A 57,671-nucleotide genomic window follows, 5' to 3' on the forward strand; every position below is an offset into this window, starting at 1 on the left:
AACTCCGGGTACTGGTCTCGGCGGTTCGGGAACACTTTGGGCTTGACCTTGCCCGCCTCCAGATCCCGGACCCACATGCAGTCGAGCTTGTTCTTGCTCACATCAATGCCAATATGCGCCATCTCGTCCTCTCGCCTTGTCCGTACAGCCTCACCCGTCCCTCACGGGGGGCATTGGATACCGTTCAAACTTCGAGATGAAAAAGGACTCGGGGGCCCATCTACGAAACAGGTTCGTGACCTCAGGATGCGTTCGGGTTACCCCGAGCCCGGTACGGTTCATGGTAGCGATCCGTGAACCGCAAGACACAAGGATGCGTTGAGCGCAGTGAAACGCATCGGGTCGGGCCGTCCCACGGATCGATGCGATTCGCTACGCTCATCAGCATCCTACCCACCACCAAACGCCCTCCCTAACCCCTGCGTGATCGCTGCGTCCTCTGCGACCTCTGTGGTGCAATCGCTCTTGACCTTGTCCTTCTTCGTGTACTCGTGCGCTTCGTGGTGAATGCCGAAGTTCGTCGAGAATGATTCAAGTACACTGCGGGGCTTTCCCGAAGGCTGCTCCCGCACGCGATGAACCGCCTGTTTCGCTCCACCGCCGTCGTCAGTGGCATGACCATGATCTCCCGGATCATGGGCTATCTGCGCGACATGGTGCTGGCGGTCACCTTCGGCGCCGGACCGGCCACAGATGCCTTCTTCGTCGCCTTCCGCATCCCGAATTTTCTGCGCCGACTGTTCGCCGAGGGCGCCTTCAACCAGGCCTTCGTTCCGGTGTTCGCGGAGTTTCGCGAGAAGCGCGGGCGCGAGGCCCTGCGCGATCTACTGGATCACACCGCCGGCACCCTGATGACGGTGGTCACCATCGTCACCCTGATCGGGGTCCTGGCGGCGCCGGCGCTGATCTGGGTCTTCGCTCCGGGGCTGGGCACCCAGGAGGCCGGGCGCCAGGACCTCGCCGCGGCCATGCTGCGGATCACCTTCCCGTATCTTCTATTCATCTCCCTGACCGCGATGGCGGCCGGCATTCTCAACAGCATCGGGCGCTTTGCGGTGCCAGCCTTCACCCCGGTCTTCCTCAACCTGTCGATGATCGTCGCCGCGCTGTGGCTGGCGCCGATGTTCGACGAGCCGGTGGTGGCCCTCGCCTGGGGCGTGTTTATCGCCGGGGCCGTGCAACTGGCCTTCCAGATCCCTTTTCTGTGGCGCGCCGGACTGCTGCCCCGCCCGCGCTTTCGCCGCGCCCACGAGGGGGTGCGCCGGATCGTGAAGCTGATGCTGCCGGCGATCCTCGGGACCTCGGTGGTACAGATCAACCTGCTGGTGGACACCCTGATCGCGTCGTTCCTCGTGGCCGGATCGATCTCCTGGCTGTACTTCGGCGACCGCTTCGTGGAGCTGCCGCTGGCCCTGTTCGGCATCGCGATCGGCACGGTGATCCTTCCGCGCCTGGCGCGGCAGTACAACCTGGCCGACCCGGCCGCCTTCGGTCGCACCCTGGACTGGGCCCTGCGCCTGGCGATGCTGGTCGCGCTGCCGTCGATGGTCGGTCTGGTCGTGCTGGCAGTGCCGATCCTGGCCACGCTGATCCAGTATCAGGCCTTCACCCAGTTCGATACCTACATGACCGCGATGGCGCTGGCAGCCTACGCCCTGGGCCTGCCCGGCTTTATCCTGATCAAGGTGCTGGCGCCTGGCTTCTTCGCTCGCCAGGACACCAAGACCCCGGTGAAGATTGCGATCATCGCCATGCTCTGGAACATGGTGCTGAACGGCGCCTTTGTGCTGCCGTGGTACCTTTCCGGCACGCCCGGAGCGCACGCCGGACTGGCGCTGGCCACCTCGGCCTCGGCCTATATCAACGCCGGGCTGCTCTACCGCGGGCTGATCCGCGAGGGCATCTACCAGCCAGGACCGGGTTTGCGCCCGTTGCGCCTGGGGCTGCCCTTGGGGCTCGCCGCGATGATCGGGGTGCTGATCTGGCTCTCGCCGGAGTTCGGCCAGTGGACCGAGTGGTCCGTCGACACCCGCCTGCTGGCGCTCGCCGGTCTGATCCTGGCCGGCACCGCCACGCTCGCCGCCACGCTGTGGCTGACCGGCGTGCGCCCGCATCACTTGCTGCTGCGCGAAGGCACCGATCAATGATGCCGGGGAAGGCCCCGGCGGGTTATACTTTCGGTTTTGCGCGGGATCGGGGCGATGCGGCTGATTCGCGGCCTGGGGCCGGCCGACAGCAAGGCGTTCGAGGCAGCCGGCATGCATGGCGCGGTGGTGACCATTGGCAACTTTGATGGTCTGCATCGTGGTCATCAGGCTGTTCTGGGACGCCTCCTCGAGGCGGCGCAGGATCGCCAGGCGCCGGCGCTCCTGATGACCTTCGAGCCGTTGCCACGCGAGTACTTCGCCGCACGCTCCCAGGCTCCCGCGCCACCCGGCCGCCTGCAGCGGCTGCGCGATCGCCTGGTGACGCTGGGCGACAGCTCTCTCGGCGCAGCCTGGGTCCTGCGTTTCGACGCTCAGCTGGCGGGGCTTTCGGCCACGGCCTTCATGGAGGAGGTCCTGCACCGCCGCCTGGGCGCCCGCCATGTACTGGTGGGCGACGACTTCCGCTTCGGACGCGGGCGCGAGGGCGATCAATCGGCCCTGCAGACGGCCGGCAAACGGCTTGGCTTCACCGTCGAATCCACCCCGACGGTGCGTGATGCCGAGGGGCGCATCAGCAGCACGCGGGTGCGCGCCGCCGCCGTCGCCGGCGACTTCGCCCGCGTGGCGGAACTCCTGGGGCGGCCCTACCGGCTGCACGGCCGGGTTGCACACGGCGACAAGCGCGGCCGCACCATCGGCTTCCCCACCGCGAACCTGCGCCTGGGGCCATGGCCGCTGGCACTGCGCGGGGTGTACTCCGGCTGGCTGCGCCGGGCCTCCGGCGAGGCCCTGCCCGCCGTCGCCAACATCGGCTGGCGTCCGACGGTGGGTGGCACCGAACAGCGTCTGGAGGCCCACGTACTCGAGGGCCAGCCCGACCTGTACGGCGAGGCCGTCTGTTTTGAACCCGTCGCGCAGGTGCGCGGCGAACAACGCTTCGAGGGACTGGAGGCGCTGCGCGCGCAGATCGCGCGTGACGTCGAAACCGCCCGCACGCAACTCTCCGCACACGACTGAAACCGGCCCGCAGGGCCGATCCGGAACTCGCTCATGGCACGCAAACCGGCACCGCCGAACCCCTACAAGGACACCCTCAACCTGCCCGAGACGGCATTCCCGATGCGCGCCGGCCTGGCGACGCGGGAGCCCGAATGGCTGGAGGCCTGGAAGGCCGAGGACCGCTACCAACGCCTGCGCGAGTACTGCGCCGGACGGCCGCGCTTCGTGCTGGCCGACGGCCCGCCCTACGCCAATGGCTCGATCCACGTCGGCCATGCGGTCAACAAGATCCTCAAGGACGTGATCGTGAAGAGCCGGACCCTGGCCGGCTTTGACGCGCCGTATGTGCCGGGCTGGGACTGCCACGGCCTGCCGATCGAGCTGAAGGTGGAGCAGAAGCTGGGCAAGGCCGGCCGCGACGTGGATGCCGCGACCTTCCGCAAGGCCTGCCGCGAGTATGCTCAGGAGCAGGTGGACGGACAGAGCGCGGACTTCCAGCGCCTGGGTGTACTGGGCGACTGGGACAACCCCTACCTGACCATGAACTACCAGGTGGAGGCCGACACCGTCCGCGCACTGGGCAGCATCTTCAAGCGCGGCCACGTACAGATGGGCGAGAAGCCGGTGCACTGGTGCGTGGACTGCGGCTCGGCCCTGGCCGAGGCCGAGGTCGAATACGAGGACAAGATCTCGCAGGCGATCGACGTGCGCTTCCGCGTGGTCGACGACATCGACTTCCTGCGCCGCTTCGACGGTATCGACGGTTCGCGCGGTCCGATCAGCGTGGTGATCTGGACGACCACCCCGTGGACCCTGCCGGCCAACCAGGCGGTCGCCCTGCACCCGGAACTGGACTACGCCCTGGTGGAGCTCGAGCACGAGCGCATCCTGTTGGCGGAGGACCTGGTCGAGGACTGCCTGGCGCGCTACTCCCTGGGCGAGGGCCACATCGTGGCGCGCACCAAGGGTCAGGCGCTGGAAGGCCTGATGCTGCGCCACCCGTTCCTGGAGCGCGACGTGCCGCTGATCCTCGGCGATCACGTGACCACCGAGACCGGTACCGGCGCGGTCCACACCGCCCCCGGCCACGGCCAGGAGGACTATGCGGTCGGGCTGCAATACAGCCTGCCGGTGGAAAACCCGGTGGGCCCGGATGGCCGCTTCCTGCCCGACACCCCGCACTTCGCCGGCGAGAACGTGCACCAGGCCAACGGCCACGTGATCGACGTGCTGAAGGAACACGCCGCGCTGATCGTGGCGGTAAAGTTCGAGCACAGCTATCCGCATTGCTGGCGCCACAAGACCCCGATCATCTTCCGCGCGACTCCGCAGTGGTTCATCAGCATGGACCGCGCCGAGCTGCGCGCCGATGCCCTGAAGGCCATCGCCGACACGGAGTGGATGCCGAGCTGGGGCCAGGCCCGGATCCACGGAATGGTGGTCAACCGCCCGGACTGGTGCATCTCGCGCCAGCGCAACTGGGGCGTGCCGATCCCGTTCTTCGTGCACAAGGAAACCAACCGCCTGCATCCGCATACCGCGGAGCTGATCGAGACCATCGCACAGCGCATCGAGCGCGACGGTATCGAGGCCTGGTTCCAGCTGGACCCGCAGGAATTGCTAGGCGAGAAAGCGGGCGACTACACCAAGCTGAACGACACGCTGGACGTCTGGTTCGACTCCGGCGTGCTGCACTCCACGGTCGTGGAGAAACGCCCGGAACTGGGCGAGCTGCCGGTGGACCTGTTCCTGGAAGGCTCGGACCAGCACCGCGGCTGGTTCCAGTCCAGCCTGCTGACCAGCGTGGCCATGCGGGGCGAGGCGCCCTACAAGGCGGTGCTGACCCACGGCTTCACCGTGGACGAGAAGGGCGAGAAGATGTCCAAGTCGCGCGGCAACGTGGTCGCGCCACAAGAGGTGGTCTCCACCCTGGGGGCGGACATCCTGCGCCTGTGGGTCGCGGCTACCGACTTCTCCGGCGAGATGGCGATCTCCAAGGACATCCTCGACCGAACCGCCGACGCCTATCGCCGCATCCGCAATACCACGCGCTTCCTGCTGGGCAACCTGAACGGCTTCGAGCCGGCCGAACACGCCCTGCCGCTGGAGGATCTACTGCCGCTGGACCGCTGGATCGTCGCCCGCGCACTGCAGGTGCAGGGCCAGGTAACGCAGGCCTACGACGGCTACCAGTTCCACCAGATCTACCAGCGGGTGCACAACTTCTGCTCGGTGGAGCTGGGCAGTTTCTACCTGGACGTAATCAAGGATCGCCAGTACACCACCCAGGCGGATTCGCACGTCCGGCGCTCGGCACAGACCGCTCTGTACCATGTGGCCGAGGCCCTGACCCGCTGGGTCGCCCCGATCCTGACCTTCACCGCCGAGGAGATCTGGGAACTGCTGCCCGGCGAGCGCCCGGACAGCGTGCTGTTCTCCACCTGGTACGAGGGGCTGGCCCCGCTGCCGGAGGACGCGTCGTTCTCCGATGGCGATTGGGATCGCATCCTGGAGGTGCGCACCCATGTCGCCCGCGCCTTGGAGCTGGCGCGCAACGAGCAGGGCATTGGCGCCTCACTGAATGCCGAGATCGACCTGTACCTCCCGGCCGACTCGACCGCACGCAGCCTGCTGGAACGCCTCGGAGACGAATTGCGCTTCGTGCTGATCACCTCCGAGGCACGCCTCGCCGAGGGTGCCGCGCCGGAAGGCGCGCATGCCGCGGAACTCGGCGACGGGACGCCGCTGGGCGTGGCGGTGCACAAGAGCGAACAGCCCAAGTGTGCGCGCTGCTGGCACCGCCGCCCGGACGTCGGTCAACACACCCAGCATCCGGAACTGTGCGGGCGCTGCGTCAGTAACGTGGACGGCCCGGGCGAGACCCGGCGTTTCGCTTGATGGGCTTGCGGGGGTCCGGCCTCGGCCCGGGGCTGCTGATCGCGGTGGCCATCGTGCTGGCCGACCAGGTCACCAAGGTCTGGGCGGAACATGCGCTGACGCTGTTCGCCCCGGTCGAGGTCACGAGCTTCTTTAACCTGTCGCTGGTGTACAACCCGGGTGCGGCCTTCAGCTTTCTGGCCGGGGCCGGGGACTGGGGCCGCTGGCTGCTGACCGGCATTGCCATGATGATCGGGCTTCTGATCCTCTTCTGGCTGGCCCGCCTGCCACGCCAGGCCTGGTGGTCAGTGACCGCCCTGGGCCTGGTGCTGGGCGGCGCCATCGGCAACCTGATCGACCGCGTGCGCTACGGCGCGGTGGTGGATTTTCTGGACTTTCACTGGGCGGGCTATCACTGGCCGGCCTTCAACGTGGCGGACATGGCCATTGTTGTAGGGGCGATCACGCTGATCGTCGCCACCTTCATCGAGGGCGATCGCAGCCACTCGGGCAACACAGACTAGTCGGGAGCACACATGACCACGGCCACCAAGGGCGCGCACATCGAGATGCACTACCGCCTGATCCTGGAAAACGGCTTTGTCGTGGACGGGACGGGCGAGGAACCCATCACCCTGGAGATCGGTTCCGGCGAGATCCTGCCCGGGCTGGAGGATCTGCTAGTCGGCCTGATCGCGGGCGACCACCGGGAATTTGCGATCGAGGCCGGCGTCATGTTCCCGTTTCGGGACCAGGCAGCGGTACAGGAAATGCCGCGCTCGCAGTTCCCGGCCGACCTGCCGCTGGAAGTGGACTACATCTACGAGTTCAACAGCCCGGCCGGCGATGCCGTACCCGGCCGCATCGAAGCGGTGAAGGACGACACCGTGACGGTGGATTTCAACCACCCGCTGGCGGGGCAGAACTTCACCTTCGAGGTGGATGTGCTATCGGTAAGTGAACCGCAATAGGTCGCAGGAGAGTCTCCTATGAGCATGCAGGCCCAGCTCGCCAATCCGCGTGGTTTCTGCGCCGGGGTGGAACGCGCCATCGAGATCGTGGAACGCGCCCTGGAGATCTACGGCGCGCCGCTGTACGTCCGCCATGAAGTGGTGCACAACCGGCACGTGGTCGGGCGTCTGACGGATGCCGGCGTGCGCTTTGTCGACGAGCTGGACGAGGTCCCCGACGGCCAGGTGGTGATCTTCTCCGCCCACGGCGTGCCCAAGCGTGTGCAGCAGGAGGCCGAACAACGCGGCCTGACGGTGTTCGACGCCACCTGCCCGCTGGTCACCAAGGTACATCTGGAGGTAGCGCGCTACGCCCGCGAGGGCCGCGAGGTGGTGCTGATCGGCCACGCCGGGCACCCCGAGGTCGAGGGCACCCTGGGCCAGTTCGATGATTCCCGGGGCGGGAGCATGATGCTGGTCGAGACCATCGCGGACGTCGAGAACCTCGAGGTGGCCAACCCCGACCGGCTTGCCTTCGTGTCCCAGACCACGCTGTCTATGGACGACACCGCCGGGATCATCGACGCCCTGACCGCGCGCTTCCCGAAGATCGAAGGCCCGCGCAAGATGGACATCTGCTACGCCACCCAGAACCGCCAGGACGCGGTGAAGGACCTGGCGAAGCAATGCGACCTGCTACTGGTGGTCGGCTCGAAGAACAGCTCGAACTCCAACCGCCTGAGCGAGATCGGCGCACGCATGGGCGTGGAGTCCCATCTGGTGGACGGCGCAGCCGACATCGACCCGGCCTGGCTCGAGGGCAAGAGCCACATTGGCGTCACCGCCGGCGCCTCGGCCCCGGAGGTCCTGGTCAACGAGGTGCTCGACTTCCTGCGCGGACACGGCGTCGACGCCGTCTCCGAACTCGCCGGCCGTGAAGAGACCATCACCTTCTCCATCCCCACCGGCCTGCGCCGCGAATCCGCCTGACCCGGCCCCGTCCTTCCTTGCGCCGATTTGTTCACCACGAAGCGCACGAGGAGACGACGAGGGCAAGGCGAATGAACCACAGAGGTCACGGAGATAACCGGGGATGGCTTTGTGGCAGGCGGGATGCTGAGGCGCGCAGCGAATCGCATTGATCCTTTGGCACCGCCCGAACCCCATGCGCAGCAGAATCTCGTCATCCCGGCCGCAGGGGAGAGCCGGGATCTTCCAAGGCTGCCACCGACGCATCGCCAACCCCGGGAGATCCCGGATAACCGCTGCGCGGTTTCCGGGGTGACTTCGGTTGGGGCGGTGCCCTCTGTGGTAAAAATGCCCATAACCTTCTCCGTGCCTTCGTGCGCTTCGTGGTGAAACCCGCCCTTGACCTTATTCGGGATACTTAAACGACATGGATGATCGACCCCGTTTTCGGCTGAGTATCCGCTGCCCCGATCAGCACGGAATCGTCGCGCGTATTGCCAACGCAATCGCAAATACCGATGGCTGGATCACCGAGGCGGCCCAGCACACCGATGCCGAGGCCGGCTGGTTCTTCATGCGCTGGGTGTTCTCCTTGCCCGTGGACGCCGAGCCCGCCCTGCGTGAACGGCTGGATGAACTGGCCCTCGATCTTGGCATGGACTGGTGGCTGGCGGGGGCCGACACCCGCCCGCGCGTGGTGCTGATGGTCTCGCGCGAACCGCACTGTCTCAGCGACCTGCTGGCCCGCTGGAGCAACGACGAACTGCCGATGGAGATCCCGGCGATCCTTTCGAACCACCGCGACCTGGCACCGCTGGCGGATTGCTACGGCATCCCGTTCGAGCACATCCCCGTGCCGCGCGAAGATCGCGAGGCCGCCTTTGCCACCCTGCAGGCGCGCCTGGCCGAGCTGGCGCCCGACGCCATCGTGCTGGCGCGCTACATGCAGATCCTGCCGCCCACGCTCTGCGACGAATACCCCGAGCGCATCCTCAACATCCACCACAGCTTCCTGCCGTCGTTCGTCGGTGCCCGCCCCTACCACCAGGCCTTCGCCCGCGGCGTGAAGCTGATCGGCGCCACCTGCCACTACGTCACCGAGGACCTCGACGCCGGCCCGATCATCGAGCAGGACGTCACCCGCATCCGCCACGACGACGGCGTGCAGGACCTGATCCGCAAGGGCCGTGACGTCGAACGCTGGGTCCTCGCCCGCGGCCTGCGCTACCACCTCGAGGGCCGCGTCCTTACCCACGGCAACAAGACCATCGTCTTCAACTGACGGGGTGTCGACGCGGCGTTAAAGCGCCCGCTAGCCATGACCCCCTTCGCCTAACGCATCACCACCACGGCCGGAACCGCCTGACCTAGACTCGAACCATCGACTGGCGGGGATGGCCCATGGACAGCACGACGAGCAAGCGATCCGCCCTCTTCTTCCGGGGCTTTTCGGCAGACACCTGGCAGCGCGCGTGGAAGACGCTGAAGGTGCTGGCCACGGCGAGCCTTCTGGCCCTGCTGGTTACCCAGCGCCCGGCTGCCGCCGACGGGCTGCCGGACACGATCGAGCGCATCAAGCACTCGGTAGTCAGTATCGCGACCCACCAGCCGTCGCGCAGCCCGCGAGCCAATTACCTCGCAACCGGATTTGCGGTCGCCGACGGGCGCCTCATCGTTACGAATCACCATGTGATCCCGGAATCACTGGATCATGCAAACCGCGAGCAACTCGTGGTGGTCAGCGGCGAAGGTCGCGACACCTCCATCCACAGCGCGGAGCTTGTGGCCCATTCGGCGAACGACGACCTGGCCCTGTTGCGGATCGCCGGCCCTCCACTGCCCCCCTTGCGACTGGGATCGTCGGACGCCGTACGCGCGGGCGAGCAGCTGGCCTTTACGGGCTACCCGATCGGCATGATCCTGGGCATCTACCCCGCGACCCATCGTGCCAACGTGGCCGCACGCACCCCCATGGCGATCACCGCCCGCCGCTCGAGAGAACTGAGCGAGGCTCACATCCGGCAACTGCGCGCCGGCGCACCGATGGTGTTTCAGCTGGATGCCACCGCCTACCCCGGTAACAGCGGCAGCCCCCTCTACCGCATCGACAGTGGCGAAGTCGTCGGCGTGATCAACCAGGTCTTCGTCCAGGGCGGGCGCGAGGCCGCAGTAAGCCGGCCCAGCGGGATCAGTTACGCGGTGCCAGCCGACCGGATCCGCCCGCTGCTGGCCGGCTACCAGGAGTAGGGCCGATCCGCACCCCCTCCCCTCACGGCAAGTCCGAGCCGGACCAAGGCACACCCATGGCGGCCTCATCGTCCGATACTCGCTGCGTTTACCGCCAGATCCACATCGATGTGGCCCGCAACGCCACGGACGACTTCAACCCGTTCCATGACGGCGACAAGTGGACGCGCATCCGCGGCAATCCGTTTGGCGGACCGATCGTGCTGGGCTTTCAGCTGGAGTGTCTGGCAGAGGCCCTGGTGACCCGGATGCGGATCGCCGAGGGCGATGCCGGAAGCAGCTCGCAACGCCCGTTCCGCAACTACCAATTCACGTTCGCCGGCGCCCTGCGCGTGGACGAGCCGTTCACCACCGTCGTCAAACCCACCCTCCGGGGCACGGATGCGTCGGGACAGCCGCAGGTATCCAATCGCATTGCGATGCGCAAAGGCAGCGGGCTGGTGCTGCTCGGCCATGTACGCGACTCCCTGACACCCCAGGCGTTGCCTGGCGAGTCATTGCCGCTGCCCGCGGATGTCCGACTCGAGCAGCTCGAGGATCGCTGCGTGCTCGCGGACAACGGGTGGTTCCACAAGCGCAAGTTCATGTCGAACAGCAATGCCAAGAACCTGCTGTCAGGGTCACTCGTGCGCCAGGCGGACTACTTCGACGAGCTGGAGGACCGCATCAACTTTCCGGACATGTTTCCCGCCGCGCTGATCTCCTGCGCCCTGCTCGAAAAGGCCGATGCGGACGGCCACGATTTCTACCGCGACCCCATGGTCTACACCGCGCACCACATCAGCGTGGACCAGCAGCTGGCACGCGCCCTGCGCAGCGCCGACGCCCTGCACATCCTGGTGAGCCCCGCGGAGCGAGTGGAAACCGCGGGGCGCGGCCTGGCGGGCTCCGGCATGGCACAACGACGCTATCGGTGCATGGGGCTGGTGGCAGGCCCGCGCATCCTGTTCCGCGGCGAACTGCTTCTCGCACCCCTGATGGCCCTTTCCGAAGCCATGGCCTCCGGCCCCGCAGCCCCCTGAGCCCTAGGGAAACACTGATCAATGAACGCGTTCGCGTTGGTACCCCAGGTTTTCCGAGACAAGGCGCGTCGTGCAACAGGTAGTGGTTCTACCTGTAAGCGGCGCAACGCAGGATCGGGGAACCCGGGGTGCCAACCCCGCAAGTTATTGAAAGCAGGGGCTCGGCCGCCCGTTGTTGACGAAAACGGGCGCGCGAACGCGTTCATTGATCAGTGTTTCCCTAGCCACTCCGATCAGGGCTCGGCCTGGATCCTTTTGCCCTTGCGATGGTCCTTGGCCGCCTTGCGCAGCAGGTGCGGAACCAGCAAGTGCAAGGGCATGCGCAGATAGTGCGAACGTACATACAACAACCAGCGGGCGGTGCCGGACAACCGGCCGTCGCAACTCCAGTGATGCGGTTTCAGGCCACGCCGGAACAGGCCATCCATCAGCGCCAGAAGAGGCGGCGCCGGACGCGCCGCGGCCAGCGCGCGGAACGCCGAATCGGGGACGGGGGTCTGCAGGAACTCGCGACCATAGCGCAACGCATAGTAGAGCGGGCGTGCCAGATCCATCTCGAAGGCGCGCGCCGTCAGGCGTTCCCAGAAGTCCGAATCCTCCGCCACAAAATGACGCAGTAGCGCATCCATATCCGCCAGGTCGCGCAGGCCGTTCTCCAGCTCGCCGTCGTGAAACAGATGCGTCGCACTGTGCAGGACCATGTCGGCCGGCCCCGGAACGTACATTCCGGGAAAGCCATCCAGCGGCAGCGCGGCCGCCCACAGGAGTTCCGGATCGGGATGCAACCGCGCGGTCGGCGGCAGGATGGTGTGATGCACATCCAGCACGCTCTTGCGCCGCATGTGCGTGAGCGGAGGCAGCTCGTGCATCCACTGGCGATAGTAGGTCTGGTCGTAAGTGTCGTAGCCTTCGCAGACCCATCCCTGAACGAACAGATGCTGTTCCGCCGCCTGGATCTGCGCCTGCGGGACCAGGATGTCGACATCGGAGAACTGCCGCCCCGGCGCACTGGGCAGCCCGGCCATCACGTAGGCCGCGCCTTTCAGGAGCATCACCGGGATCGCCTCCGGCGCCAGGGCCTCGTGAATCCGTGCCACCTCCCAGCGAACCATGGCGTGCTGACGATCCGCCAGGACCCGCGCGACGTGCAGGTGTCGCCGGGGCGCCGGAGGCACCTCCGACAATGCCCCGGCATCCTTGATCAAGGCATGCAACCGGCCCTCCAGAGAGGCCACTCGCGCCACCCGTACCAACCAATCCCAATCCGCCAGCGAAAGACTGCGGGAGGCTGCCGGCTCGGCCAGGACCGCGAGCAGTTGCCCCAGAGCAGGGCGCGTCATGCGCCCGCCCCGGCCAGATCGTTCAGCAACCCCAGGGAGGCATCCAGGTCCGCGTACTCCAGATTCAGGCAGGCGCTTTGCTCGATCAGATCGGCCGCTGCCTCGAAACCCGCTCCGCCCACCACGCTGTAATTGAAGGACGAGCCGACCAGCTTCAGCAATGCCTCGGCCCGGTCCAGCGGCTGCAGCCGGTCCTGCCCCCCGGCGGCGAAGCGCGGAAAGACCAGCCATGCCGGTGCGGCCTGTTCGTGCATCCGCTCGATGCTCGCATGCGGTGGCTTCAGATGTGCCACGGTCCCCTTGCTGGTGTCGTGGGAAGAAGGCCCGATGATCGCCTGCGGATGGCGATCGCGGATCAGGTCGATGGCGGCATTCTTCAGACTGACCGGACGCGGCAGCGCAACCAGCTTGCCGGTCTCCAGAGAAAGCAGGGCGAATTCGTCCGACAACAATCGCCAGCCCGACAGGGCCAGGGCCGCGGTCAGCGTACTCTTTCCCGCCCCGGGCTCGCCCGGCATCACCAGCGCCCGGCCGTGGCGCTCCAGCACCGCCGCATGGATCATCAGGAAGTCATGGGCGTGCTGGGCAATGCACCAGTTCAGCCCCCACTCGAACAACGGATAGGCATGCGCCAGCGGCAGGGGGCGGAAGGGCGAGCGGCCATCCAGAAAGAAACGCGCCTGCGGACGCCAAACCGAGCGCAGGCCGGGGGAGCCCGCAAGGGTGACGTGGAAATCGGCGAAGGGGGTACTGGCGACCGGCAAGAGTTGCCGGTCGTAGAACAGAGCCACGGAGCGCTCGACCCGGTCCAGCCGCGAACGCAAGCGGACCACGAAGGGCCCCACCTGGATGGCAAGACCGGCGTCCCGCAACCCCGCCCTCAGGGCTTCATGGGCAATCACGCGTCCCGCGACTCCGGCGAGACACGGATCAGATCATGCTGCCGCAACTGGCTCAAGCCGGCCTGCATCGCATCCACCAGGTCCCCTTCCGTGGCGTCATATCGCTGTTCAAGGTACTCGAACAGGGTGGCCGGCGTCATCGGTCCCTCTTGCAGGGCCTGGAAGATGTCGATCAGAGGAGGCTGCAGCACGTGCGTCTCGCCACAGCGCTGGTCATAGACAACCACCGATTCACCCCATGCCCGCACGTGAGCGGCAGGCAGCGGGATCAGCGCAAGGGATTCTTCAGAAACGGACAAGGGGGCCTCGTGTACCGACCGGCCCAGGAGCGCTGGTGGGCAGCGCCCCGGGATATCAACGATTGAGAGTGCCGGACGAGTCGGTCCGCACCTCCACGCACTCGCCCGCCTCGTTGCGCGTGAAGCCGTCGCCGCAGTCGCCCAGGCCGTTGATCGGGCAGAAGCGCTCGTTCATGTAGGCGAAGACGTTCGTCACTGCCGAGTGCTTGCCCACATCCTCGCGGGCCATCGAATAGGCCTTGATCACCTCGTCGACCGAGGCGCCGAAGTCGATCGAGGTGCACGCTGCGTTAAGAACGGCACCCACTGCATGCCAGTCGAGCGACCCCCTGCACACGCCCCAGGCATGGAGCACCTCCATCAGCGAGGGTGTACCGGTCAGGCATTCCGGCCTGTAACCGAAGACTTCCTCGAAGGAGGTCGCCCCGCCCGCACCCACGGTGGCGTCAAAACGCTGGCAGTTGCTGTCGGTCCCATTGGTCTGAATGCAGGAACCCGGGGAATACCCGGTGCACTCCCAGGCACCCCAGTTATCCTTCCAGAACGCCGAGGTACAGCCATCGCCCGCGGTGCACTCGTGGTCAATGTTGGAAACGTTGGCGGAGAAGATGTTGCCCGACAGCGAGCACTGCCCCTGGGCGCCCCAGACCGACTTGGCCGGTAGCGACACCAGCATCGCCCCACCCAGGCCGGCCGCGGTCAGGCGGCGCCGGCTGCGACTGCGAAGGCCGGACGCACCCGTGTCCGGGTCCACGGGGGCGGTGGACTTGCCCTCGCCTACGTCTTCGGGGCCATGATTTCCGTTGTGCTCGTGTTCATCACTCATGCTTGCCTGCTCCAGGTCAAACCTCGCCATTTCACCGTCCGGGCAAGGGCACCCGGCCACGCCGCAATGGGCTGCGATCCGGGGGGTACACTGCAATCAGACGCTTTCTCTTGGTACATAGCAAGCGGGGTGCCATCCTTCTGAATAACGGGTAACTCACTGATATCAATGCCCCCTCCCGCGACGAAACAAAGCCGGAAGGGCACCCGGAGGCGCCGAGTGGAAAGTTTTCCGACAGCCCTGAATGACCCGCCCCTCATACCCGCCGCACCCGCAGAATGAACGAATGACTCAGCCACGCCCCGGCAGCCGGCACCGCCTGCAGGAAACCCCGGGTGCCCCGGTTCTCCAGGAGCGGCTGCAAGCGCGCCAGGCGACCGGGGGCCAACGGAAGCCAGTACAACGCCTCGGGTCGCAGACCCACGGCCTCCGCCGCCGCGCGAAAACCCTGAGGGTCGTCGTAGCGAAGATGCGGCGGACGCCCTCGCCGAGACCGGCGCCACTCGCGAACTGCGGTGGGCAGGCAACGCAGGTTCAGCGCATCCACCCAGGCCTCGCCCCCCGGACGCAGCACGCGCCGAATCTCGGCAAGCGCCGGCGTGGGATCCGACAAGGCCTGCATGACGCCGAAGCAGAGCACCCCGTCGAAGGCGGCGTCCGCCAGCGGGAGGTGATTGATGTCCGCCGCCAGCCAGGGAATTGCCGGATCACTTCGATCCCGCGCCTTCTGCAGGGAGGGCGTTGAGTAGTCCAGCCCCCAGACCCCATGGCCCTGCGCATGCAGCATCCGTGTGTAGGTTCCCGCGCCACAGCCGACATCCAGCCAGCGACCGGGCTCGAGGTCGGCGCGCCGCCACAGCCGCTCGAACTGCCGGACGCGGCTATGCAGGCCGCTGTGTGTCCAGCCCGCGATCCCGGCATCGTCCTCCAGGTTCGCCCCGCGCTCCAGAAAGCGCTGGCGCCAGCGGCGTTCGAAGCCGGCATCCTTCACCGGTTCGCACCTTGCGCCATCGCCATGACCGCGTGATGGTTCATTCCCGGCCCTCGCTGACCTGACCGATGAGTTCGGTCGCGGCAATCAGCACATGATCGCGGGAGAATCCGGCCCGGCTCATCTCGTCGTACAGCGTGCGCGCCAGCAACCGGGCCACGCGTTCCGGGGCGTGGGTAATGGGGCCCGTTGCCGCCCCCGGCTGTCGCGCCAGCGCCATCTGCGTAAAACTCGTGCGCAAAAGTCCCTTTAACCGATGGACGAGGACCGACTTGGCCACCACCAGGGCCAGGATCAACGCCCGGCGCAAATCTTCCTGCGTCAGCCGGCCCCGCCCCTCGGGGCTGTCGATGTTGATCACGCCCAGCAGATCGCCCTCCAGAATGACCGGTACCGCGATCACGTCGACCGGACCCGCACCCTCGGCCCGCCGCGCCTCGGCTGCAAGATCGGAGGCATGCAGGTCACGAATCAGCAACCCCTTGCGCGCACTCGCCACCCGCCCCGAAATTCCCGAGCCAAGCGGTTGCCTCACGTCATAGGCCTGCTCGGGCAGATACCCGTGATGCGCCTGGACGCGCAAGCGCGCCGCACCCCCGTCCGGGTCCGGCTTCAGCAGCATGATCGAACAGCGCTCGCACTCCATGGCGTGACTCACCAGTTCGGCCAGGCCAGCCAATCCCTTTTCCAGGGACTCGGCCTCCTCCACAAAATGAGCCAGCTCCATCAGCCGCTCGTCGAATGCATCAAAGGCCTCGCCCATCTCCCCGGCCCCACCGCGGTTTCGTCCTGCGAGCTTAACAGCCCGATCGGGCGCGGGATCGAGGCAGCGTTAGGCACAAGCCGAGCGGACCGGACTTGCCCATAACGCCCCCGACCACGCACCGCACGACTGCCCCAAACTCAACCCGCTCAAGGCTTCGCGGATTGCCTGACGCCCCTTGCGGCCGGCGCTGCGGACGCCGCCACGCCCAGCAACAGCACCAGGTAGAACAGCAGGGCGATCCGCGGGGAGTAGAACAGCGTACTGAACACGCCGATCGACAACGCCCCTGTTAATGCGGCAGTCGACGCCAGCGCTACCGCATCGCCCGCCAGCGAACGCCGCAACAGCAACACCAGGGCCGCCAGCGTCAGCCACAAAAAGGCCAGCAGACCCAGCCAGCCCTGATCGAAATAGATCTCCAGCCACTGATTCTCGACCCGCCACGGCCACAGATGGTCCGTGGTGAAGTACCAGTAACGGCCCAGATGCTCGAAGTCGCCGTTGGCGACGTACTCACGACCGGCCGAGTCCCGAACCTGCACGCTGTAAAATTCGGTGACAGACCGCTGGCGCGCATCGACCCCCAGCGACAACACCAGGCCGCGCTGAATGGGCCAGGGGCGTGTCTCCATCGGGTCGAGGTCGAAGGTCCACTGGAAGGTCTGACGTCCGCCGTCTTCCAGGCGCATGCCTTCGCTGCGACAAACGAAGGAATGGCGGATGGGCTTCTCGCAGATGAAGACTCGAAACCCCGTGGGCTGGGCACTGGCGGCCTCCACGGTCACGGTATAGAGACCGTCGCGGGGCAGGCTCACCCGCTGATTCACGAACAGCGAATCGCCGCCGCCGATTTGCAGGCGCGGTTCGCCCTCCGCGCGGGTGAAGGCCAGATTGCCGGGCAAGCGCCCATCCCGGTTTCCGGTCCGGTAGTGCTCCGGAAAACTGCCGACACCCCGCCCAAGCAGAGGTGAAAGCGGTCCGCCGCCCGGCAGTTCGAGGGCGGCCTGCCAGTGATCCATGCGGATTCCGAAGTCACGTTCGATGTGGCTCATCCGCTGCTCGGCAAACCCGCCCAACGTGGTGCCCGCAACCAGGGCAATCGCCACCACTGGCAACAGCACACCGACCAGAGCCCCCTGCCGAACCCGCATGCGACCATGCAACGCCGCCAGCAGCACCCCGACCGCGAGGACGGCCACGGCCACCGCCAACCCCAGATACCCGCCGCGCGAATAGGTCATCGCCACCGCGTATGCCGTCCCGACCGCCAGCAGAGCCGAACCGGCGAGCATCAGGCCGAGGCGCTGGCGCCAGCACCAGATCAGGGCCAGGGGAAAGGCCAGCACCAGAAAGGTCTCGATGCTGGGCCCTCCCGCCTGCATCTCCGAAAACAGCCCGGACAGACGATAGCCACTATCGAAGTTCAGCAGCCCGGGATAGGTAACCCGCTCGCGCACCACGAACGCCAGTTGCGCCAGCAGGGCCAGCGCCACCCCGGGGAGGAACCAGCGCGTCACCTGCTCCAGCACCGGGATAGGCGCGACCCTCAGCATCGCCAGCAGGACAACCGCCCACAGCAGGCCCTTGGCCACCCGCAGGGCATTCCACTGGTGGGCAAAATGCACCGCCTCGCCGGGGTTCCAGGCGCCGGGCGGGAACAGGGCAACCGCCAGGCTGATCAGCGTCGAGGCCACCAGGAGACCCAGCGCCCAGCGGATCCCGCGCGGCAACAACGACGCGCCTGAATGCGCCGCATGCGGCCCGAGCCAGAGGGCCATGGCCAGCGTCATCAACAGGAACAGGTCCAGTTCGGAGATAAAGAGGCGCCCGTGGTAGAGCGTCAGATCCAGGGTGGCCAACAGCACGGGGATCACGAGCAGCCAGCCCTGCGGCCGCCACGCCAGCAATGCGGCATAGGCCAGCAACCCGGCGCTCAGCGCAACGGGCACGACTGGCCAGGTGACCGCCAGCAGCAGAGTCGCCAGCGCCAGCAGGCCGGCAAGCGCCTGTCGCAGTCGCTGAAAACCGCGCGCACTCGGACCTGGCCCAGCCGACTCCGGGTGGGGACCGCGTGGTTCGACCGCGGCCCGTCCTGAGGGTGAGCCCCCCTCGGCACTGGCACGACCCAGCCATTGCAGCAGCGCGGCCATCGCCCAGGCGGCCAGGCCGGCAAGCACCAGGCTGGCCGGGTCCGGGCGCGCGCCGTCCACAAAGAGCTTGGCGACCTCGACCACCAGCGCAAGCACAACCCCCGCCACGACGGCCAGCAGATTCAACGCCATCGGCTGCAGGGGATGCCGCAACTGCCACAACCAGACCAGAAACCCCAGCGGTGCATACATGGCCAGATGCAGCGCCGTACTGCGCAGGGCGTGAATCTCGTCCACGTGATAGTGGTAGTAGAACGGCCACAGGTTCAGGTCGGCCCACTGGGTTCGGGCCGCTTCCACATCGGCGTGGAACGGGCCGAAACCGTGGTTGAGCGCGACCAGCAACAACGCGTAGAACACGGCGCCGATCACGAGTATCGGCGTGGCGAACTGCTGCAGCGTCCGGATCACGCCATGGGGATGCGCGGGCAGGTTCCGGAACAGGACCAGGCCGATGCTCATCCCCAGGGTCCGCAATAGCACGGAGCGCCCCTCGGCGATGCCCGACAGGGTGGCGAGATTCAACAGTTCCAGCAGCCCCGCAAGAAGCAGGGCCAGCGGGATCCCGGCCCCCAGCAGCGAGGCTCCGCGCCGGTGCAGCCACAATGCCAGGAGCAGCCCCACCGGGATACTGGCGACCACCTCCAGCGTCAGCCAGCTGATACAGCGAATCCCGCTGGTGCAGGCGCCGGCAGCGACCCACCAGCCCCAGGCATCGGATGCCAGGCGAGCCCGCAGCTCGTCCATCGCGAGCACCAGGTCAAAGGGGACGAAGCCGACCATCACATAGGCGGCGGCATAGATCACCAGCCCGGCGGTCAGGGCCTGCGCACCCGCACCTTCCAGCACCCGACGCCAGCGCGCGAACGGGTCGCGCAACGCCAGCCAGGCGAGCGAACCGGCCACTGCCCCGGAAAAGTTTCCGGCGATATCGGCCGCCGCCGGATGCCGGTACGGCAACCAGACCTGCAAGAACTCGACGCTGGCCGTGACGGCCAGCCCAAGGGCAGCGACGAAGACGAACGCGCCGGCCGCAAGCAACCGGTTGCGGCGACCATGAGTCAGCCATGCGGTCCAGAAGAACCCCAGCGGCAGGAACATCAGGGCATTGGCCATGAACTGCTGCCGGCCCCCGGTCCCGGGGCCGGTCAGGCTCATGTCGCGATAGATCTCCCAGGCGCGCTCCAGGCTCATCGAGCCGAATTCGAACGGCAGCAGCGTCAGGTAGACCGCAGCGCCCAGCGACAGCCAGGCCCACAGCGCGCAGGTACGCAGCGACAGTGGTTCCGAACCGGCGCGCGGCAGGCTCATCGAAGGGTCAGGGAAGCGCCGATCCATAAATCGGTGCGGGCGCGCGTCACGCCCGAATGCACATGCGGCGCAGCGACGCCCCTGCCATCAGACGGCACGTCGGAAACCATGGGGCAACAACGCGGACGGACACACGGTTCAGCGTCTCCCGGGACGAAAGCGTCCCGCCACTGTAGCTCCGGCCGCGCCCATGAACAGCGTGGGCGTTATGCGGGCGTGGCGTTCGCCATCCGTGCGCCGCGCCGGGGCCCAGGGGAACGGTGCGCGCCGGGCCCCAGAGCCTCCCCATCAGGAACCCGGGGGCACCAACGCGAACGCGTGATTGACTCGGCGCCCCCTTACAGGCGGAGATCCGTGGCGGTGCGCGGAAAGACGGACTTCACGTCGAAAATCACCGACTCAGGCCGCGCCAGTTCACGGATGGCCTCGATCCCCATCTGCAGGAATTCGCGGTGCGGCACGGCCACGATGATTGCATCGAACTGCCCCGGTGCCGGCGTCTCGGTCACCGGCGTGATGCCGTACTCGTGCTCGGCCTCGGCCGGGTCCACCCAGGGGTCGAAGACCGTCACCTCGGCGTTGTAGCCAGTCAGGGTGGCGTGGATGTCGATCACCCGGGTATTGCGCAGGTCCGGGCAGTTCTCCTTGAAGGTTAGCCCCATCACCAGGATCCGCGCGCCCACCGGGTTGATGCCCTTGCGCACCAGTGCGCGCAACGTATTGTCGGCGATGTGCGCGCCCATGGCGTCGTTCACCCGCCGCCCGGCCAGGATCATCTCCGGGTGGTGCCCTACCGCCTGGGCCTTGTGCGTGAGGTAGTAAGGGTCCACCCCGATGCAGTGCCCGCCCACCAGGCCCGGCCGGAAGGGCAGGAAGTTCCACTTGGTCCCGGCGGCCTTCAGTACCGCCTCGGTATCCAGGCCCAGGCGCTCGAACAGCAGGGCCAGCTCGTTGATCAGCGCGATGTTCACGTCGCGCTGGGTGTTCTCGATCACCTTGGCGGCCTCGGCCACGCGGATGCTCTCGGCCTTGTGTGTCCCGGCCGTGATGACTCGCGCATACAGCGCGTCCACGAAATCAGCCACCTCCGGGGTGGAGCCCGAGGTGACCTTCATGATGGAGGTGACCCCGTGTTCCTTGTCGCCCGGGTTGATGCGCTCGGGGCTGTAGCCGGTGAAGAAGTCCCGGTTGTGCACCAACCCGGACTGCGCCTCGAGGATCGGCACGCAATCCTCCTCGGTCGCGCCCGGGTAAACGGTGGATTCGTAGATCACCGTGTCGCCCGGCTTGAGGACCTGCCCCACACTGCGGCTGGCTCCCAGCAGCGGTCCCAGATCCGGTCGCTTGTGCAGGTCGATCGGCGTCGGGACGGTCACCACGAACACGTTGCATTCGCGCATGGTCTCGAGATCGGCGGTGTACGTCAGCTGCGGGGTCGCGGCGAGCTTCTCCGGCTCCACCTCGCGCGTGCGGTCCACTCCAGCCTGCAGCTGCTGCACCCGCTCCGGGTCGATATCGAACCCGCGGGTGGACCATTGATGGCCGAATTCCACGGCCAGTGGCAGGCCGACGTACCCCAGACCGACTACTCCGATGGTGACTTCATCCAGCGCGGGAAGCGTATGCATAAGATGTCCGTTCTCGTTGCCAATCGTAATGGAGGGGGCCGGGCCGGATACCTCTCCGTTTTCGTATGCGATACCGGCGCTCGCAACCCAGTCACCGGCAGGGCGCACAGCCCGGGACACGCGGCCCGATACCGTCCGCTCGTCCGGGGTTGGGCCCCGGCGGCCCGGCATAGGCACCCCAGACAGCCTGCTCGCGAAAACGGCCATTGTAGTCGCGATCTACACCCGCGACCGGGACCGAACTCACGCCGGCAGAACGCTCGTGCAGAACGCCCTCCCGGGGGTAGAGATCCAGCGCATCCTGCCCGGCATCCGGTGCCGCCAGATACCGGGCCGCGTCCGCGCGCGCCGCAGTGAAGTTCTCGCCGCCCGCGATACGCCCCACGAGCTGCAGCGGATCCCCGGCAAACACGGCGTTGCCGGACGCCTCCTGATCGTAGGCCCGGTCCGGCGCGTCCACCCGGATGCCGAACCCGGCGGCCAGGATCGTATTGTTCACGATCCGGATCTCGCGTGGCAGGTGGTTGTGCGGCCGCACCAGTACCGCGTCGCCCGTATCGTTCAGGAACAGGTTGTCGTGTAGCTCGATATTCCCCTCGCCCTGAAACAGACGCTCGTGCGGATTCTGATAGAACAGGTTCCCCGCGATGCGATAGCGGTCCTGCGACCCCGGCCCGGCGGGCGGGAAATGCCCCACCAGCAGGTTGGGCCGCGCCCGCCCCCCGTCGCTGGCGCGCTCTGCCTTGCTCAGCAGGTTGTAGCGAATCCGGGTCTCCCGCGGCTCCGCCGGCATCCCCGGGATCCCGTCGCGGTCCGTCTGGTGCTTGATCTGGATGTTGTACCCCAGGGTGCGGTGAATGTGATTGTGCTCGATCACGCCAGCGACAAACGGGCTGGTCCCGTCCGGCTGCCCCAGATACATCCCGGTCCCCACATCGTGGATCTCGTTGCGCCGGATCACCCAGTCCCGGGCGGGCGCCCGCGTGGTGATCCCGGCGTTGCCCTGCGAATGGTCGTAATGTCGGATGGTCAGGTGTTCCAGGGTCACGTGATGGACCCCATCACCGCGCGCCTCGGCGACCACCCCGGCCACGGGTTCGCCGCCACCATCCAGGGTCAGGTGCCGGATCACGACATGCTCGGCGTCCACCAGACTGATCGTGTTCTCCCCGCGACGTCCGCGCAGGATGGCGGGCTCGCCGTCGACCGGGCCACTGATGACGATGGGTTGCTCCGGCGTTCCGCGCACGCCATGCAGCCGCAGGGTCCGGGGGTAGTCGCCCGGTGCCAGCTGCAGCCAGTCGCCGGGCTCCAGCGACGCCACCCGCGCACGGTAATCTTCCGGATCCGCCCGAACCACGTTCCAGTCCGTATCCGGCAGCCCTGCGCCGGGGCCACCTGGAGCCGGCGAGGCGCCAGGCTCCGCAGTGGCTACCGATACCGCCTGCAGCAAGACGCACGCCGCCAGCACCCCGCAAAGGCCACGGCACAGCCCGCGATCGAAACGTTCCATCACCGAGGCCTCCCTTGCCGAAAACGCTTACCCAACCCACTTGCCGAACTCAACGATGGCCCCCGGCCACCCTGTTGTCACGCACTACCACCCACACCGGATCTAACGAGCCATTCACGAAGGCCCAGCATGTTTCTGCAGACACGATAAAGTGATTCAACAGGGATCCCGACCGGGCCTCGCAGACCCATCGCGGATGCCCAGCAGCGCCCGTTGGCGTCGTCGCAAGCGGGCCCCGCCCATGCGCCCACAGGACATCTCGACAGCCCATGACAAGCCATCAGCAATGCGACATCGTGTGCGTCGTTGGCGCACGGCCGAATTTCATGAAGATCGGCCCGGTGATGCGAGCGCTGGCCGGCGCAGGCATCACCGCGCAGCTCGTGCATACCGGCCAGCACTACGATCCGGCGATGAACGAGCGCTTCTTCACCGATCTGAACATCCCGTACCCGGACATCAACCTGGAAGTCGGCTCCTCCTCCCACGCGGTACAGACCGCCGAGGTCATGAGCCGCTTCGAGCCGGTGCTGGACGCGCTGAACCCGCGCGCCGTGCTGGTCGTCGGCGACGTGAACTCCACCATCGCCTGTGCCCTGGTCGCGGCCAAGAAGGGCATCGGCGTCATCCACGTCGAGGCCGGGCTGCGCAGCTACGATCGACGCATGCCGGAGGAGATCAACCGGGTTCTGACCGACCAGATCTCCGATCTCCTGTTCACCACCGAAGGCCATGCCATCGACAACCTCGCGCGCGAGGGGATCGATCGCGAGCGCGTCCACTTCGTCGGCAACGTGATGATCGACACCCAGCTCCACAACCTCGAGCGGGCCGTGCCCTGGGACGCATCCCTGCAATCCGCGGGTATCGACCCGGCGCGCTTCGCCCCGGAGGGTGCCTACGGCGTGCTGACCCTGCACCGTCCCTCCAATGTCGACGACCCGGCGATCCTGGAACGCCTCATCGCCACTCTCGCGACCATCGCCCGCGAACTGCCCCTGGTCTTCCCGCTGCACCCCCGCACCCGCGACCGGCTGCAGGCCTCCGGGCTGGACCACCACCTGAGCGAGGCGCCCATCGCGGTCCTGCCGCCGGCCGGCTATCTGGAAATGCTGGGCCTGATGAAGGACGCGCGAGTCGTGCTCACCGACTCCGGCGGCATGCAGGAAGAAACCACGGCGCTGGGCGTACCCTGCATCACCCTGCGGGAGAATACCGAACGGCCCATCACCATCGACGAAGGCACCAATGTCCTGGTCGGACACGACCCGAAGCGTCTGCAGGCTGCCTTCCGCGACGTCATGGACCATGGCGGCAAACAGGGCCGTGCCCCGCAATACTGGGATGGCCGCGCCGGCGAGCGCATTGCCTCCGTCATCGACGAGTGGCTGGGACACGCGCCGCGCGCCCGCGCCACGGGCTGACCCGCATGCTGCTGCGCTCGCTGCTGTCCATGATGTCGCCCGGCGGCTCCCGCGCGCGGCTGTCCATCCTGATCTATCACCGCGTCCTGCCCGCACCCGACCCGCTGTTGCCCGGCGATCCGCACGCCGATGCGTTTCGCTGGCAGATGCGCCTGCTGGCCCGCTCCATGAACCCCTTACCGCTGGACGAGGCCGTGGACCGCCTGCGGGCCGGTACCCTGCCCGCCCGCGCGGTCAGCGTGACTTTCGACGACGGCTACGCCGACAACGCCGAGGTCGCCCTGCCGATCCTGCGCGAGGCGGGCGTGCCGGCCACGTTCTTCATCGCTACCGGCTACCTGGATGGCGGGCGCATGTTCAACGATACCCTGATCGAGACCGTACGCCGCCTGCCAGCGGGCCCCATCGATCTGACGCCGGAGGGTCTGGGACAGCGGCAGCTGGACACGGTCGCCGACCGGCTGGAGTTAATCCGCGAACTGATCGGCCGCTTCAAGTACCAGCCCGCGGAGCAACGCACGGCCGGCACCGAGGCCATTGCCCGGCGCTTCGGGCTGGAGCTTCCAGACGACCTAATGATGACGAGCGCCCAGGTCCGCGAACTGGCGGCAGCGGGCATGGGGATCGGCGGGCACACGGCCACCCACCCGATCCTCACCGAGGTGGACGCCACCACCGCGCGTGCCGAGATCCAGCGCGGCAAGGCCGATCTGGAGACGCTGCTGGACCGCCCGCTGCGCCTGTTCGCCTACCCCAACGGCCGCCCGGACCGCGACTACGCCGCCGAGCACGCGCAGATCGCGCGCGAGTGCGGCTTCGACGCCGCCGTCTCCACCGCCGCCGGCGCCGCCCGCGCGGCTTCCGATCCGTTCCAGCTCCCGCGCTTTACCCCCTGGGACCGCACGCCCCTGCGCTTCGGCCTGCGCCTGGCCCGCAATCTCGCCGAACCCCTGGAACGCCGCGCCGCATGACCCCAACGATCCCCATCACTCTGGAGCACAGGCCTCACGAGACGGAAACGGAGGGGCGCCGTATGGATTTGCACTTCATGGGAACCGGAACGTGAGAGGCCACGTGAAAAACACTGTACGTTCCGTGCTCAACCGCTTGGGCCTCGACCTGGTGACGTACGAAAGCATGCAACGCTTCGAGGCCTTCCACCTCGCGGCGCGCCATGCACCCGACCTCATCGAATGCGCCATCAAGGAACAACAGTCGCAAGGCTCAACCGCCCGCTTCATCCAGATCGGAAGCAACGATGGCGTGCGGGATGACAATCTGCGCAAACACATCATCGTGCATCATCTGAGCGGGCTCATGGTGGAACCGAATCCGGGCCCATTCGAACGTCTCAAGGCGCTGTACGACGATACGGACGGCATCGCCCTCGCCAACTGCGCCGTGGGCCCCGAAGCAGGAGAGAAGACCCTGTACGTCTTCGCCGAGCGACAGGAAAAGGGCGTACCCCTCGACCTTTACAGTGCCTTCGACCGCCAGCAACTCGAGCGAGTCAAACGTCGCAACGGCTATCGCTCGGCCATTGCCCCCATCACCGTCGAAGTTTGCACCTTGCAGCGCTTGATTGAAGCTCATGACCTCCACGACGCCAGTCTTCTCATCATCGACACTGAAGGATTCGATCTGGAAATCCTGAAGAGCATCGATCTGCAGGCATTTCGCCCCCGACTGATCCAGATGGAGCACTACAACCTGAACGGATCCGCCGCCCGGGAGGCCGTGCAGCGCCTGGTCGATACCGGGTATGCAACCAGCATGGGATGGCGCGACCTGACCGGAATCCTGCAACCGGGGTCGAATTCATGATGCCAGCCGGACGAAACAGAACTCTTTCGCACAGCCCCGGGGAAACACTGAAGGGAGGGCTAAAGGTGACAAGACAGAGCTACAGCAACGTTCGCGGATCCTGGAAATCCCCGAAGGGAATATCGGTCTACCCGACCTACTTCGGCCGCCATATTGAAGCTCCACGCAGATGCCGGTCCGAAACTGATGCTCTTCAGCTGGAACCGGCACATTGGGGGCCCGATCGATCCAACCCAGTATTGACGGAAAAGGCCGACGAAAGTATCAGCAACGATCCGCTCCATCATCCGCGCTTGGGCCTCCGCCTGGGCCGCAACCTCGCCGAGCCCCTGGACCGCCGCGCCGCATGACCACCCGTGTCCACATCACGGTCGACACCGAGTTCAGCATCGGCGGGGCCTTTGCCGACCCGCAGGGCCGGCGGCCGATCGGCCCGCCGTCCGTCTACTGCGAGCGCCATGGTCGCTCGGAAGGTCTGGGCTATCTTCTGGAGACCCTGGAGCAGTACGGCATTCGCGGCACCTTCTTTGTCGAGACCCTGAACACCTGCTATTTCGGAGACGAGCTCATGGGGGGCATCGCGCGCGAGATCGCCGCGCGGGGACATGACGTGCAACTCCACCTGCACCCCTGCTGGACGTACTTCGAACAGCCGAACTGGTCTCAACAGCTGCAGACGAATCCGCCGAACGATGACATCACCCGCCGCAGCGAGGACGAGCAGGTTCGGCTGATCCGGATGGGCCAGGACACCTTCACCCGCTGGGGCCTGCCCGCGCCCACGGTCCTGCGTACCGGCGGGCTCAAGGTCGGGCTTGGCGTCTACGCGGCGATGCGCCGCTGCGGCATGGGGATCGCCTCGAACATCGGCCTGGCGATCTACCGCCCGCGCGAGCCCGAGCTGCACTTGTTCGCCGGGCATCACGATATCGACGGCATCCGCGAATTCCCGGTCACCACCTACACCGACTTTTGCCTGCGAGGCGAGCGCCACTACAAGACCCTCACGATCACGGGATGCTCCTGGCCGGAGACCCGGACCGTCCTGAAAAAGGCCCGCGAACAGGGCATATCGGATGTCGTGGTCCTCACCCACCCATTCGAGTTCGTGAAACACCGGGGCGACGCCGCCCGGTCGCCGACCCTTGATCTCGTCAATCGCCACCGCCTGAAGCGACTGTGCAAATTCGTCGCGGAACAGCCCGGTCTGGAGGCGGCCTGCATGAGCACACTCGGTAACGAGCCTGCGGCCCCGCATGACGACACCCTCGATGTCCCCGCCTACCGGGCTCTGGGGCGCATCCTCGTCAACCGCCTCAACCACGCCTCGGTCGGGGTGTGAGCATGGCCCGCTCCCCCAGCGCCGCCGCGACCCAGCAGAACGATAGCGCCAGCGCAGCGAACTGGGTCCTGCGCCAGGCCTCGCCGGGCGAGACCTTCACGCCCCCGGCGCCGGGCACGATGATGGAGCATGACCCGGAGTGGCTGCTCGCCATGCGGCACCCCGGCCACGGCCGCGTGCTGCTGGCCGAACAGGACTCCCGCCAGTTACCCATCTATGTCCACGACGGCGCCCTCAGCTTCGTCCTCGGTGGCATGGCCCTGCGGCGCATCGAGATCCGCCGCCATGTGCTCACCGGTAACCTGCCCGACTGGTCACAGGATGACCTGGTGGCCATCCTCGGCGAGCTGAAAGGCCACCTGGACCGGCGCGGCGTGGTGTTCCTGATCGGCGTGGTCGAAGGCGAACCGCTCTGGCAGGCGCTGCAATCGGCCGAGCTCCGCCGTCACTACCACGTACTGCAAAGCGGCGAGACGGATACGCGGCGCCTGGCGGACCTGCCAGGCACCTTCGATGCGTATCTCGGCTCATTGCCACGCAAGGCCCGCCAGGACATCCGCCGCAGTGAACGTCGATTCAGCGAACACTTCGGCCCCAGCACACGCCTGGATATCTTCTCCCGACCGGAGGAGATCACGGCGTTTCTTGATACCGTCGAGCCCGTATCGGCCCGCACCTACCAAAGCCGCCTGCTCGGACTGGGGGTAAAGCGAGGGCACTGGATTGAGCGCATGCTGCAGGCCGCCGCCGAACGCGGCTACGCGCGATGTTACGGCTTGTTTGTGGACCAGAAGCTGGTTGCCTGGAGAGTCGGCTTTGTCTTTCAGGGCACCTATTTCAGCCACCACATCGGCTACGACCCAGACTGGTCCGAATGGCATCCGGGCATTGTGCTGCAAGCGCGGACCATCCAGGACCTCTGTTCACTGTCACCGACCATCCAGCGCGTCGACATGCTGCACGGAGACAACGCGGCGAAACGCAAACTCTCGAACCAGTCGCGCCGCGAAGGCAAGTTCTACCTGTTCCCGCGAAACGTGCGGGGGACCCTCCTCTACACCTCGCTGGGCAGCTTCAACAGGCTCTCTGACACCCTCTCTGCACTCGCCGCACGCCTGAAATTCAAGGACCGGATCCGAAGGGTTCTGCGGCGGGTTTGAGGCGCGTGACGCCGAACCCCCGCCGGCGGGTACCGGGGGTGGCGACAAGGCGTCCGGACGTGGTCGCGACAATAATCCCCGCCGGGCGCCAGCCTGCGCGCCGGAATGCCCGGCGAGAGGCAATGTTGGTGGAGCGAACGTGGCAGTACGCGCACCCGTAGCCTTCCCGAAACAGCGTCTCGCAGGCATGCCGCACCAGTGCCTGGGCGTGCCCCCGGCCGCGCTCGGATTCGGGCGTGTACAGGAAGGAGACAAAGAACGCCTCGTCCGGCAGGGAGAACCGCAACGGAATCGGCGTGGAGACATCGAATGCGCCGAACTGCACATTCAGCTGCGACACGATCCGTCCGCCCGTCTCCATCGCATGGATGCGCCCGCCCTCGCGCAACAGGCGCCGCGGTGAGCGGCCGGTGTGTCCCGCGATCGACCGGGCCTGATCCTCGGGCAGACCGTCGAACCCCGCCACATCATGAAACTGGTGGTAGCACACTTCCGGTGGCCCCCCGTGCGGACTCCCGCCGTCCGTGGCGTCCGCGCGCAGTTCGTAGAGCCAGTGAACCTGGAGACCGGTCAGTCGCTTGAGCAGCCACAGGGCGGATGCCTCGAACGTCATCGGTGACAGGCGCAGTCGGCGCACGAGCGATCGCCCCCTCAGCCTGCCGCGGCCGCCCGGGCACGACGCTTGGCCCGGCCCTTGAGCTGCAAGCGGCTCAGCGCATCACTGGCCAGACGCGAAAGGTCCGTGACCGCAAGATACGAGTACACCAGGGCGCGGTTACGCCAGGACGGGCGCAACAGGTACACGTCGGCGCAATAGCGGGAGTCCTTCCCGAACAGCGACTTGTGCGCGCCCTCCCCCGGACTGAAATCGAACAGGGCAAAGCGCTCCTCGTGGAACAGCGCCTCCAGCACCAACCACTGCAGGACCGTGCCGGGCGACAAGTCGGCGTGCTCCTGCAGGTAGCCGAGGAACGCGTAACGCAGAATCCCGTCGTCGATCGGACAGTACAAATAGGCAATGGGCTGCCCCTGCAGAAACAGCAGATAGCCCCGTACCCGACCCTCACGGGCTCGTTCCACCAGTTGCTCGACGAACGCCTTGCCCCCGGGCAGACCGGCATCCAGCAAGCGCTCCTGATAGGTCCGGGCGGACACCTCGCGGGCCAGTTGATGAAACTCCTGGATCCCCTCCGGCGTGTCGTATTGGCGCCAGTCGACCGCGCCGCCGGAGGCCTCCGCCAGCTTGCGCACCTTGCGGCGCATGCTCGCGCGGGTCTTCGCGCTGAACCGTCCCTGATAGGCGTCCCACCCGGTGGTCAGATCGATGAAGTGGCGCTGGTACTGCCGGGGCACGAAGCGCAATCGCCCCCGAAACCGCGAGACACGGGGCAGGGGCGCCTCCACCGGCATGGAGCGGATCAGGCAGTCCTCGTCCGGCGCGGCCGTCAGGATCTCTTCGGCATGCTCGGCACGAATCCGGGTAAACGGGAGCTGCAGCACCTGCATCGTGCGCACCGGCTCCGCCAGGGTGCGATACCCGAAGCGGAAAGGCAGATACACAGTCTGCCGCGCCAACGGCAAGGCCGCAGTTTCAGGGGACGCGGCAACGGCGCCGGTCACACCAGGATCTCCACGGGTTCCGGATGGCTCAGGAATCGCGTGGGGCTCGCGGTGTAGCCGTAGGCGCCTGACTGAAAGACCACGATCAGGTCGCCCACGTCGGCACGCGCCAGCTCCATCTGCTGGGCCAGCACATCCAGCGGCGTGCAAAGCGGGCCCACCACGTTGACGACCTCGCGCTCGGTGCCACGGACCCGATTGCCCACCACCACCGGATAGTTCTTGCGGATCACCTGCCCAAAGTTGCCGGAAGCGGCAAGGTGGTGATGCAACCCACCATTGGTGACCAGGAACACCTGACCGCGCGACTCCTTGCGGTCCAGGACCTCGGCCACGTAAATGCCGGCCTCGCCCACCAGGTAGCGCCCCAGCTCGAGGATGATCTCCGCATCCGGAAGCGCATGCCGTACGGCCGGCAGGCGGCCTTCCAGATGCTCCGCGATCGGCTCGAGGTCCAGCGGTTTGTCGCCGGGGAAGTAGGGGATGCCGAAACCACCCCCGATGTTCAGCATCTCGATCGGCCCGGGAGCGGACTCGGCCAGACGCAGGGCAAGATCGAATGTATGCCCCTGCGCTTCGACCAGCGTCTCCGGTCGCAGATTCTGCGAACCGGAGAAGATATGAAAGCCCCGAAAATGCAGCCCGAGTTCGCCAATGCGGACCAATAGTTCGGGCACACGTTCGGCATCGATCCCGAAGGCCTTGGGGCCGCCGCTCATACGCATGCCGGAGCTCTTCAACTCGAAATCCGGGTTCACCCGGACCGCGACACGGGGCTGATAGCCGGTACGCTCGGCAATCACGCCGACCCGCTCCAGCTCGGTGGGGGATTCCAGGTTGAGGGTCACCCCGGCCGCGACGGCGGCCTCCAGCTCCGGCACCGACTTGCCCGGCCCGGCAAAGCTGATGTCCTCCGGGGCGGTCCCGGTATCCAGCGCCACCTGCATCTCCCGCTGGGAGGCCACGTCGAGCCCGTCCACCTGCCCGGCCATGTGCTGCACGACGGCCGGCATCGGGTTGGCCTTGATCGCGTAATGCAGGGAGAGGCCCTCCGGCAGGCTTCGGCGCAGATGCGCGACCCGCTGGGTCATCGCGTCCCGGGCATAGGCATAAAACGGGGTCTGCCCGACGCGTGCGGCCAAATCCACAAGCGACTGGTCGCCGATCTGCAGGCAATCGTCCACCACCCGGAACTGGTCCATCGGGCTGTGACCTGGGCGGCCATCGTTCATGCCGGCACGCCCTCCCGGAACAGGTCGCCGAACTCGCCGGCCAGCGCCTTGCGATCGATCTTGCCGTTGGCGTTGCGCGGCAGCGGTTCGGCGCGCAAGCCCACGTGCGCCGGGAGCATGAAGCCCGGCAAATGGGGGCGCAGGGCATCGGTCAGGTCGTCCTCACCCAATCCGGGGGCCTGCGGCAGGGCCACCAGCACAATCGCCTGCCCCAGAGTCGGGTGCTCCACCCCCAGAGCCGCGGCCTCCGCCACCAGTCCGGTCGCATACACCGCTTCCTCTACCTCGTTCGGGCTCACACGGTACCCCGAGGTCTTGATCATCTCGTCGCGGCGCCCGACGAAATACAGGAAACCCTCGGCGTCCATACGCACCGTATCGCCGGACCACACCGCCATCTCGGGCAACGGCACTCCGGATGGCTGGCCCGGCGCGGGGCGGAACCGCTCCGCCGTGCGCTCGGGGTCATTCCAGTAGCCCATGGCGACTAGCGCGCCGCGGTGAACCAGTTCGCCCGGCTCGCCGGCGGCGCAGGGGCTGCCGTCCTCGCGGACTACCTGGATCTCCGCATTGGGGATCGCCCGGCCCATGGAGCCGGGACGCTGGTCCAGTTCGGCCGGCGGAAGATAGGTGGAACGAAACGCCTCGGTCAGTCCGTACATCAAATAGCAATCGGTTTGGGGCAAGCGCTCGCGCAGGGCCGCCAGCGTCTCCCGGGGCATGGCACCGCCGGAATTGGTGATATAGCGCAGCGACTGCTGTGCCGCCTCGGGCCAATCCAACTGTGCAAGCTGGATCCACAGCGGGGGCACCGCCGCCAGACCGGTAATGCCGTAACGCTCCACCGCCCGGATCACGTCCCGCGGAAGGAGATAATTCAACAACACGGCCTGGGCCCCGATCCGGAAGGCGGTGGTCAGCTGGCTCAGGCCATAGTCAAAACTGAAGGGGAGCACCGCGAGGATGCGATCCTCCGGCCGGTTGTCCAGATAGATCGCCACACTCTGCGCGCCCGCGACCATGTTGCGGTGCGAAAGCACGACCCCCTTGGGGCGTCCGGTACTCCCGGAGGTGTAGAGGATCGCGGCCATGTCGGTATCGATCACCCGGTGCCCGCTCAATCCATCGCGGTCCGGCGCGGCATCCCAGGCGTCCACTCGCACATGCCCGACCCCGGCATCGGCCGCGTCCTGACCCGAGTCCTGGCTCGGCTCCTGGCCCACCACCAGCACCGTATGCAGGTCGGGGCACCCGGCGAGTGCCGCACGCAGTGCCGCCAGGCGGTCCGCGGAGGTCACCAGGATGCGTACGTTGCAATCGCGCAGGATGTGCGCCAGCTGTTCCGCCTTGAGTAGCGGGTTGACCGGAACGAAGACGCCGCCGGCGCGCGCCGCACCGAACAGGGCGTGAACCGTCTCCGGCCGCTTGTCGAGGTAGACCGCCACCCGTTCCTGACGCTCCAGGCCGCACCCCATAAGGCGCGCCGCGGCGCGCCCGATACTGGCCGCCAGCGTCGCATAGTCCTCGACGGCATCCCGATGGCGCAGGGCCGGCACGGCCGCCGAGCGCTCGGCTTGCATCAATACGGAATCGTGCAGGAGAAAGGACATTCGGCGCCAAGGGGTCTCGGAGACTGACGGATCGATCATACCCCACGCACTTTGCACCGCTGGCCGCGACCCGGCCGCAGCGTTAGTAGTCCGTTCGTCGGCCCGGCCTTAAATGCCTCTCGCCGCGTGTAACATCCGAAAAGACGCGCCATGAGCCATCCCTTTTCCGTCCGTCCCGGCCACAGCGGCGCGAGGTTCGAACTGCATGCGTGATTACCTGCTCGCCCTGATCGTCGTCGTGCTCGTGCCCCTGATCGTGCGCTACGCGTGGATCGGAATCCTGGCCTGGTTCTGGGTCGGCCTCTTTGCGCCCCAGTGGCACACCTGGACCTTCATGCGCGGGGCGCCCCTGGCGACCTACTTCGGTGGGGCGACCCTAATCGCACTGTTCCTCGCAAAGGACCGCAAACCGTTTCCGTTCACACGCGAGACGGTGATGCTGTTCGTGCTGGCGGCGTATTTCGCGATGACCAGCCACTTCGCGGTGAATTCCAGTGGCGCCTGGGACTTCTGGATCCATTTCATGAAGATCCTGCTGATCACCTTCATCACCCCCCTGCTGATCTACGGCGAGCGCCGCATTGTCTGGCTGCTACTCGTGATCACCGCCTCGCTCGCCTTCTACGGATTCAAGGGCGGCATCTTCGCCCTCCAGACGGGCGGGGCTCACATGGTCCTTGGGCCCGTTGGCTCCTACCTTTCCGGCAATACCTACATCGGTCTGGCCATGCTCATGGTGCTGCCACTCATCCTGGCAAGCGCACGCATGTTCCATCACCAGTGGGTCGACCTCGGATTCGACCTGCTCCGTCGATTCTCGCGCCCCATCAGCTGGTTCCTCTATGGCGTCTTCTGGCTCACCGCCATCGCAATCCTCGCCACTCACTCGCGCGGGGCGTTTGTCGGCCTGCTCGCGATCGTGCCCCTGCTCTTCTGGCACATGCAGAAGAAATGGCTGATAGTCGGCGTCGGCTTTTTCCTGATAGCGGTCGTCGGCGTCACTGCACCGGAGCCACTGGTCGAGCGCTGGCAGACCATCGAGACCTACGAGGAAGACACGTCCGCCATGCAACGCATCCAGTCCTGGGGCGTGGCCTGGAACATGGCGCTGGAACGACCGCTCACTGGCATGGGCTTCCGCAACGCCGCGCTGGGCTATGAGTGGTGGATTGGGTATGCCAATTTCGAGGGCGGCTGGCGCCACGTGCTATCCCCACACAGCGTTTATTTCGGGATCCTCGGGCAACACGGGTTCGGCGGCCTGGCCGTATTCCTGCTGCTGATCGCCTTTACCTTTCACACACTCAACCGGGTCCGGCGCACGGCGCGCCAACGGACCGGAGAGATCTGGCTGTCGGAGTACGCCTGGGCCCTGCAGATTGGGCTCGTGGGCTATCTGATATCCGGCATCTTCCTGGATGTCGCCTACTTCAACCTGCTGTATGCCTTTATCGCCCTGACCGTCATCATGCGCAGGGAACTGGAACAGGCCCCACATGCGGCCACGGCCCCGGCATCCGATCCGCCCACAGAGCCAGGCCTCGCCTCCGGCCCCGATCCCGACCCCGACCCCGAACCAGTCCGCGCAGACAAGGACACGGTGATGTCCGGCACCCTGATGGGGCCGTCATCGTCCAGGGGCTGACTCGATTGCGGATGCAGACCTGATGGGGGCCATACCGATCATCCCTTCCTCCGGCCCGGTGGTAACCGGGCTGGACCCTTGCCTCGACACGCTCGCCGCTGCATTACGCACACACATCCGGCCCGGCTGTGGCTTGCACGATCCAGTCGATGAGGCCCCTACACCCGCAGATCACTACGGCCAAACCGGTGCCGCCCTCACGCTTGCAATCCTGGATGGGCCCGACTCGCGGTTGTGGCGGCACCCCCTGGAAGCGTGGGAGACCCTGCCCGCGGAACAGACCGGGCACGCCCCGTTCAACCGCTTCCTGCTGAACCTGCTCGCGGAGCACCTCGAGCGATCCGGGGCACCGGCAAGCGAAGTGGCGCACAGCCGGGTATTGGCTCAAGGCTGCAAGTTGGCGCCCCGTTATCCATCCAACAATTGGACCTTGCTGGCCCGGCTGTGCGAACTGCAGGAGGCCAACGGCAAGGCCGAACCCCGGGCGCATGCGCGCCTGCGCGGACTCCTTGACCGCTGGACAACCCCTTCTGGCGCCTTCGTTGATTACCCGGCCCGCCCCGGCACACCGGCACGCGGCGCCACACCTGCGGCCTATCATCACAAAGCGTTGTTCGTGGCGGTCATGGCCGCGGAGCTTGGCGAACCGGAAGCATGGCGGCCCACCATCGAGCGCCTGCTGCGATGGAGCCTCTACGTGTGGGACGGCCACGGTCATGCTGGCGGCCTCGGCCGGAGCAGCCATGCGCTCTTTGGAGATGCCTGTCTGGTAGCGAGCCTGCTACTGCTCGGGGCCGCCACTGACGCACACCAGGACACCGCATCCGGACGGGTGCTGAGCGGCCTTCTTGGGCGCTGGTCCGACCAGATTCGACCCGATGGCTTCCTGGCACTGAACCCCGCCGATACCGCCATTTCGGGTACAGGCTGGGACTCCTACATGCATCTGTCGGTCTACAACGCCTGGGCCGCGGCCATAGTCGCATGGGCGCGTTGTCGCGCGGACCGCCCTGATCGCGAGCATGCCGTCCGCCTCGGGGCGTTCGGGTCCGCACAGCCAGCCCACACGGGGACCGAGCTTCTCCGGGCTGGAACACCGTCTGCCACCTTTGCCCTGGTCGCTACGCACGGGCAGCCTCCACAGGGCTTTAGCCGCGACGCCGTGGAACTGCGCTACGCCGGTGGCGTGCCGTTGCACGTCACCTGGCAGGGGCAGGTGCTGTGTCCGGCGCCTGGCCGAATACCCGTAAACGCCCTGCTGGACGCTCCCGCCCTGGCGGGCTGGACGCCCGTGTTCCTGATCGACGACCGCCTGTTCGGACTCACCGACTTCGAACAGTGCGAACACGAGGCTTCGGAAGAACGCTTGCAAGTAACACTCTCGGGACACCCGCGCCCTTTGCTTCGCCTTGCCGACACAAGCCTCCCGGCGCGCACCCTGGCAGCACTCGACTGGCGGTTGCTGGATGGCGCGCTAGGCCGGCGCGCCGCCCTGCGGAGAGCGTCATACCGGGACGTCGTCGGCACTGTCACCCTGATCATTTCCCTGAAGAAGCCCTGCATCGTGCAACGGCTGAACCTCGAATACGGCGGTCGACAGGGACTCACCCTCCTGAACCCGGGCGGACACGCTGTCACCGACACGCGACGGGTGAATCGCGGGTTCAGACAAGCCGTGAACGGAGCCCAGCGCGATTGCTCATCCGGCGACTGGCACGAGACGCCCTTGCCCTCCGCCATTGCCGGTGGCATGGGGTTTTGCCAGAGCCCCGAAAGCATCCTGAAAGGCACTTACATGTCCGAACTGACACTCGAATGGCCCAATCGAAAACGGGACGCTACGGGATCGCCATGCTAGCCAGCCAACATCGCTTACGCCGTTGGCCGTCCACCCTTTTGTCCAAGGCGTCCGAGGGCCAGCCGCAGGATGTTCGGCAAGAACAGGACAGCCCCCAGCGGGTCTCGACGCAGCGTCGCCCTCACCAAAGACCCGTCCAGGGGTTTACGGTGCCTCAGCTGGTGCAAGACGGCCGCGACGAAAGAACGCCGCGAGTCCGCCAGCTGTCCCCGCACAAATGCCCGCTGCTTCCCATCCAGGCGGATCTCTTCAAGGACCATCCGGGAGAGCGAAATGTAGTTGGATGTCAGACGAAGGTAGCCTTCCGTCTTCCAGCCCGACTTGTCGAAGATATTAACGCCTTCGCCTTCGTCGGCATAAATACGGGGCGAAAATGCTACACGTCGCAGCGATTGCCCCAGTTGCAGCTTGAAGAAACGATCCTCGCCCTGCATCAGCCCCTCTGGAAACCGGTTCCTGGAAAAACGATCCAGCCGATATGCCATGGCATTCGCACTAATGATGCTGCTCCGACGTACCAGGAGATCGAAAAAGTCACCCGAAAACTCGTAAAGTTCGTGCTCCGGATCGATCAGCGGATGGTCCTCGGGATGGATATTGTCTTCCGGAGAATCCGCCCACTGGAACCGCGTTCTCGAAATGCCTGTTCGTTGCGTATCGCCAATGAACAGGTCGAAGCCCCGGCCGAGCGCGCGAACCGCATCTCCCAGAAACGGCCCAATCCACTGGTCATCCGAATCGAGAAATGCCACGAACGGCATGTCGCGAGGCACATGTTCCAGACCGGTGTTTCTTGCCGCACCAGGCCCACCATTTTCCTTGCGGACGATCACGATCTCTCCATCATCCAGGAGGTCCCCGATCTCTTCGTCAGCCGGCAAGGGCGAACCATCGTCAACCACAATCACGCATATCGAAAGTCCAGCCCGCCAATCGAGCACCGATTGGACACAACGGCGCAAAAGACCGCGCTCTCGCTGAAAATACGGGATGACCACAGCGATCTTCAAAGGACCCTCGGACAAGGCGACTACTCCATCATGGGGATCAAGCGGCTAGCACGTGGCGCTCACCGCCATTTCATACAAACCCAACATCCGGGAAGCATTCCACCGGATTGTGCTGGAGCCAGAGATGTATCTCTACAGCTATCGTAAACACCCCAACTTTGGGGACGCCCTTAACGACTACCTCTGGCCACGTTTCATCAATACGCCACTGGAGACTGAGCCAGGATCCGACGAGGTGTTTGTCGGCATTGGCACCTTGCTCAACGAACGCCTGCCCACCTCGGGCACGCTCCACATCTTCGGCAGCGGCCTCGGTTATGGAACGGTCCCTGCAGAAGCCATCGCACGCTGGACGGTCCACTTCGTACGGGGTCCCTTGACCGCCGCCTCCCTGAACCTGGACCCGAAACTCGCCATCTCTGACCCCGGCATCCTCCTCCACCGCACGGAAGACCTCAACCGGAAAAAAGATATCGACTGCGCCTTCATGCCGCATCACGCCCTTTTCTCCAAACGAATGCGCCAACTTTGCGAGCAGGCCGGCGTTCATTTCATTCATCCAGAAGCCCCTTGCGAAAGCGTAATCGATCAGATCGGCCGGTCCCGCAAGCTCATCTGCTCCGCCATGCACGGTGCGATCACCGCCGAGGCACTCCGTGTTCCGTGGCTTCCCGTGATTACAAACCGCCAAATGCTCCTGAGCAAGTGGCACGACTGGTCAGCGAGCATGCAGGCTGAAGTCCACTTTCACAAGCTTCCGACGATCTGGTCTCACGCCAACCGGTCTCCCCATGGCTGGCTCCTTGCGAAACTCAAGGGAAACACCTTTTCCCGAAAACTCAAACAACTCTCACGGAAAGGTAATTTTCAACTGGGGGCCGATCGCATTCTTCAGGATCGCATCCAGCGCATAGAGAACAAGATCCACGACCTCAACTCAAATACATGCAACCGAGTCGACGGCGCCGCCCCCCCCGAAAAGCGCCTGGGATTTAAAGGCCGATTGGCCTAAATAACCCCTGAGCCAAACAAACTCAAGAAACCCCAGGTGTTCGTATAATAGGAAATACCATACACCCGGCCGACCCCGACACGCTGCGCAAGCGCAAACAACAAAAGGTCAGTTTCAACTGATATTCAATACCACCCATGGGGACGACTGCCATGACCATCTACGTCGAACGAACGGAGCAACGCGAAGAAGATGGCTGGGCCATTTTCGAAACAGCAGTTCACCACCCACGATTGCCGGACAGCCTTTACTTCCGTACGTTCAGCCGGTATTCCGACCAGATATCCGAAGAATCCGACGCGCCCGCGCTAGCCCTCCTTATCCCCGCCATGGCTTTAGGTGAAGACATACACATCACCACAACCGTGTCCGAGAAACTCCTCCGGAACCTTAACGGTCCAGTTCAGACGATCCTCCTCGCTATTGCGCCACACCTCTCACATGTAAAAGTAATAGCCGACCCCGAACCACGCCCTCCTCACCATGGAGACGGGCTTGTAGCGACAGGCTTTTCTGCCGGGGTCGACTCCTTCTGTACTTTAACGCAATACCGACCCGACGATGCGCCTCAGGGTTTCGGAATCTCTTTCTTAACATACAACAACGTAGGATCGCAGGGGCTCTCCAATACTAAAGACTTTATCGAACGATACGATCGGCTTAATAAAAAAGCATCCAAAGAGGGGCTCGAGCTTGTGCCGATTGACTCGAACATGGACGACTTCTTCCAAACATGCAAAGACATTGATTTTGTGCAGACGCACTCCGTTCGAAATAGCGCTACAGCACTTCTCCTTCAAAAGAAAACGGGTCGATTTTTGTACTCTTCAGCCTATCCGTATTCGTCTACATTTGTGGGGAAAACGTGCTTTATCGCGCACGCAGACCCGGTCTTTTTGCCTCTTCTTGGGACTGAAGCCATCGAGATCCTACCCGTTGGGGGGAGAGCTTAACCGGGTTCAGAAAATGGTCACCCTCGAAGCGAATTCGACCGCACAAAAGGGCTTGGACGTATGCGTAACCAATGAAAAGGGAGAAAACTGCTCGCGCTGTGAAAAATGCCTGAGAACGCTTTTGTGCCTAGAAATCACAGGAAACTTGCATAAATTCAGCGAATCCTTCGATCTCAAAGTTTATGAAAAGGAGCGAATTCGATACATTGCGGGAACCATTCGAGGGCGAAGGACATACGACAAGGAATTACAAGAGGCGATGAAACTATACCGTTTTCGAGGACCTCTAAGGGCGCAGATCATAGCCAGCGCCAGGATTCCAGAGGTGCAATACAAGATTCGGCAACTACGAAAGGTTGTCCGAAACACGATGCGGGCCGCCCGAGGGAAACGAGGGTAGCAAGGCGTCATAAAGCCGATCTCCAAACATAGCCTTGGAATAAAGCGCGCGCGGGCTAGAGCGCACGTGTACGGAAATCCTGCGTCCGGGACTGCCCCCCAAGCCACTGCACAAGTCAACGTGCAACATCGCTATCGGGAGCGAACACGCCCCCTTAGAAGTCGCCAGTAAGAGTTCCGGGCCCGGATAGCCCAATCCTGCAATCGGCCCGAATCGGTGGACATTCGCCTGGAGAGTGTGCTCGTCCCCCGCCAGGCTTCAAATAGCGGTACCACCTCACGTTCGATCAGGCTGAGCCACCGGTCGACCGTGCTCGCACGGGACCCTGTACTTGAGACCGACGCGGCCGCAGCACGGATGACGCCAGCTCCCCATTCGGGGTCGCTCTGCAGGCGGCCAAGGTGTCCCAACAAATCCTTTTCAGTAACGCACCTCAGATAATCCCGTCCATCTTTTCCCACTTGAGAATAGGCCGAGTCACACCCGCCAATGAAGACGGCCCCGGCTAGCCACGCATTGAACATCTTCGTTGGCGGTTTCTCGTCGTGTTTCTTGCAGGAAAAATCACGTACGCCCACAGCCACATCGATATCGTGATAGTCGTTCCACTCGGCAGCCGTCTTTAGACGGAATTCCATTCCGTACGCTGCACAAACACTCTCCCACCACTGTGGGTCGCGACAAAGGTTACGTTCAAGCCCGAAGAAACCGACAGTACGAAATTCGGTTCTAGCAACGTCACGCCGGACCAGGCCCGGTTGCGGCCAGTGGGGAACCCAGAATGCACGACGGGATGTTTGCCGCTGATTCTGGACAATCGAAAGGTTCGCCCATCGAGGGCGAAGTTGATCGGCATCAAGGCTGACCTTGAAAATCCCGGGGGTGACAGGGCGCCGCCGGATATCCGCCGCGAGGCCGAAGTTGATCGCACCGGGGTGAAAGTCCTCGCCCGTGCTGACGTCCAGCCCAGAATTGCGGAGTTCTAACGCAGTCTGACCAATCCAGGCCCAGCTGCTGGTGTGGAAAAGACCGGGACAGTCATCAAGGGGCACACCGGCCAACGAATCGATGAACTCGCGAACGGCTGCAGGAGCCAGGAAATGCAGAGGGTAACGACGACCAGTTGCGGCGGACATGGGTTCAGTCACTGCTGCCCGGGGGGCCAAGAAAGTGCGAAAGCCCGAGCTGCGCGCAGACCTCCCGCAAATCGTAGTTGGAAGGAAGATCCTTGCTCAGGTCGCGTCGAGCGTCCGTCGGCGAAGTTTTCCGATAATGTGGGTTTCCGATCCGAGTGCAGTGCCCTTCATGCAGGGGCCGTGCGTTGATTGCGACGACATCGCCGCCCGCCTGTTCGTCCCACATAAGGATGCCCACGCCATGGTCCTTCATGTATTTTTTGCGGCTGGTCGCTTGCGGACCCGTTGGTGCGTTGGGGTGGGCCATTGGATGCCGCCACCAGCCACAACCCGCGTTGAACTGATCCAGACTGGCATGCCTGGTTGTACAACCGATTAGCTCCCAGTAACGGCCGTAGTGCCCCCTGAGTCTGCGCAGCCATCCAAGCCGCATGTCTACCGCTGCCGTCTGGCCATCCCGGAGGGCCTTGAAGCGATCGGACAGACGCCGAAACAGAGGCTCGCGGACCAACAGATCGGAGTGCCAGAAAGCGAGGCGAGGCGCAAAGAGCCAGGCGAACTCGATTGGGAACATCATCGACATGGCAGGCAGATCGAGGCCCTCGTTGAAATCGACTAGGCGGGCACCCTCGATTAGTGGTGGCGGCCCGATCCGGGGGTCGAATCCGACGATCGGAGTCCAGCCAGCAGATGCCACCATCCTCTGCTGGACCAAACACCAGTCACTCTGGACATTCCAGCAGAGCCAGGGGAGGTCAATTCCGGTCAGGGCATCCGCCCATTTTCCGGAGGCGAGAGCCTGCGCCTGCTCTGCCTGCTCGGCGGAGATCCAGTGCCAGCTCCCCTTGCCGACATAGAACGGACGGAGCGCTTCTTCCTCGACTCCTTTGGGGTCTTCTACCGGCGTGCTAGACAATGGCTGGTTCCCCCTGAAAAATCAGGCCACCGGCAAAGAGGAGGCCCCAGCGAAGCGATCCCGGCTGCCCATCACGCGGCGATTTCCCAATCCCGGAAAATGGCAATCCACCAACGGAAAAGGCCGAGACTTCAAAGCAGAGGTTGAGCATCGTTCGGAGCGCCATGTGCCAACCTACAAACCTTTGGTAACCATCAAGCCAACCCCGACGCCAGTTTCTGGAATTCCTTGCTTTGCGAATTCAGACAGTCCCATGCGCCTTCAGCCGAGACCGCCCCCTTGTCCAACAGGTAAATCGTGTCGCAGTTACGCACCGTGGTCAGGCGATGGGCGACCAAGAGGATGGTCTTGTTGCCTGAGAGGTTCTGGATCGCGTCCATCACGGCACGTTCCGTGGCGTTATCCAGGGCGCTCGTCGCTTCGTCGAAGAAAAGCACATCGGGATCACGGTACAGGGCCCTGGCAATGCCGATCCTTTGACGTTGCCCGCCGGAGAGTCGTGTACCGCGTTCGCCGATGACGGTGGCGTACCCGTGAGGCAATTCCTGGGTTACAAAATCGTGCAGGTTGGCGAGGCGAGCCGCTTTCTCGACGGCCGCCTGGTCGATCTGTTCTTCGGGCACGCCAAGGGCGATATTCGCGGCCACACTCTGGTCAGCGAGAAAGATGTGCTGCGGGACGTAGCCCAGGGCTGCCTGCCAGCGACGGATGTTGGCTCGTGTCAGGGGTTCGCCATCGATCAGGATAGTGCCCTGCTCGGGTTCCAAAAGACCCAGCAACACGTCGACCAGGGTGCTCTTTCCGGCACCGGACGAGCCCACGAATCCGACCGTGGTTCTGGCGCGAATCTCCAGAGAGATGTCTTTCAGAGCAGGATGCTCGTGTTCGGGATACCGATAGGTGAGATCTTGCACCTTGATGGACCGAGTCGGAGCCAGCGGAGCGAGTCGATCGTTGCGCGAAAGCGGAGGCGTACTGTCAGAGAATTGGCCAAGGTCCCGAAGAACGCTGTCGACCGCGGCCGCATTGAAACGCAGCGAAGCGACCTGCTGAAAGATCTTCTGAAACGCCGGGATCAACTGGCGTCCGGCCAGCGCGTACAGGCCGATCAGGGGCAAGGCCTGAGCCAGCCCACCGTCGCCCGCCATCAGATAGAGCACCAGGACGAGAACCCCGCCGAATGCAATCGCCTCGATCGCGTATTGCGGGAGGCTCTGCAGCAGGACCGCATTCGCCTGGTGACTCGCAAACCGCTTGGATGGCTTCCGGTACCGCTCCAGGTAATCACGCTCCCGCCCCAACAGACGGATCTCCTTGGCACCGGCAAAGGCCTCGGCGGCGGCCGTGAAACGCTCGCGATTGGCCTCCACGCGGTCCAGGCCGATGCGGTTCAGCCACGTCCGCGACGCCACATAAATGACCGCATAGATGCCACCGAGGCCAGCCGCTGCGATCAAGGCCAGCCAGGGCTGCACCACAACCAGAAGTGCAATGATGAAGGCCGCGAGTAACAGCTGGCTCGCGAGCTTCAACGCGGGCATCAGCGCGCCATTGATCGCCTGGGTGGTTTCCTGCAGTACCGTTTTCGCCAAATCACCGGAGTTTCGATTAAGGAAGAACGTGAACGGACGGCTGAGGTAGTCCCCCATCAGGCGCCGGGAGAGCTCGTACTGCTGCATGTGGGTGAACCGCGTAATGGCCCACTGGTTGAATGCCTGGAGCGCAGTACCGGTCATGAACAGAACAAAGGCCGCAAGACCCAGGAAGTACAGGAAGCGACCGGTCGACTCGAAGCCAAGCCATTCGTAGGTGACGCGCAGCATCTCGTTGTCGTGGACCATGTCCGGATCGGAGAGTACCGCCAGAAACGGCATGACCGAGGCGATGCCGGCGGTCTGCATGAACGCCGTGGCAATCATCAGGATCAGCAGCAAGACGACCTTGCCGCGATCGCGGGGGTCGAGCAGGGCATTCAGCTTGTGCAGAATTTGCAGCATGGTTTCGCCGAACCGGGATCCTTCGCACGAGGGGCCTTGTCGCGGGCCCGTAGACAACCGCCATCAGGCGGCCGTTAGCCAGGCCTGGCGGCCGGCTTCTCGTCTGGATTGTACGAGATGGGGCGTTCGCGGATGCTGCGCTGAAGGCACCGTGGACGTGCCTGGGCACGACTGGCCAGATGGATCGCCGGTCCGGGCCGACCCAAAAACCCCCGAGAGCCGCAGCAGTAAAGGGTTCCCAAGGAGAGCGAGGACTGCATCCATGCCAAACGCCAGGATAACGAAGGGTTTACTGACCGGCTTCCTGCGCTCCGTCGAACGCTTCCCGGAACGCCCCGCCCTGGATGTCGAGGGTCGCGTCCTGAGCTACGAGGAGCTGTTCGCGGCCGGGGCGGACATTGCGCACACGCTGCAGCAGAGCCCGACCGGGCCCGGCCGGGTCGGTGTGCTTGCCCAGCGCTCGCTCACGATGTACCGCGGGATTCTGGGCACCCTGATGGCCGGCCAAGCTCTAGTTCCGCTGAACCCGGGGTTTCCCACGGAACGTACGGTGGCCATGGCCGAACAGGCCGATCTGTCAGCGTTGCTGGTGGATACCCAGGGTCTTGAGCGGCTCGATGAACTGCTGCGGGCATTCTCCCGCCCGCTCCTGATCCTGCTACCCGATACGCAGCGACTGAAGGACCTGCAAACGCGCTGGCCCCGACACGACTTCCGGGTGGCCGGCGATTCCCATCGGCCCGCGGATTGGGCGCCAGCGGCCGTATCCCCGGATGCTCTGGCCTGCCTGTTCTTCACCTCCGGCAGCACGGGCGTCCCCAAGGGTGTGGGGGTGCTCCAGCGCAACGCCGCCCGTTTCGTGGAGATGTCGCAGGAGCGCTACCGGGAGTTCGGCATTAGCGAGACGGACCGCTTTTCGCAGTTCTACGACATCACCTTCGATTCCTCGATGTTCGATCTGTACGTGTCGTGGGCCTTTGGCGCATGCCTGTGCTGCCCCTCCGCCAAGGAGTGGTTCAACCCCAACCGCTACATCGCGGACAAGGCGCTCACGGTGATCGACATCACCCCCTCGGCCGGGCACGGGATGAATCGCCGCAACGGCTGGGCGCCGGGACGGTTCCCGGATCTGCGCCTGTGCCGCTTTGGCGGGGAGGCCCTGTCAGCGGAGCTGGCCGAGGCGATGGCGGCCGCCGCCCCCAATGCCATTGTCGACAATGCCTACGGGCCCACCGAATGCACCGTGGATACCTGCTACTACCGCTGGGACGGAGAACGCTCGCCGGCGGAATGCGAGCACGGCATGGTGCCGATCGGCTATCCGGGCAACCAGGTCGGACTGCGCGTGGCGGACGAGGCCCTGCGGGAGGTGCCGGTCGGGGCCGAGGGCGAACTGCTGATCAGCGGCCCGCAGGTGACGCCCGGCTACTGGAAGGACCCCGAACGCACGGCAAAGGCCTTTGTGCACCTGGACGATGGGCGCGTGCACTACCGCACCGGGGACCTGGTGCGTCGCCCGGCCGCGGGCGAACCGATCATCTTTCTCGGGCGCCTGGATCACCAGATCAAGATTGGCGGGGTGCGGATCGAGCTCGGCGAGGTCGAGGCCGCACTGCGCGAGGCCGCCGGCACGGACCAGGCAGTGGCCGTCGGATGGCCACGAACGGAAAGCGGCGCCTCGGGGATCGTGGCGTTCGTGGTCGCGGAAGATATGGACGAATCGACCATACGCGACCGGCTCCGCCAGCGACTGCCCACGGTGATGGTGCCCCGAGCCATCCACTCGCTGGAGAACCTGCCGCTCAACGCCAATGGCAAGGCCGACCGAAAGGCACTGATCTCGACCCTGGAAGAGACGGCAACCCCGTAAATACGAGGCTGCGCCAAGCCCAGGGCAACGTCTGTTTCCAGGCTACGCCGGAGCGACCACTCCAGGCACAGCCAGGTACGTATGCCGGAGATGCAATACCTCGAACCCCTTGCGGAGGTGGTTTTGATAGGACGGGTCCGGCCTGTCCGGTGTCCCCACGGCGGTATCCGTGATCACCGACGTACACCCATGCAGCGACGCGTCCCTGAGGCAAGCGGAGATAAGCGCCCCATGCAGGCCTCGTCCACGGTAGTCCGGGCGGGTTGCTTCCCACCCGGCCCAGGCCACCCCATCCCCGAGATACAACAGGCCGGTTGCCACCACCGTTCCATCGTCGAGCGCCAGCCACTGACGCCATTTGGGTGAACGCGGCAGTTCCGTCAGTAGGGCCCTTGCCTCCTGCGGCACGGAGAACGCATCGACCGCCAGCGCGGCGCCGGCATCTTCGTCTTCTGGCCGCCAGGGGCGGATCTCGAGATCGCTCTTCCCCTCGGGGACGTCGCTGCTGGCCCGCATCAGGACCGCAGATGCCGCCCCCCGGCGAATCCTGCGATCGCGTAGCCATTGGAGAACGGACTCCGGGCGGGCATAAGGGCTGAGCTCGATTGCCCAGGGAAGGTCATGCTCGGCGTACAGGGCGGCTAGTTCATCAATATGGCCCTCGGTCGCCGGGCCTGAAACGCCCAGTCCCAGCACCCGGTTAAAGACCAGCATCTTCTTCAGGCCAGGGGCGATCAGGGCAACATGCGTCCCGCTGCGGACCACTCGAAAGCCCGGGATGCCCGCGCTTTCGGCCAGCTGCATCATGCTCTCGTAGGCCTCGGCCTCGACCAGTTCGGCCTGCGCGGAAGATGGATCTTCAGTCATGGCACCTCCTCCTGTCTCCGGCTTGTTCTTGCCGATAGCCCTTAATCAGCCCGGACGATGCCGGGTCCGGCCCAATGCCTCACCGCGCCTTGCGTCTCCCTGCCAGACTCTTACCGGCACTCAGGACCAGGTAGGCCCAGGTGGACACGGACCAGGGATCCCGAAGCGTCGACTGCAGAAACGACCGTGCCGCCAGCCTCGGGTCCCCCTCCCAGTAATGGTGATAGCCGAAACTGAAGCAGGTCTCGGCAAGGCGCCTGCGAATCGCGCCGCGTGACGTCTGCTCTCCGCCCGGGCCAACCCGACCCCAGCGACCGAGCGCCTTGCGGACGACCTCGAATTCATAGTTCGTGTCGGGGTACTTGGTGATACAGCCCTCGCCATGAAGCCGGTAGAGAGCCGTCACCAGGTTCAGTTGGTGGATCTCGGTCAAGCGCGACGCCCGCAACCAGTAATCGTAGTCCTGCCCCCTTTTGAGATCAGGGTCGAACTGTCCGACACGTTCCACTAGGTCGCGTCGCATCATGACCGTGATGGTGTGAGGCAGCGAGCCGAAGAGTAGACGGTTGTAAAGCCACCCCGACCCACGATCCACAAGCGATTCGCCGTCAGGGTTCATCGGGTACGCGCCCTTGGCCGTATCGGGCTTCAGGAACGTGCCGGACGGATCGGGCTTCCACGTGGCCCAGGCGGTAAAGGTCATCCCGATCCCGGGATGCTGGTCCATGTAGTCCACCTGAGCCACGACCTTTCCCGGCAGCCAGACATCGTCGGAATCGATAAAGGCGATGTAGTCACCGCCCGCCCTCGCGACGCCGGCATTGCGGGCCACGGCCGCCCCCTGGTTCTGCTGGGTCAACAGTGTCAGGCGGTCACCATATCCACGCAGGATGTCGAGCGTCCCGTCGGTCGAGCCGTCGTCTACCACGATCAGCTCGATGCTCGGGTAGTCCTGATCCAGAACACTGTCGACGGACTCGGCAATATATGCGGCCGTGTTGTAGGCCGGCATGATCACCGACACCAGGGGCTTGCGGTCACGACCCTCCGGCGCGGCCGGGGCCCTGCTGCTCGTCCGGGCTTGCTCCACGGACGACATCACTCCCGCCCTCGTTCCGGCAATGTCTGTAGCCAGTCATGCGTCCACAGCGCCACCTGGTCGCGCCACACGCGGCGAGAAAAGGTGTGGTTTGCACCGGGCAGTTCGCGCAGGGTCACGCGCGGCTCCTGCAGCAATCCACTCCATTCCGGCGCGTTCGTCGCCACATCGCGAAACTCGGCGGCGGTCAGGTCATCGCCGCTCAGAATCACCAGGACGGGCCCCTGGAAGCGCCGCCATCCCTCGGCCATCCGGTCCGGCAGGGGGCCTTTGTCGATGCGATCCGGGCTTGAGTTTTCGCGCTCGCCAGAAGCCCCCCCGGAACCGGAACCAACCGCAGTGCCGACCATGCGCCCCAGGGAGCGCAGGGACACCCAGGGGTTGCAACGCCCCTTGAGGGCCCCGGACCAGAAATCGCGCGAGAACAGGCGCTGGAGGTAGTAGGTCTTCAGGTAGGCCCGAGCCAGCCCTTCCTCGGTGCGGGCCCAGGGGTTCACCAGCACCAGGCCTGTCACGCGGGGGTCGCGCCAGGCATAGAACAACGCCGCAGAGGCCGCACCACACAGACCCCATAGGGTCACCTCGTGCATCCCCGGCACCTCGCCTGCAAAGGTATCGACGGCCGCATGCAGGTCGTCGTGCACGTCGTGGAACGTCCGCTGGGCACCGGAAGAATCGCCCATGCCGCGGAAGTCGAAGCGGAAAACGGGTATCCCCTGCGCCGCGAGGTGTCGGGCCAGGAGCAAGAACTGGCGGTGACTGCCTACCCGGTACTGCGGCCCGCCCACGGCGATCAGCACGCCATGCCGGGCGCCCTCCGCGCCGGGATGCAGGATCCCCAGGAGTTCGTCCTCCCCCACCTGGAAGACGACGGCGCGCTCGCTCATGGGAAAGCCTCCAGGCGTTGCATGGTCGCCTCCAGCAATTGCGGCACCTCGATGATGTCCTGGGTGGACCAGAAGGCATCGCCAGCAACGACCGTCGCGGTGACCGCGGCGCCCTCCTCTCGCCAGCGCTCGATCAGACGTTCGCTCGCCGGCGGCAGCGGTGCGGTGTCCTGCGCGGCCACCTCGAACCATTCGATCGCCTCCGCGTGCGGCCGCTGCAGACGGGCCGCCGCCAGGCGCGCGGCCAGCTTGGGCGCCAGGGTATACCCGGCGACTTCCAGCGGCTCTCCCGCATCCAGCTGTGCCCGCAGCTGGGCGGTACCTTCCTTCTGCCCACTCATCAGCCCGGCGGCCATGCGCAGGCGCAGGAACTGGGTCAGGTGCTGTTCGCCATTCGTGACCGGGGCCCAGAAGATCGCGGCCGTCACCGGTTGCGCACGTGTGGCCAGGAAGTCACCCGCGAGCAGGCAACCCGCCCGCACCCCCCAGACCATGAACGGCGCCGGGCAACGCGTCTCGAGGTGTTCGCTGCAGCGTGCGAGGTCGTCCAGCCAGAGATCCCAGTCCGCGTCGCCAAAGTCACCGCCGCTATCGCCGCACCCGTAGAGGTCCGGGATCAACACGGCGTAGCCCGCCTGCGCCAGGCGGCGCGCTTGCAGGCTCACCATGCGACGGGACTTGTTGAGCTCCTCGGCCAGGGGCGGGACAAACAGCACAGCGCCCCGGATGGAGGGACCATCCGGCAGATGGAGCACATGGAATACCGGCCCGGCCTTGCCCTCCAGGAACCCGGCTTCCATGCCGCGCGCCTAGCCGTCGAGCTTGGAGTCGATGAAATCGACCAGGGTGCCGAGCGTCTCGAAGGTCTCGGCGCTGACATCGTCATCATCGATCACGATATCGAAATGGCTCTCGATCGAGGTGATCAGCGAAACGACCGCCATCGAATCCAGCTCCGGTACGCCACCCAACAGCGTGGTGTTGCGGTCGAAGTGCTGTGCCTGTCCGTTCAGACTCAGGGCACTGTCCAGCAGGTTCTTGGTGTGATCGAGGGTCGACATATGACGGGTTCCTGGAGGTCGGGTATCCCTGCCCGGCCGGGATGCGGGATTGTCCGGCAGGTTACCGCATCTGCACGGGCTGTCCAGATCGGCACCGGCACACCGCGCCCCCTGCGTGATCGGCACGTTAAGCCCCTGGGCCTCGGACCACCTCGCACACCCGGACCCGCACGTAGAATGAGCTCCAGCACGGCATGGATTCGTGCTCGCGAGCAGTGCGCGCGGCCTCGCCCCGCGCATCCCGCGCCTTGTCAGCAAGCAACAACGACTCGAGCGCGAACGCATACATCAATCAACGTTTCCCTGGCCCGACCAGGCAACAGGCGGACGGATGGCGGGACTTTGTGGATGGTTCGCGGTGAATGCCGCATCACCGGCCGGCGCCCTTGAGGCCCAGGGAGAGGCGCTCCCGGGGCTCTCCGGGGCGCCTGACGCCCAATGCACGAACCGCCTGGGCGGCTGCCGGGTCCGGGGCGGCTGGATCGCGCAGGATGCCGACGTCATTGCCGCCATCACCGGCCACCCGCAATGGCGGGACCCTGTCCTGGCCCGACGGGCGCGAGAGCACGACCCGGCGCAAGCCCTGCTGGAGGCCTGGCGGCAGCACGGCACCGGCCTCTTCGAGCAGGTTGGCGGCGACTATGCACTGGCCATCGTGGATTCCGGGCACGGTCGCCTGGTGGCCGGCATCGACCGCCTCGGCCAGACACCGCTTCACTTTGCGCACCTGGATGGCGGCGTGGCCTTCGGCACCAGTGCCGGATGCGTGGCCGCACACCCGGCGGTTGCCACCGAGGTGACCCGCGAGGGGCTCTACCACTACTGTTTCTTCCACATGCTTCCGGCCCCGGTCAGCCTGTTCTCCGGGCTGGAAAAACTGCCGGGCGCCCACCGCCTGACCCACAACGGCGACCGGGCCGAGGTGTCCCGCTACTGGCGCCCGCGCTTCGAGGAAGACAGCGCGGCCACGCCCGAGGCCCTGGAACAGGCCCTGCACGAACACGCGCAAGCAGCGGTGGAACGACGTGCGGACACCCCCCGCCCCGGCGCCTTTCTGAGCGGCGGCCTGGACAGCTCGACGGTGGCCGGGATGCTCGCCGGCATGCACCCCGGGGCCGACAGCTTCAGCATCGGCTTTGATGCGCCCGGATACGACGAGATGGAGTACGCGCGCATCGCCTCGCGGCACTTCGGGACCCAGGCGCACGAGTACTACGTGACGCCGGAGGACGTCGTCGAGGCCGTGCCCCGGATCGCCGGCAGCTACGACGAGCCCTTCGGTAATTCGTCGGCCCTGCCGGCCTATTTCTGCGCCCGCATGGCGGCCGACGCCGGCATCACCCGGCTACTGGCCGGGGATGGCGGCGATGAGCTGTTCGCCGGGAATGCGCGCTACGCCAAGCAGGGCGTATTCGAACACTGGGGCCGGATCCCCGCGCCGCTGCGCCACCACCTGCTGGATCCGCTGTTCACCCGCCTGCCGCGCGGCCTGCCGCTGGCCGGCAAGGCCCGCAGCTACGTGGAACAGGCGCGTATCCCGCTGCCGGATCGACTGCAGACCTACAACTACCTGCACCGCCTGGCACCGGAAACGATGTTCGAACCCGAGTTTCTCGCGGAGGTGGACCGCGAGGCCCCCTGGGAGCTGATGCGCGGGATCTACGCGCAGCCCCAATCGGCGTCGTCCCTCAACCGCATGATGTACCTGGACTGGCAGCAAACCCTGGCCGACAACGACCTGCGCAAGGTGACCGGGATGTGCCAGCTGGCCGGCGTCGATGTCGCCTTCCCGATGCTGGACGACGATCTGGTCGAGTTCTCCTGCCGCGTACCATCGGACCTGAAGCTGCGCAACGGCCGGCTGCGCCACTTCTACAAGGAGGCGTTTACCGGTTTCCTGCCCGACGCCATCATCGACAAGAAAAAACACGGCTTCGGCCTGCCGTTCGGCGTCTGGATGCAGGAGCACGCGCCGCTGCGGGAGCTGGCATACGACAGCCTGCTGCGACTGAAGGGCCGCAATTTCCTCCGCGACGACTTCATCGACGAACTGATCCGCCTGCACCGCGAGGGCCACGCGGCCTATTACGGCGATTTCGTCTGGATCCTGATGATGCTCGACCTCTGGCTCGAATCGCACCCCGCCGCCCGCCTGGCATGAACCACGAAACGCACGAAGACACGAAGCGAGGGCAAGGGCTGCTACACCACAGAGGACACGGAGAGTTCGGTCGATGCGATTCGCTCCGCTCATCCGTATCCTACGGCTCAAGCGGGTAGCGGGTAGCGGGTAGCGGGTAGGATGCGTTGAGCGCAGCGAAACGCATCGCGGCCTCGACCACGCCCACGCCCACGCCCACGCACGAGACGCCGGCTTCGCGGTTCACCTGCACGCGCCGCGCTGGGGGCCGCCACGAACGCCCGGCACGCCCCGGCACCACCATCACGAATCTTCCCGCCTTCCCCGCTTCCTGTGAATCAGCCCTTCTTCGCGTCTTCGTGCGCTTCGTGGCGCGCGTTCAGGCGTTCCGGGCTGGCTGGTCGGCGTCGGGAACGCGGCAGACAACATGGCGGTGCTTGCCGTTGGGCTCTGGCGGGATGGCATCCACCGACCGAACATCCACCTGGACCGCCTGCCCCAGCGCGTCGACCAATGCACGGCGCAGGCGCTCCTCGGCGGCCGCCGGCAGTGCGGCGACCAGGCTCAGCAGCACCTCGACGTGGTGTCGGTCGTGCTGGATGACCTTGTAGGCGCGCAGCCCGGGCAGGTCGCGCATCAGGTAGTTGAAGCGGCTGCCGTGGATCCAGGAACCGTCCGTCGCGATCAGGCCGTCGTTGGCACGGCCGTCGATGTCGCGCAGCAGCGGCAGGCCGCGCCCGCAGGGGCAGGGACGCGGGTCCAGGGCACCCCGGTCCCCGGTGCGATAGCGGATGAACGGGAATTCCGGGCCCACCAGGTTGGTGATGACGATGTTTCCGGTCGCGCCGGGCGGCACCGGTCGATCTTCCGCATCCAGGATCTCGACGATCAGGGCCTCGGCCGTGATGTGCATGCCCCCCGCCGGGCATTCACGGGCAATGAACCCGGCGTCGCGCGCGCCGTACTCGTTGGCGACCCCACAGCCCATCACCTCGCCGATCACCGCGCGCCACTCCGGGCGCAACACCTCGGAGGTCGTGAAGGCGACACGCATCCCGAGATCATCCAGCCGCTGTCCCCGCTCGCGCGCCCGCCAGGCCACGCGGGACAATGCCGACGGATACCCGAACAGCATGCGCGGACGCCGCTGGCGGATCTGTTCGATGATGCGGTCGAGCCGCGCCGGATTCAGGTCGCGGGCCGGCACCAGGTACGACCGGAACAGGCGATCGCGCCAGGCACGCATGCCGTTCTGGGCCTCGTTCTCGACGGCGGATCCCCACAGGACCAGTTCGCGGTCGCCCACGTCCACACCCCACCAGCGGGTTGCCCGCCACTTTGCGGCGATATCCATACCGATGCGATCCGCGCCCAGCCAGAACCTCAGAGGCTCGCCGGACGACCCGCTGGTGTGCTGCTCTTCGAGGTTCCGCGCGCCCTCCGCGCGCCAGGCCGCGCCCTGTTCGCGGATCAGCGCCTTGTCGACGACCGGGAGGCACTGAAGGTCCGCAATGCCGGAGAACGCCGCAGGCGACCCGCCCTGTTGCGCAAACCATTCACGATAGAACGGCACCTGCCGCGCGACACGTTCCAGAAGCCCCTGCAGCCGCTGCTCCTGCAGGCTCCGTAGGGCCTCCGGCGTCCACCACTGAGTGGTTTCCAGGGCCTTGTGCAACGCCACCGTCGGGTGACCCTTGAGCCGCTCCTGCAGCGGGAACAGGCCGCGCGCCACCCATTGGGTATAAAGCCCCATGTTCAGCCGGACCGCGCGGTCCCGGGGGCCGTCGCGGCATCCGCGGCCGCGATCTGCTCGAAGGCTGCAACCAGCTCCGGGATCCGCGTCTCCCAGGCATTCGCCCGCGCATGCGCCAGGATGGCCTCGCGGTCCCATTCGCGCTCGAGCGCCTCCAGCAGGGCGTCGCGCAGCGCGTCATGGTCGTCGTACGGGACCACGATCCCGACCTGATCGGAATTCACCACCTCGGCGTTGCCCCCGACCCGGGTGGTCACGATCGGCAGGGCGCAGGCCGACGCCTCGAGGAAGACATTCGCCCAGCCCTCGAACCGGGTGGCCAGGACGAACACATCGCCAGCCGAATAGACGAAACGCAGGTCTTCCGGCGATACCTGCCCCAGGAACCAGACCCGGTCTTCCAGATCCAGGCTCTTTACCTGCTGGCGCAACTCGGCCTCGTTGTTGCCCTCGGGGGTCGCGCCGCCGGCAATGACCAGGTGCAGGTCGGGTTGCGTGCGCAGCAATTCGGGGAGGGTCGCGATCACCCGGTGAAAGCCCTTGCGCTCGGTCAGCCCCCCCACCGACACGAGGAAACGGCCCTCCTGCGGCAGCCCCAGGCGCTGGCGGGCCCCGGCCCGGTCCTCGGGATGGAAACGCCGCAGGTCCGCGCCGTTGCCGACGACCTGTACATGCCCGGGGGCCTGCCCCCAGGCGATCGCATCCTGCCGCAGCGAGTCCGCCACCGAGAACACCCGGGCCGCCGCACCCATCGCCCGATTGATCTGGCGCCGATGCAGGGTGCTGGCGGCAAAACGGACCAGGCTACCGCGCAGGGTGATGGTGTAGGGGCAGCGCAACCAGCGGGCCAGCCAGCGGGCGGCCACGCCGTCGGGATAGACAAAGTGGGCATCGATCAGGTCAAAGCGGAAATCGCGCCGCAGCCGTCGCATCAGCCAGAAACTGCCGAGCGCGAGGAACAACCCGTCGGTCCACTTGAGCACCCCCGGAAAGCAGAAGAACCGGGGGTGGTACACCGCAATGCCGCCCTGCTCCTCGTAGCGCGGCAAGGGCGGTCGCGAATGCGGCCGGAGACGCCCCAGCAGCCCCTGGAAGGGGAACCACGGGGCCGGCGCCACGACGACCAGATCCAGGTGTTCGGCCACCCGCCGCATGCGCTCGCGCACGAACAGCCCCAGGTTGGGTTGCGCCGCGTTGGGGTAGACGCGGGTGAACACCACCAGGCGCGGACTCCGGCCAGCGTGACGCCGGTCACCGGGCATTGGCGGGCTCCACGACACCCCGCAGACGTTCGTAAATCGCCTGGTATCGGGCAACACTCCTCGCCCAGGTGCGTTCCTGCTCGACAAAGCGGCGCCCCGCGACGCGTACCGCATCCCATTCGGGCGCGCGGGCCAGGGTGTCGAGCACCGTGTCCGCCAGCGCGTACGGATCGTCGGCCGGGAACAGCCAGCCGGTCTCACCATGGCGGATCAGCTCCCGGTGTCCGCCCACATCCGAGGCCACCAGCAGTCGCCCCTGGGCCATCGCCTCCAGCGGCTTGAGCGGGGTCACCAGCTCGGTCAGCCGCATCGAGTGGCGTGGGTACACCAGCAGATCCACCAGGTCGTAGTAGCGCTGCACTTGGTCGTGCGGCACCCGACCCGCAAACACGACCTGCTCGGCGATGCCCAGGCGCCGGGCCTGCTCCTGCAGGCGTTCCGCCTGCGGCCCGCCACCGACCAGCAGGATGCGTACATCCGGGGCCTGCGCCCGGATGCGCGGAAAGGCCTCCAGCAGTAGGTCCAGCCCCTCGTAGGCATAGAACGAGCCGATAAAACCCAGCACCCGGGCATTGGCCAGCCCGAGCTGCACCTTAAGCTCGGCGTCCGGCGCCCCGCCCAGGCGGAAGGCCTCGGCATCCACCGCATTCGGGATCACGGTGACCCGGTCCTGCGGGATGCCCCGGGCGACGATGTCGCGGCGCAGGCCTTCGCAAATGGTCGTCACGTGGTCCACCCGGCGGAACACGTACGACTCGAAGCCGCGCGTCATGCGGTAGCGCAGCCCGTGTTCGCGGCTGGTCCCGTGGTCCACCGCGGCATCCTCCCAGAAGGCCCGCACCTCGTAGACCACGGGGATACCGAGACGCCGGCCGACCCGCAGGGCCGGCAGGGCATTGAGAACCGGGGAATGGGCATGCAGCACATCCGGCTGCAACTCCCGGGCCACGGCCTCCAGGCGCCGGGTCAGGGCACGCATCAGCCCCCATTCGCCCAGCCCCGGCAGCGTACCGGGGCGATAGCGCGTGCGGTAGAAGTGCAGACCGTCGACATCCTCCTCGTCCGCCTCCACCGCCCCCTGCTTGGGGCTGGTCAGGTGAAACGTCTCCCAGCCAAGCCGGTGCTGCTCGCGCAGGATGGCGGCCGTGCGGAAGGTATACCCACTGTGCAGCGGGATGGAGTGATCGAGGACATGCAGGATCTTCATCACCACCCCCGCATCAGGCCGTCGACCGGGCCAGGAAGCCCTCGAACATCAACAGCGACCACAGGGCCGGGCTGTGGTCGCGGGCACCGCTGGTGTGCTGGTCCACCAGGGTCTTGAGGTAATCCATGTCGAAGATGCCAGAGTCGGCGATGCGCGGCCCCAGCACCTGCGCCCGCATGCGTTCGCGCAGCGGTCCGCGAAACCACGCGGCGACCGGGACGGCGAAGCCCTTCTTGCGCCGATAGAGGATCTCCTCCGGCAGGTAGGGCTCCATGGCCTTTTTCAACACGTACTTGCCCTCCGTCCCCCGCAGCTTGAGATCCGGGGGCAGCCCCGAGGTCCACTCGACCAGCTGGTGGTCGAGCAGCGGCACTCGGACCTCCAGCGAATGCGCCATGCTCGCGCGGTCGACCTTGGTCAGGATGTCGCCCGGCAGGTAGGTCTTCATGTCCAGGTACTGCACCAGCGACAGCGGGTGCTCGGTGGGGGCGCGCGCCGCATGCCGGCGCAGGACCTCGACCGCGCTGTAGCCCTGAAGCGAGCGCCGAAACACCGGCGAAAACAGGTGCGCGCGCAGGTCGTCGCGCAGGATCGACACCCCCTGGAAATAGCCCTCGACCGAGTCTCGCGCCAGGGCCTGGAAGGTAGCGCGGGCGCGTAACGGGCGCGGCGCCCAGTCGGCCTTGGGATACCACCGCGCCAGGGTCCCGAACACGGCCCGCCGAAGCCCCAGTGGCAGCGGCGCGCGCAGGCGTTCCTCCGCCAGGTGATGGCGATAGCGCCGATAGCCGGCCAGATTCTCGTCGCCGCCGTCCCCGGACAGGGCAACCACGACCTGCTGGCGTGCCTGTTCGCAGACCCGATAGGTCGGCAGCGCGGAACTGTCGGCAAACGGTTCGTCGTAGAGCCCGCTCAAGCGGTCCAGCAGCGCAAAGTCGTCAGGATCGACCTCCTGCGTGCGGTGATCCGTGTGGTAGCGCTCGGCGACCATCCGCGCGTAGCGGGATTCGTCGTAGGCCGGATCGGCGAAGCCGATGGAACTGGTGCGCACCGGGTCGTCGGACAGGCCCGCCATCATCGCGACCACCGCGCTGGAATCCACCCCGCCCGAGAGAAAGGCCCCCAGCGGGACCTCGGCGACCATGCGGACGTCCACCGCCTCGCGCAGGCGCGCGGTGAGTTCCTCGGCGGCGGTCGCTGCATCCGCCACGCCACTGTCGCCGAACGGGATGTCCCAGTATTCGCTTGGCTCGCTCAGGTTGCCCTGTCCACGGCGCACGGTCAGCGTGTGGCCAGGCGGCAGCTTGTGCACGCCGCGGAAGATGCTGCGCGGCTCCGGCACGTAACCGAAGGCGAAATAATCCTCCACCGCATGCGGATCCATACGTCGCGGCATGCCCGGATGCGCCATCAGCGCCTTGAGCTCCGAGCCGAAGATCAGGTGCCCGT

46 protein-coding genes and 1 pseudogene (1 of these 47 running past the window's edge) are annotated in these 57,671 nt (G+C 65.9%); 20 read left to right on the plus strand and 27 right to left on the minus strand.

Translation table 11 applies throughout. From position 1 onward, the window contains the following. Positions 1-122, minus strand: a pseudogene (locus F816_RS15085) (IS110 family transposase); the annotation flags it as partial. Between the two features lie 453 nt (positions 123-575). Between F816_RS15085 and murJ the strand changes: the two are divergent. From murJ to F816_RS0112200, 9 genes are all read left to right on the plus strand, one after another. Next, positions 576-2,147: a murein biosynthesis integral membrane protein MurJ gene (gene murJ, locus F816_RS0112160; RefSeq protein ID WP_019594948.1), complete on the plus strand. Its 1,572-nt coding sequence runs from the start codon at positions 576-578 to the stop codon at positions 2,145-2,147. A 54-nt stretch (positions 2,148-2,201) separates the two neighbouring features. After that, positions 2,202-3,164: a bifunctional riboflavin kinase/FAD synthetase gene (gene ribF / locus F816_RS0112165; RefSeq protein ID WP_019594949.1), complete on the plus strand. Its 963-nt coding sequence runs from the start codon at positions 2,202-2,204 to the stop codon at positions 3,162-3,164. A gap of 33 nt (positions 3,165-3,197) precedes the next feature. Continuing rightward, positions 3,198-6,044 (plus strand): isoleucine--tRNA ligase, encoded by a 2,847-nt coding sequence (gene ileS / locus F816_RS0112170; RefSeq protein WP_019594950.1) that lies wholly within the window; start codon positions 3,198-3,200, stop codon positions 6,042-6,044. Then, on the plus strand, positions 6,044-6,547 hold the full coding sequence (lspA, locus tag F816_RS0112175; RefSeq protein ID WP_019594951.1) for a signal peptidase II: 504 nt from the start codon (positions 6,044-6,046) through the stop codon (positions 6,545-6,547). Before ileS ends, lspA begins: the two co-directional genes overlap by 1 nt. Positions 6,548-6,559: 12 nt before the next feature. Next, complete coding sequence (locus F816_RS0112180; RefSeq protein WP_019594952.1) at positions 6,560-6,994, plus strand: peptidylprolyl isomerase; 435 nt, start codon at positions 6,560-6,562, stop codon at positions 6,992-6,994. A gap of 18 nt (positions 6,995-7,012) precedes the next feature. Further along, positions 7,013-7,963, plus strand: coding sequence for a 4-hydroxy-3-methylbut-2-enyl diphosphate reductase (gene ispH, locus F816_RS0112185; RefSeq protein ID WP_019594953.1), 951 nt, complete (start codon positions 7,013-7,015; stop codon positions 7,961-7,963). A gap of 406 nt (positions 7,964-8,369) precedes the next feature. Next, complete coding sequence (gene purU, locus F816_RS0112190) at positions 8,370-9,224, plus strand: formyltetrahydrofolate deformylase (protein ID WP_019594954.1); 855 nt, start codon at positions 8,370-8,372, stop codon at positions 9,222-9,224. A gap of 119 nt (positions 9,225-9,343) precedes the next feature. After that, complete coding sequence (locus F816_RS0112195; protein WP_019594955.1) at positions 9,344-10,189, plus strand: S1C family serine protease; 846 nt, start codon at positions 9,344-9,346, stop codon at positions 10,187-10,189. Positions 10,190-10,245: 56 nt separating this feature from the next. Continuing rightward, on the plus strand, positions 10,246-11,211 hold the full coding sequence (locus F816_RS0112200) for a hypothetical protein (protein ID WP_019594956.1): 966 nt from the start codon (positions 10,246-10,248) through the stop codon (positions 11,209-11,211). Between the two features lie 233 nt (positions 11,212-11,444). Here the strand turns inward: F816_RS0112200 and F816_RS0112205 are convergent, their stop codons facing one another. The 9 genes from F816_RS0112205 to F816_RS0112245 all read right to left on the minus strand — a co-directional run bounded on the left by F816_RS0112205 (position 11,445) and on the right by F816_RS0112245 (position 22,937). Continuing rightward, entirely contained in the window at positions 11,445-12,551 is a 1,107-nt protein-coding gene (locus F816_RS0112205; RefSeq protein ID WP_019594957.1) for a nucleotidyltransferase family protein, read from the minus strand. Then, positions 12,548-13,453 (minus strand): HprK-related kinase A, encoded by a 906-nt coding sequence (locus F816_RS0112210; protein ID WP_026333258.1) that lies wholly within the window; start codon positions 13,451-13,453, stop codon positions 12,548-12,550. The genes F816_RS0112205 and F816_RS0112210 overlap by 4 nt, the downstream gene beginning before the upstream one ends. Next, the gene (locus tag F816_RS0112215) at positions 13,450-13,752 is read right to left on the minus strand and encodes an HPr-rel-A system PqqD family peptide chaperone (protein WP_019594959.1); all 303 of its coding nucleotides are present in this window, start codon (positions 13,750-13,752) and stop codon (positions 13,450-13,452) included. Before F816_RS0112215 ends, F816_RS0112210 begins: the two co-directional genes overlap by 4 nt. 55 nt (positions 13,753-13,807) lie before the next feature. Beyond that, positions 13,808-14,578: a hypothetical protein gene (locus F816_RS0112220; RefSeq protein ID WP_019594960.1), complete on the minus strand. Its 771-nt coding sequence runs from the start codon at positions 14,576-14,578 to the stop codon at positions 13,808-13,810. A 256-nt stretch (positions 14,579-14,834) separates the two neighbouring features. Beyond that, positions 14,835-15,569 carry a class I SAM-dependent methyltransferase gene (locus F816_RS0112225; RefSeq protein ID WP_019594961.1) on the minus strand — a complete coding sequence of 245 codons (735 nt, stop codon included), beginning with the start codon at positions 15,567-15,569 and terminating at the stop codon, positions 14,835-14,837. A gap of 40 nt (positions 15,570-15,609) precedes the next feature. Beyond that, on the minus strand, positions 15,610-16,332 hold the full coding sequence (locus F816_RS0112230) for a GAF domain-containing protein (RefSeq protein WP_019594962.1): 723 nt from the start codon (positions 16,330-16,332) through the stop codon (positions 15,610-15,612). Positions 16,333-16,481: 149 nt separating this feature from the next. Beyond that, positions 16,482-19,796: a VanZ family protein gene (locus F816_RS0112235; protein ID WP_019594963.1), complete on the minus strand. Its 3,315-nt coding sequence runs from the start codon at positions 19,794-19,796 to the stop codon at positions 16,482-16,484. 338 nt (positions 19,797-20,134) lie between these two features. Then, positions 20,135-21,424, minus strand: a complete 1,290-nt coding sequence (locus F816_RS0112240; RefSeq protein WP_019594964.1) for a nucleotide sugar dehydrogenase — start codon at positions 21,422-21,424, stop codon at positions 20,135-20,137. Between the two features lie 91 nt (positions 21,425-21,515). Then, on the minus strand, positions 21,516-22,937 hold the full coding sequence (locus F816_RS0112245) for a hypothetical protein (protein ID WP_019594965.1): 1,422 nt from the start codon (positions 22,935-22,937) through the stop codon (positions 21,516-21,518). Positions 22,938-23,206: 269 nt separating this feature from the next. Here F816_RS0112245 and wecB point away from each other — a divergent pair, with 269 nt between their 5' ends. From wecB to F816_RS0112285, 5 genes are all read left to right on the plus strand, one after another. Beyond that, entirely contained in the window at positions 23,207-24,361 is a 1,155-nt protein-coding gene (gene wecB, locus F816_RS0112255; RefSeq protein WP_019594966.1) for a non-hydrolyzing UDP-N-acetylglucosamine 2-epimerase, read from the plus strand. Positions 24,362-24,366: 5 nt separating this feature from the next. Further along, entirely contained in the window at positions 24,367-25,332 is a 966-nt protein-coding gene (locus F816_RS0112260) for a polysaccharide deacetylase family protein (RefSeq protein WP_026333260.1), read from the plus strand. A 103-nt stretch (positions 25,333-25,435) separates the two neighbouring features. Then, positions 25,436-26,185, plus strand: a complete 750-nt coding sequence (locus F816_RS0112270; protein ID WP_231363402.1) for an FkbM family methyltransferase — start codon at positions 25,436-25,438, stop codon at positions 26,183-26,185. A gap of 346 nt (positions 26,186-26,531) precedes the next feature. Continuing rightward, entirely contained in the window at positions 26,532-27,527 is a 996-nt protein-coding gene (locus tag F816_RS0112280) for a polysaccharide deacetylase family protein (RefSeq protein WP_019594971.1), read from the plus strand. A 2-nt stretch (positions 27,528-27,529) separates the two neighbouring features. Then, positions 27,530-28,687: a GNAT family N-acetyltransferase gene (locus F816_RS0112285; protein ID WP_019594972.1), complete on the plus strand. Its 1,158-nt coding sequence runs from the start codon at positions 27,530-27,532 to the stop codon at positions 28,685-28,687. On the opposite strand, the gene F816_RS0112290 is transcribed toward F816_RS0112285, so the two are convergent. The 4 genes from F816_RS0112290 to F816_RS0112305 are packed head-to-tail and all read right to left on the minus strand — an operon-like array spanning position 28,650 to position 33,149. Further along, positions 28,650-29,300, minus strand: coding sequence for a GNAT family N-acetyltransferase (locus F816_RS0112290; protein WP_019594973.1), 651 nt, complete (start codon positions 29,298-29,300; stop codon positions 28,650-28,652). The two genes, F816_RS0112285 and F816_RS0112290, sit on opposite strands and share 38 nt — an antisense overlap. Before the next feature lie 38 nt (positions 29,301-29,338). Further along, positions 29,339-30,307: a GNAT family N-acetyltransferase gene (locus F816_RS0112295; protein ID WP_026333261.1), complete on the minus strand. Its 969-nt coding sequence runs from the start codon at positions 30,305-30,307 to the stop codon at positions 29,339-29,341. Beyond that, entirely contained in the window at positions 30,304-31,539 is a 1,236-nt protein-coding gene (locus F816_RS0112300; RefSeq protein WP_026333262.1) for a pyridoxal-dependent decarboxylase, exosortase A system-associated, read from the minus strand. Before F816_RS0112300 ends, F816_RS0112295 begins: the two co-directional genes overlap by 4 nt. Beyond that, a complete protein-coding gene (locus tag F816_RS0112305) occupies positions 31,536-33,149 on the minus strand; it encodes an acyl-CoA ligase (AMP-forming), exosortase A system-associated (RefSeq protein WP_019594976.1) in 1,614 nt (537 codons plus the stop codon). The genes F816_RS0112300 and F816_RS0112305 overlap by 4 nt, the downstream gene beginning before the upstream one ends. A 205-nt stretch (positions 33,150-33,354) precedes the next feature. Between F816_RS0112305 and F816_RS0112310 the strand changes: the two genes are divergently transcribed. Continuing rightward, a complete protein-coding gene (locus F816_RS0112310) occupies positions 33,355-34,794 on the plus strand; it encodes a putative O-glycosylation ligase, exosortase A system-associated (RefSeq protein ID WP_019594977.1) in 1,440 nt (479 codons plus the stop codon). A 22-nt stretch (positions 34,795-34,816) separates the two neighbouring features. Continuing rightward, on the plus strand, positions 34,817-36,652 hold the full coding sequence (locus F816_RS0112315) for a hypothetical protein (protein ID WP_019594978.1): 1,836 nt from the start codon (positions 34,817-34,819) through the stop codon (positions 36,650-36,652). A 14-nt stretch (positions 36,653-36,666) separates the two neighbouring features. On the opposite strand, the gene F816_RS0112320 is transcribed toward F816_RS0112315, so the two are convergent. Then, positions 36,667-37,677, minus strand: a complete 1,011-nt coding sequence (locus tag F816_RS0112320; RefSeq protein ID WP_019594979.1) for a glycosyltransferase family 2 protein — start codon at positions 37,675-37,677, stop codon at positions 36,667-36,669. Positions 37,678-37,786: 109 nt separating this feature from the next. Here F816_RS0112320 and F816_RS0112325 point away from each other — a divergent pair, with 109 nt between their 5' ends. Continuing rightward, complete coding sequence (locus F816_RS0112325) at positions 37,787-38,674, plus strand: hypothetical protein (RefSeq protein ID WP_019594980.1); 888 nt, start codon at positions 37,787-37,789, stop codon at positions 38,672-38,674. A gap of 152 nt (positions 38,675-38,826) precedes the next feature. Continuing rightward, positions 38,827-39,627, plus strand: coding sequence for a hypothetical protein (locus tag F816_RS14720; RefSeq protein ID WP_231363404.1), 801 nt, complete (start codon positions 38,827-38,829; stop codon positions 39,625-39,627). Between the two features lie 531 nt (positions 39,628-40,158). On the opposite strand, the gene F816_RS15090 is transcribed toward F816_RS14720, so the two are convergent. The 3 genes from F816_RS15090 to F816_RS0112340 form a co-directional block, all read right to left on the minus strand. After that, a complete protein-coding gene (locus F816_RS15090) occupies positions 40,159-41,163 on the minus strand; it encodes a hypothetical protein (protein WP_231363405.1) in 1,005 nt (334 codons plus the stop codon). Between the two features lie 4 nt (positions 41,164-41,167). Continuing rightward, entirely contained in the window at positions 41,168-42,079 is a 912-nt protein-coding gene (locus tag F816_RS0112335) for a hypothetical protein (RefSeq protein ID WP_019594982.1), read from the minus strand. 194 nt (positions 42,080-42,273) lie between these two features. Beyond that, positions 42,274-44,076, minus strand: coding sequence for an ABC transporter ATP-binding protein (locus tag F816_RS0112340; RefSeq protein WP_019594983.1), 1,803 nt, complete (start codon positions 44,074-44,076; stop codon positions 42,274-42,276). A 262-nt stretch (positions 44,077-44,338) separates the two neighbouring features. Here F816_RS0112340 and F816_RS0112345 point away from each other — a divergent pair, with 262 nt between their 5' ends. After that, the gene (locus F816_RS0112345; RefSeq protein ID WP_019594984.1) at positions 44,339-45,946 is read left to right on the plus strand and encodes an amino acid adenylation domain-containing protein; all 1,608 of its coding nucleotides are present in this window, start codon (positions 44,339-44,341) and stop codon (positions 45,944-45,946) included. 42 nt (positions 45,947-45,988) lie between these two features. Here F816_RS0112345 and F816_RS0112350 read toward each other — a convergent pair whose 3' ends face one another. The 5 genes from F816_RS0112350 to F816_RS0112370 all read right to left on the minus strand — a co-directional run bounded on the left by F816_RS0112350 (position 45,989) and on the right by F816_RS0112370 (position 49,860). Next, entirely contained in the window at positions 45,989-46,813 is an 825-nt protein-coding gene (locus tag F816_RS0112350) for a GNAT family N-acetyltransferase (RefSeq protein ID WP_019594985.1), read from the minus strand. Between the two features lie 79 nt (positions 46,814-46,892). After that, positions 46,893-47,912, minus strand: coding sequence for a glycosyltransferase (locus F816_RS0112355; RefSeq protein ID WP_019594986.1), 1,020 nt, complete (start codon positions 47,910-47,912; stop codon positions 46,893-46,895). Further along, the gene (locus F816_RS0112360) at positions 47,912-48,799 is read right to left on the minus strand and encodes a hydrolase 1, exosortase A system-associated (protein ID WP_019594987.1); all 888 of its coding nucleotides are present in this window, start codon (positions 48,797-48,799) and stop codon (positions 47,912-47,914) included. Before F816_RS0112360 ends, F816_RS0112355 begins: the two co-directional genes overlap by 1 nt. Beyond that, complete coding sequence (locus F816_RS0112365) at positions 48,796-49,599, minus strand: hydrolase 2, exosortase A system-associated (protein WP_019594988.1); 804 nt, start codon at positions 49,597-49,599, stop codon at positions 48,796-48,798. The genes F816_RS0112360 and F816_RS0112365 overlap by 4 nt, the downstream gene beginning before the upstream one ends. A 9-nt stretch (positions 49,600-49,608) precedes the next feature. Further along, positions 49,609-49,860: a phosphopantetheine-binding protein gene (locus F816_RS0112370; RefSeq protein ID WP_019594989.1), complete on the minus strand. Its 252-nt coding sequence runs from the start codon at positions 49,858-49,860 to the stop codon at positions 49,609-49,611. 331 nt (positions 49,861-50,191) lie between these two features. Between F816_RS0112370 and F816_RS0112380 the strand changes: the two genes are divergently transcribed. Further along, positions 50,192-52,021, plus strand: coding sequence for an asparagine synthase (locus tag F816_RS0112380; RefSeq protein ID WP_038085898.1), 1,830 nt, complete (start codon positions 50,192-50,194; stop codon positions 52,019-52,021). Between the two features lie 358 nt (positions 52,022-52,379). Here F816_RS0112380 and F816_RS0112390 read toward each other — a convergent pair whose 3' ends face one another. The 4 genes in view from F816_RS0112390 to F816_RS0112405 are tightly spaced (at most 13 nt apart) and all read right to left on the minus strand, a layout consistent with a single transcriptional unit that may run on beyond the window. Continuing rightward, positions 52,380-53,753, minus strand: coding sequence for a phenylacetate--CoA ligase family protein (locus F816_RS0112390; RefSeq protein WP_019594992.1), 1,374 nt, complete (start codon positions 53,751-53,753; stop codon positions 52,380-52,382). Between the two features lie 2 nt (positions 53,754-53,755). Beyond that, on the minus strand, positions 53,756-55,015 hold the full coding sequence (locus tag F816_RS0112395) for a glycosyltransferase (protein WP_019594993.1): 1,260 nt from the start codon (positions 55,013-55,015) through the stop codon (positions 53,756-53,758). Further along, entirely contained in the window at positions 55,005-56,222 is a 1,218-nt protein-coding gene (locus F816_RS0112400) for a TIGR04063 family PEP-CTERM/XrtA system glycosyltransferase (protein ID WP_026333263.1), read from the minus strand. The genes F816_RS0112395 and F816_RS0112400 overlap by 11 nt, the downstream gene beginning before the upstream one ends. Before the next feature lie 13 nt (positions 56,223-56,235). Next, positions 56,236-57,671 carry the 3' portion of an XrtA/PEP-CTERM system amidotransferase gene (locus tag F816_RS0112405; RefSeq protein ID WP_019594995.1) on the minus strand. It continues 460 nt past the right edge of the window, so the window shows 1,436 of its 1,896 coding nt (coding positions 461-1,896); the start codon falls outside the window, past its right edge — the gene reads right to left on this strand; the stop codon is at positions 56,236-56,238.

It is taken from the genome of Thioalkalivibrio sp. ALM2T (genome assembly GCF_000381505.1).
Classification (GTDB): domain Bacteria; phylum Pseudomonadota; class Gammaproteobacteria; order Ectothiorhodospirales; family Ectothiorhodospiraceae; genus Thioalkalivibrio; species Thioalkalivibrio versutus.

Bases quoted from the DNA above. Each gene is read 5' to 3' on its own strand.
- murJ (WP_019594948.1), top strand. From the start codon at position 576: ATGAACCGCCTGTTTCGCTCCACCGCCGTCGTCAGTGGCATGACCATG.
- ribF (WP_019594949.1), top strand. From the start codon at position 2,202: ATGCGGCTGATTCGCGGCCTGGGGCCGGCCGACAGCAAGGCGTTCGAG.
- ileS (WP_019594950.1), top strand. From the start codon at position 3,198: ATGGCACGCAAACCGGCACCGCCGAACCCCTACAAGGACACCCTCAAC.
- lspA (WP_019594951.1), top strand. From the start codon at position 6,044: ATGGGCTTGCGGGGGTCCGGCCTCGGCCCGGGGCTGCTGATCGCGGTG.
- F816_RS0112180 (WP_019594952.1), top strand. From the start codon at position 6,560: ATGACCACGGCCACCAAGGGCGCGCACATCGAGATGCACTACCGCCTG.
- ispH (WP_019594953.1), top strand. From the start codon at position 7,013: ATGAGCATGCAGGCCCAGCTCGCCAATCCGCGTGGTTTCTGCGCCGGG.
- purU (WP_019594954.1), top strand. From the start codon at position 8,370: ATGGATGATCGACCCCGTTTTCGGCTGAGTATCCGCTGCCCCGATCAG.
- F816_RS0112195 (WP_019594955.1), top strand. From the start codon at position 9,344: ATGGACAGCACGACGAGCAAGCGATCCGCCCTCTTCTTCCGGGGCTTT.
- F816_RS0112200 (WP_019594956.1), top strand. From the start codon at position 10,246: ATGGCGGCCTCATCGTCCGATACTCGCTGCGTTTACCGCCAGATCCAC.
- F816_RS0112205 (WP_019594957.1), bottom strand. From the start codon at position 12,551: ATGACGCGCCCTGCTCTGGGGCAACTGCTCGCGGTCCTGGCCGAGCCG.
- F816_RS0112220 (WP_019594960.1), bottom strand. From the start codon at position 14,578: ATGAGTGATGAACACGAGCACAACGGAAATCATGGCCCCGAAGACGTA.
- F816_RS0112230 (WP_019594962.1), bottom strand. From the start codon at position 16,332: ATGGGCGAGGCCTTTGATGCATTCGACGAGCGGCTGATGGAGCTGGCT.
- F816_RS0112235 (WP_019594963.1), bottom strand. From the start codon at position 19,796: ATGAGCCTGCCGCGCGCCGGTTCGGAACCACTGTCGCTGCGTACCTGC.
- F816_RS0112240 (WP_019594964.1), bottom strand. From the start codon at position 21,424: ATGCATACGCTTCCCGCGCTGGATGAAGTCACCATCGGAGTAGTCGGT.
- F816_RS0112245 (WP_019594965.1), bottom strand. From the start codon at position 22,937: ATGGAACGTTTCGATCGCGGGCTGTGCCGTGGCCTTTGCGGGGTGCTG.
- wecB (WP_019594966.1), top strand. From the start codon at position 23,207: ATGACAAGCCATCAGCAATGCGACATCGTGTGCGTCGTTGGCGCACGG.
- F816_RS0112260 (WP_026333260.1), top strand. From the start codon at position 24,367: ATGCTGCTGCGCTCGCTGCTGTCCATGATGTCGCCCGGCGGCTCCCGC.
- F816_RS0112280 (WP_019594971.1), top strand. From the start codon at position 26,532: ATGACCACCCGTGTCCACATCACGGTCGACACCGAGTTCAGCATCGGC.
- F816_RS0112285 (WP_019594972.1), top strand. From the start codon at position 27,530: ATGGCCCGCTCCCCCAGCGCCGCCGCGACCCAGCAGAACGATAGCGCC.
- F816_RS0112290 (WP_019594973.1), bottom strand. From the start codon at position 29,300: ATGACGTTCGAGGCATCCGCCCTGTGGCTGCTCAAGCGACTGACCGGT.
- F816_RS0112300 (WP_026333262.1), bottom strand. From the start codon at position 31,539: ATGAACGATGGCCGCCCAGGTCACAGCCCGATGGACCAGTTCCGGGTG.
- F816_RS0112305 (WP_019594976.1), bottom strand. From the start codon at position 33,149: ATGTCCTTTCTCCTGCACGATTCCGTATTGATGCAAGCCGAGCGCTCG.
- F816_RS0112310 (WP_019594977.1), top strand. From the start codon at position 33,355: ATGCGTGATTACCTGCTCGCCCTGATCGTCGTCGTGCTCGTGCCCCTG.
- F816_RS0112315 (WP_019594978.1), top strand. From the start codon at position 34,817: ATGGGGGCCATACCGATCATCCCTTCCTCCGGCCCGGTGGTAACCGGG.
- F816_RS0112325 (WP_019594980.1), top strand. From the start codon at position 37,787: ATGTATCTCTACAGCTATCGTAAACACCCCAACTTTGGGGACGCCCTT.
- F816_RS14720 (WP_231363404.1), top strand. From the start codon at position 38,827: ATGACCATCTACGTCGAACGAACGGAGCAACGCGAAGAAGATGGCTGG.
- F816_RS15090 (WP_231363405.1), bottom strand. From the start codon at position 41,163: ATGTCCGCCGCAACTGGTCGTCGTTACCCTCTGCATTTCCTGGCTCCT.
- F816_RS0112340 (WP_019594983.1), bottom strand. From the start codon at position 44,076: ATGCTGCAAATTCTGCACAAGCTGAATGCCCTGCTCGACCCCCGCGAT.
- F816_RS0112345 (WP_019594984.1), top strand. From the start codon at position 44,339: ATGCCAAACGCCAGGATAACGAAGGGTTTACTGACCGGCTTCCTGCGC.
- F816_RS0112350 (WP_019594985.1), bottom strand. From the start codon at position 46,813: ATGACTGAAGATCCATCTTCCGCGCAGGCCGAACTGGTCGAGGCCGAG.
- F816_RS0112355 (WP_019594986.1), bottom strand. From the start codon at position 47,912: ATGTCGTCCGTGGAGCAAGCCCGGACGAGCAGCAGGGCCCCGGCCGCG.
- F816_RS0112360 (WP_019594987.1), bottom strand. From the start codon at position 48,799: ATGAGCGAGCGCGCCGTCGTCTTCCAGGTGGGGGAGGACGAACTCCTG.
- F816_RS0112365 (WP_019594988.1), bottom strand. From the start codon at position 49,599: ATGGAAGCCGGGTTCCTGGAGGGCAAGGCCGGGCCGGTATTCCATGTG.
- F816_RS0112370 (WP_019594989.1), bottom strand. From the start codon at position 49,860: ATGTCGACCCTCGATCACACCAAGAACCTGCTGGACAGTGCCCTGAGT.
- F816_RS0112380 (WP_038085898.1), top strand. From the start codon at position 50,192: ATGGCGGGACTTTGTGGATGGTTCGCGGTGAATGCCGCATCACCGGCC.
- F816_RS0112390 (WP_019594992.1), bottom strand. From the start codon at position 53,753: ATGGGGCTTTATACCCAATGGGTGGCGCGCGGCCTGTTCCCGCTGCAG.
- F816_RS0112395 (WP_019594993.1), bottom strand. From the start codon at position 55,015: ATGCCCGGTGACCGGCGTCACGCTGGCCGGAGTCCGCGCCTGGTGGTG.
- F816_RS0112400 (WP_026333263.1), bottom strand. From the start codon at position 56,222: ATGAAGATCCTGCATGTCCTCGATCACTCCATCCCGCTGCACAGTGGG.